Raw genomic sequence first — 57671 nt, 5'->3', positions numbered from 1 at the left:
GCGGAACGGAAGCGACCGTGCCTTCCATGATCTTCAAGAGCGCCTGCTGCACGCCCTCGCCCGAGACGTCACGGGTGATCGACGGATTGTCGGACTTGCGCGAAATCTTGTCGACTTCGTCGATGTAGACGATGCCGCGCTGGGCGCGTTCGACATTGTAGTCGGCCGCCTGCAGGAGCTTCAGGATGATGTTTTCGACGTCCTCGCCGACATAGCCGGCTTCCGTCAGCGTCGTCGCATCGGCCATGGTGAAAGGAACGTCGATGATGCGGGCGAGCGTCTGGGCAAGATAGGTCTTGCCGCAGCCGGTCGGGCCGACGAGCATGATGTTCGACTTCGCCAGTTCGACTTCGCCGTTCTTGGAGGCGTGCGCCAGGCGCTTGTAATGGTTGTGAACGGCGACCGACAGGATCTTCTTCGCCTGCCGCTGGCCGATGACATATTCGTCGAGGACCTTGATGATGTCCTGGGGCGTCGGAACGCCGTCGCGGGACTTGACCATCGAGGACTTGTTTTCCTCACGGATGATGTCCATGCACAATTCGACGCATTCATCGCAGATGAAGACGGTCGGTCCGGCAATCAGTTTCCGGACTTCGTGCTGGCTCTTTCCGCAGAACGAACAATAGAGGGTGTTCTTGGAGTCGCCGCCGTTGCTGCCGCTGACCTTGCTCATATCATTTTCCTTCCAGCACGCCGCATTTCAAGGCGAAATCGCGGTCCACTCTATCAGCTCCTGGCGGCACTCCGTTTCCGGAGCCTTTGCCGAGAAGGGCTTCAGGGGCTACGAACCGGTTCCAGTCAACCATGTCCAGGTTCCGGCGGCAACGAATCCCCTTCGAATGCCAAATGCTATGTCACAAAAATTCAACATAGCATTAATAGTTACTATTAGTGTCTTCGCCGCCGGATGAAAGCCCTTGTTCGATCACAAATGAGATAGAACTGTGGCGGCAAAAACACCATCCCAATTAATTACTAGGCCTGCTCGCCTTCCATCTCGAGGCGCGACGTCAGAACCTTGTCGATCACGCCCCAGCCCTGGGCCTCGTCCGCATCCATGAAATGGTCACGATCGAGGGTCTTTTCAACTTCCTCGTAGGTGCGGCCGGTGTGCTTGACGTAGACTTCGTTGAGGCGGCGCTTCATCTTGAGGATGTCGCGGGCGTGGCGCTCGATATCCGAGGCCTGGCCCTGGAAGCCGCCCGAGGGCTGGTGCACCATGATGCGGGAGTTCGGCGTGGCGAAGCGCATGTCCTTGTGGCCGGCGGCCAGCAGCAGCGAGCCCATGGACGCGGCCTGGCCGATGCAAAGCGTCGAAACCGCCGGTTTGATGAACTGCATCGTATCGTAGATCGCCATGCCGGCGGTGACGACGCCACCGGGCGAATTGATGTAGAGGGCGATTTCCTTCTTCGGGTTTTCGGCCTCGAGGAAGAGCAGCTGGGCGCAGACGAGCGTCGCCATGTGATCCTCGACGGCGCCGGTCAGGAAGATGATGCGTTCCTTCAACAGGCGGGAATAGATGTCGTAGGAGCGTTCACCGCGGTTGGTCTGTTCCACGACCATCGGCACGAGGGCCATTGCGGTATCAACTGGGTTTCTCATGTGCGTCCTTTGTCAACGTCATGCCGGCGGCCGCCGGGAATCAAAGAAAATGCCATATCCCTACATAGAGTGTCCCGGCCCTCCTCTTCAAGACACGCATGAGGATAACGTTAAGAAGGCGGGGCACGGCGGCTTCAGCTCCTCTTTGATGCATGTCGTCATCCCGGAACCGCTGCACACTTCCGGGCGACATGCATGGAGCTTCGGCGCCGGCAGCCTCTTTCTCGTAAATGGCTGATGACCGCGAGCCCCCGGCGGCGTCTCCCCCGGCTTTTCTCCGTGACAGGATGAAGGAAAGCTTACTCCATCCGGCAGCGCTCACATACGTTTACCCAACGGAAAGCCTACCGCCAGATACCGGCCGAAAATCATGCCGCACCGCAACAGCATTAAGGAAGTGGCGAGCTTCCTCAGCAAGGATGCGGCCAACAGACAAGGTCGACGGGCAAGGGGTTTGCTGCCGTGTTCAATATCGCTACAGGTCTCGCCATCTGGTGTTCGGAGGCCATGACGCTCGCTCTGGTGCTTTTCGTCGCCTGGCGCCACAACGTCAAGAACGAAGCCTACCTCTATTGGGGCCTCGGCTTTCTTCTGACCGGCATCGGCTTTGCGATGATCGCGCTGCGTGGCCAAGTCCCCAGCCTGGTGTCCGTCGAGATCGGCAATGCCATCGCGCTGCTCGGCCAAAGCGCCTGGGTGGCGGGTTTTCTCGCGCTCGACCGCAAGAAGATCGAATGGTGGGCGCTGCTGCCGCCGGCGATCTGGCTGGCCGGGGTGTTTCTGCCCTGGGTCAACACCGATTATTCGAACCGCGTCGTGCTCTACAATCTCGCTTCGGCGACCGGCGCCACGGCCCTCGCCATGGCGGTCGCCGCCGGCGACATGCGCCGCGAGCGCACCCGCACCAAGCTGATGGGCGTGTTCGTCATTCAGGGCTGCCTGTGCTTCGGCTCGGCGCTGACGATGGCGGTAACGCTGCCCAGCGATATCGACGCGACCAATCTCGGCGGCGTCTCGGCGATGGCAAGCGCCTTCCTGCTCACGATCGCCTTTGCGCTTACCTGCCGGCTGGTCATGGAACGCTCCGAACGGCATCTGCGGGCAATGACCCTGACCGATTCACTCACGGGCGTGCTCAACCGCCGCGGCCTGCTCGGCTATTTCGAGGCCATCCAGGAAAGAGCCCACAGCGAGCAGCGGCAGGTCGCGGTGATCCTGTTCGACCTGGATCATTTCAAGCGCGTCAACGACCGCTTCGGCCATCAGGCCGGCGACGCCGTGCTCACCGCCTTCGCGCGCATGGCGCGGCAGTATATTCCAAACCACATCTTCGGCCGCATGGGCGGCGAGGAGTTCGCCGCCTTTGCCGCCGTCTCGGACCAGATGGAAGCCGAGGCGATCGCCGAAGCGATCCGCACCGAATTCTGCCGCCTTCCCGTCAGCACCGGCGAAGCGATCGTTCCGGTCACCGTCAGCATCGGCATTGCGCTCGCCGCGTCGATCGAAGCCAATATCGACAAGCTGATTTCGGCCGCCGACCGGGCGCTCTATGCCGCCAAAGCCGCCGGCCGCAACTGCACGGTCACCTTCGGCGAAGCGGAAGCGGCGGCCCCGGCGCCGGTCACGCCGAGCCCGACAGCCGGCGAACTCGTGCCGACGGTCGATGATCAGGTCGAGGCGCTGCGACGCATGGGCACGCTGTCGCGGGCCGGCTAAAGCGCGTCGCATCAAATTTGATTCATGCGACACGCTTTAGCTCTTTGTTTTTATGCATGTCGTTCTCCCGGCACCGCTTCACACTTCCGGGCGACATGCATTAGCCGCAGCGTGAAAATAGAATCAATCCCCAGGTTTAGCCAAAGATCTTAAAGTCGTCGGCGCCTCCGATCGGGCATGTCTTGTTTGCGGCCGGCTCTCCTCATCCGCATCTTTTCGAGGCCCGGCAAATCCGCTAAGCCTCGGGGCATGACGATACCGCCCTTTCTCTCGATCGACCCTGCCCTGCGCCATGTCTCGCTGGATGCCCGCGACCCGGCCTTCTATGGCAATCCGAATGCCGTCTATGCCGCGCTTCACGCCCATTGTCCGACCTTCTACTGGACCGAGCAGAAACAGTGGTTCTTCACCGGTTACGACCATGTGAACGGGCTGTTGCGCGACCGCCGCTTCGGCCGGCAGATCCTGCATATCGCCAGCCGCGAGCAGCTCGGCCTTGCCGAGCCGATGCCGCATCTTGAAAGGTTCGATCTGTCCGAACGGTATTCCCTGCTCGAACTCGAACCGCCGGAGCACACGCGGCTGCGCACCCTCGTCAACCGCGCCTTCGTCTCCCGCCATGTCGAGAAGATGAAGCCGGAGCTTGCCGAACTCGCCAATCGGCTGATCGACGGCTTCGCCGACAAGCGCGAGGTCGAATTGCTCTCGGCCTTTGCCGATATCATCCCGGTGACGATGATCGCCCGCATGATCGGCATTCCCGAGGAGATGGGGCCGCAGCTGCTCGCCTGGTCGCACGCCTATGTCCGCATGTACATGTTCGGCCGCACGCGCGCCCAGGAAGACGAGGCCGAGCGGGCGGCGAAGGAATTTTCCGACTATGTCAGGACCGTCATCGCCGAGCGCCGCGCCGAGCCGCGCGACGACCTGCTCACCCACATGATCCATACCGAGCACAAGGGCCAGTATCTCACTGAGGAAGAGCTGATCTCGACGACGATCGTGCTGCTCAACGCCGGCCATGAGGCGACCGTGCACCAGATCGGCAATTCCGTGCGCACCATCCTCGACAGCGGCGCGGATCCGGCGACGCTCTTCCGCGACGAGGCGACGACGGAACGCACGGTCGAGGAGACGCTACGCATCTGCGCGCCCGTTCACATCTTCCAGCGCTGGGCGCTCGAACCCGCTGAAATCGACGGCGTCTCGTTCAAGCGCGGCGACAAGGTCAGCCTCATCCTCGCCGCCGCCAATCTCGACCCGGCGAAATTCACCGATCCCCTCGCCTTCCGGCCCGACCGCAGCGAGGCGCCCAACCTCTCCTTCGGCGCCGGCATCCATTTCTGCATCGGCGCGCCGCTGGCGCGGCTGGAGCTCAACGTCGTGCTGCCGATCCTGTTCGAGCGGCTTGCCGACCTCCGGCTGGCGAAGACGCCCGTGGTCAAGGACGTCTACCATTTCCACGGACTGGAGCGGCTGGATTTGCAGTGGTGATCCCGAGGCTTGACCCTCGGCGCCTGGAGGATCCGTGCGGCGTACCGGCTGAATCCAACGCGCTAAACGCTTTTGCAAGACATGTTTAGGCGGCGGCCTCTTCCTGCAGCTTGCCGGTGATGTCGCGGGCCGACATGGGTTTTCCCATCAGATAGCCTTGAAGCTGATCACAGCCGGCGTCCCGCAGGATCGCCGCCTGGCGCGAATTCTCGATGCCTTCGGCGGTAACGGGGATCTGCAGGGCAGTCGCCAGAGAGATGGTCGCCCGAAGAACGTCGGCGCCCTTTGCGCCGTCGTCGAGCGCCGAGACCAGCGAGCGGTCGATCTTCATGCGATCGAAGCCGAATTGCCGCAATGCGCCGATGCTGGCGTAGCCGCAGCCGAAGTCGTCGAGCGCGAACTTGATGCCGACGCGCTTGAGCTGGTCGATCGAGCGCCGGGCCTGATCCGGATTTGTCATCAGGACGCCCTCGGTGATCTCCAATGTCAGGCGCTTCGGGTCGAAATCGAGCTGCTGCAGGACCGAGATCACTTCGGTGGCAAATTCCGGATTGCACAGCTGGACCGGCGAGACATTCACCGACAATGCCAGATCGGGCCAGGTCTTGGCATGCGCGATCGATGTTCTGAGCATGTGAGCGCCGAGCGCATCGATGAGACCGCATCTTTCGGCAAGGGGGATGAAGACCTCCGGACTGACGTTACCCGCGGCCGTTCGCCAACGCGCCAGGGCTTCAAGACCGGTCACCGTGCCGGTCGAGGCAGAGACGAGAGGCTGGAAGACAGCTTCGATGGCGCCGGAGCCGATGGCGCTCTTCAGCAGAGCCTCCAGCTCGGCGACCCGCTGGCGCTCTTGGTCCAGTTCGGGGTCGTATTCGATCGCCTGGCCTCTGCCATTTGCCTTGGCGCGATAAAGCGCCATGTCCGCTCTGCGCAGCAGCTCCAAGGGCTCGATGTCGCCGTCGCGCGCGGCAGCTCCGATGCTGGCTCCGACTTCGATTGTCCGCCCGCCGATTTTGAAGGGCTCGGCAAACAGCGCCAGAATAGCCCTTTCCATATCCTCGCATGTGGCAGGGCCTACCTGCACAAGCGCAAATTCATCGCCCCCCAGCCGGGCGGCCGCGACGACTTCAGGATGGCAGGCCGTCAGCGCGTTCGAAACCAGCCGGATCAGATCGTCCCCGACAGCATGCCCCCAGGCATCGTTGACGGCCTTGAAGCCATCAAGGTCGACCAGATAGAGCCGGGGCGGCGAAGCGGCTGTATCATCCAGCTCTTCGAGCAGGCTGAGAAGCCCCTGTCTGTTCAACAGGCCGCTCAGACTATCGTGGCCGGCTTCGTAAAGCGCGGCCTGCGCCAGTTGACGCAGGCGCCGCGCCTCTGACGCGCCGACCATCAGAACAGCGACAAGGAACAGCGCAAGAATGACGATGGCGGCCGCGATATAGGGCGCCACCTGATGAAACACGGTGCTTCCCGGTGCTTTGCTCGGCCAGACGAGATAGCCGATGACCGCGCCCTTCATGTCGGTGATCGGTGTGTTCAGGAGCTCCGGCTTGGGTGTCGCCTCGAGCCGCAGGCCCTCGAGTTCATGTTCGTTCGACAGCGTGTCCAGCACTTCCGAGGTGAATTCCTTGTAAAAGCTCAGCGTGCTGAATTCCGTCGTGTCGGCGGCGTCGTCGAAAGGTTGGATTGCCTGCGATGAGAGCAGCGCGATGCCGTTTTCGGTCTTGACGAAATTTACCAAGGGCGCGCGCGCCGGATCGGCCGCCACTTTGGCCTGCCGATAAAAGGCTTCGCCGAAGAATACACCCGGCTGGAAGGGCTTGCCTTTGGCATAGGCGGAAACGATCGAAGTCCGGTCCGGGCCGATCACGACGGCGCCGTCATAGAGCGCATAATCCTCGCTGGTCTTTCCCCAGTTCTCATAGGCCCAATCGGCGCCACCCGGAGCCGCGACCGCACGATAGGCATCGTCCCAGATGGCATTATCCGTCGTTGTCGCGCCGAGACGGGCGACAAAGGCGGCGATTGCGGCGCGAGCGGCGCGAGTGGCGCGGGCATCGTCGATCCCGTTCGCCGACCGGGTCATCGTCGCGACGACATGGGCCATGAGGCCAGTGAGAACGAGGGCTACCAGAAGGAAGCACACCGTTGTCGCAATGATGGAAGAGGTTTGAGTGCGAACGTGCCTACTCGCAAGATTCGACGACATGCAAATTCCGGAAAGATCGATTGCAAGACCATGTCTGTGGGACCGCAGGAGACATCATGTCCGCAATGCGCTGCGGATAAGGTTTAGCATGTGACGATATAGATACCTTTAACGAGATAGATCAAAAGCCCTCTATCTGGGAAAGAGACGCGGCCATTTCAGCCGAAACGGACAGCAATCGCCACAAACCGAGACAGGCCTAAAGCGCGTCGCGATCCTTCAGATTCGCTCGCCGCGCTTTAAGTCTTTGGTTTTGCGATGTCGCAGTCGGTCTGCAGCCGCTGCTCAAACCCTGATCACATAGTCCTTGCGAGTCGTTTCAACGACTTCCCAGGTTCCCTTGAAGCCGGGTCTCAAGATCATCCGGTCGCCCGCCTTCAGATGAACCGGCTCACCGCCGTCTTCCGTGACGATCGAATGGCCGGACAGAAGGCTGAAATATTCCCATTCCTCGTAAACGATCCGCCACTTGCCGGGCGTCGCTTCCCAGACGCCGGAATAGAGGCCGCCTTCGGCCTCCTCGAGATTCCAGGTCCGGAACTGCGGATCGCCTGAGATGATCCGGCCGGGTTCGGGCGCGCCGAACTCGGGGGCGACGCCATCGATGCCGAAGGTGATGAAATTGCTCACAGTCATCCTGAATCTCTTCGATTTCAGCGTTCTTCGCAGCATACGTTTGTATGAGGCATGCTTTTAATCATTGGTTTTTCCATGCGCTTTCGCCGCATACGTTCAACATCTTCGATGCATACCCTTGCTCCGCTCCAGGGCTTTCGCAGCTCGAGGGCGAGTATTACGTCAACGTCGTGGACGCATCCACGGCGATCCGGAAGCCACGTCAGGGCGCATGCAACGTTTGGCATCATTGCAATCGTAAAATGAAATCAAAAGGGCTGCCAAGCGCTACCTTGGCTGAGGATCGGCTTGCCCTCTTGAGAGGCTGTCGGAGCAACAACGCTACGCTTCAGTCATAGATCGTCATATCGAATCAAAACCTCGACGGCCTGTTCGTACTGCTTGCGCTCGAACTCAAACGGGCCAAAGCTCGCATAATTCCGGCTTGGTCGATGCGGCTGGCTGAACCCATCCCATATCACCTTGTCCTGGTGCAGGCGAACGTGGGCGATCAGGGGCCAACATCCAACCTCACCACATTCACACGACAAGAGATAAATTTCCCCCCGCTCATCGCCCGTCACGGGTGCTTCCTGACCAAGGAAATAGCTCGGCAGGGGACCGAAGCGGTAGAATGAGGGTATGAGCCCACCATAGCCACCAGCGGGATCACGGTAGCCAGCGGCTTCTTCGAAAGCAGCCACAAGCCGATCTAATCCCACGCCATCCACGCACGGAAGAACGGCCACCGTGTCTTCGTCCGTATTTTCAAACTTGAAGCTGAGAACGTTCGTCATGCGCCACGCATAGAACCAGCAAGCGCTCGTGGTCAATTTCACATCATCAGCTTTTTCGCTTGAAATTGGCGTTCCCCATTCAGTGCCAAACGGGCCGCTGATGCTATAACAAACCTGTTCATCACTGCGACGGTCGACCTACAAGGTGCCTGGGGCGATCCCGCCCCCGGCACCTTGTATGGATCAACGGTCCGCCATAGTGACGCCATAGAGTTGGGACCAATACGGCTTGTATAACAGGCGGATGGCGAAAAATGAGATTGCTGGCTCTTCTTGCTGTGGCCGTTTTGCTAACGGTTGTTCAAGCCAAAGCCCAGGTTTATGAACCGTATGATGGATACGACGAATACGGAGGCTACGACTATGATGACCCCTACAGCCCGTACCCACCTCCGCCTTATTACGACCCCGCCCCCCGCTATCAGGAACCCCTGTATGATCGCAGGGAACCCTCGACGCGAAGCGCTCGGGGAAACATCGTGATCGCCACACGTGAGCACACTCTTATTTACACGACAGCAAGCGGAGAGCAGTTCGCTTACCCCATTGCCGTCGGTCGCGAAGGCAAACAATGGTACGGATCAACCCGGGTGGTATCCAAGCGAATGCATCCCGAATGGCGGCCAACGGCGAGCATGCGGCAGAAGAACCCGAGGCTTCCGGCGGTCGTAAAGGCTGGCCCTGCCAATCCGCTTGGAACCCGCGCAATTTACCTGGCCGACGGGCTGCTGCGCATACACGGAACCAATGACCCTTCCTCAATCGGAACCAATGCTTCGAGCGGTTGCTTTCGGATATACCGCGAAGATGTCGAGGAACTTTACGAAATGGTCCAGCCGGGGACCCGAGTGATCGTCCAGCGGTAATCGGGGTGCAGTCGCAGCCCGAGAGATAGCTCGCCGGCCGAGGTTGAGCGTTTTAGAGCGAGCCATCCAGAACCAATATCCGGGATGTCCGAGGCAACGACCCATATTGTGCAGCAAGCTGCTGCACAATATGGCCAAGCGTCGACGGGGCTACGGCGTTTTGATTACACGGTGTTTCAGATCCTTGAGAGCGCCTGCTCGAGATCGGCGATGATGTCCTTGACGTCCTCGATGCCGATCGAAAGGCGCACGACGTCTGGGCCGGCCCCGGCGGCGGTCTTCTGCTCGTCGCTCAGCTGCCGGTGCGTCGTCGAGGCGGGATGGATGACGAGCGAGCGGGTATCGCCGATATTGGCAAGATGGGAGAAGAGCTCAAGGCCCTCGACCAGCGTCTTGCCCGCCTCGTAACCGCCCTTGACGCCGAAGGTGAAGACGGAGCCGGCACCCTTCGGTGAGTAGCGCTGCTGCAGGGCGTGGTTCGGATCGTCTTCGAGGCCGGCATAATTCACCCAGGCGATCTTGCTGTGCGCCTTCAGCCACCTCGCCACCGCGATCGCATTGTCGCTGTGGCGCTGCATCCTCAGCGGCAGCGTTTCGATTCCGGTCAGGATTAGAAAGGCATTGAAGGGCGAGATCGCCGGCCCGAGGTCGCGCAGGCCGAGAACGCGGGCGGCGATCGCAAAGGCGAAATTGCCGAAGGTCGCGTGCAGGACAATGCCGTTATATTCCGGCCGCGGGCTCGACAGCATCGGGTAGTTTCCGGATTTCGACCAGTCGAAGGTGCCGCCGTCGACGATGAGGCCACCCATGGAATTGCCGTGGCCGCCGAGAAACTTGGTCAGCGAATGCACGACGATATCGGCGCCGTATTCGATCGGACGGATGAGATAGGGGGTTGCCATCGTATTGTCGACGATGAGCGGCAGGCCATGGCGATGCGCAACGTCGGCGATCGCGGCGATATCGACGAAGGTGCCGCCGGGATTGGCGAGGCTCTCGATGAAGATGCCGCGCGTCTTTTCGTCGATCTGGCTTTCGAAGCTTGCCGGATCGGCGCAATCGGCCCAGCGCACCTGCCAGCCGAAATTCTCGAAGGCATGGCCGAACTGGTTGATCGAGCCCCCGTAGAGCTTGCGAGCCGCGATGAAATTCTCGCCGGGGCGCATGATGGTGTGGAAGACGATCATCTGTGCGGCATGGCCGGAGGCGACGGCAAGGGCCGCCGTGCCGCCCTCGAGCGCTGCGACGCGCTCCTCCAGCACGGCCTGCGTCGGGTTCATGATGCGGGTGTAGATATTGCCGAAAGCCTGCAGGCCGAAGAGCGCGGCGGCATGATCGGAATCGTTGAAGACGTAGGCGGTCGTCTGGTAGATCGGCGTCACCCGCGCGCCGGTCGCTGGGTCGGGCTGCGCACCGGCATGGATCGCCAACGTGTTGAATCCCGGATCATTCTTGGCCATGTCGTCCTCCCGCTGTTGCTGACGGCCGGGATCATAGCCTCTCCCGGACGAAAGTTAATCGCGATCCGTTTCAACCCGCGGGCGTTCGGTGGAAAATCCGTCTCTGCAGAGCGCAGCTCAAGCAATGAGATCTGGTAATGAGATCGGGCAATGAGATCAGGCAATGAGCCGGGGGTACTCGATCGCCGGGCAGCGGTTCATCACCATCTTGACGCCGGCGGCCTCCGCCTTTGCCGCAGCCGCATCGTTGCGGACGCCGAGCTGCGCCCAGATGATCTTCGGCAAAGGTTTCAGCGCTAAGGCCTCCTCGACGACGCCGTCCAGATATTCGGCAGCGCGAAAGACGTCAACCATGTCGATCGGCACCGGAATGTCGGCGAGCCGGGCAAAGACGGTGCGGCCGTGGATCTGTTTACCCGCCTGCCCCGGGTTGACCGGAATGACATCATAGCCGCGCGACAGCAGATAGCCCATGACGCCGTTGCTCGGCCGCGCCGGATTGGGCGAAGCGCCGGTCAGGGCGATGGTCTTCACCGAATGCAGGATGCCGGCGAGGAAATCATCCGTGTAGCTGTCGTGATTCATGTCCGCTTCTCCACTTGCGAAAGTCTTTCGCCACGGCGCGCGTAATTTTGCGTTTGCGTGAAACCAGTTGCGCGCCTTTCCCGTATATATGAATCGGACACTCTCTGAGGATGATTCGATGAAAAAAATCGCTCTTGCCCTCATGCTCGTGCTCGCCGCATCGCCGGCGCTGGCAATCTCGCGCTACAATCCGCTCACCATGAGCTGCGACAGCGTGCGCACCGCCATCCACAATCAGGGCGCTGTCATTTTCCGCTATCAGTCACCCCGCGGTCTGCCCCTCTATGATCGCTACGTCCGCAACAGCAATTATTGCGACGCGACCGACTATGCGGAGTGGACGCACATTCCCTCGAAAGACAACCCCCGGTGTCCCGTTCTGAACTACCAGAACATAGACAACCTTGACGGGATGCTGTTCGTTCCGCATTATCAGCTCTGAGGTTTTTGCTGCCGTGACTGCCGCAACGCCCTACGCCCTTCGCGTTTGGGAATGTCCACCGCCTCAATCCCGCGATGCGATTTTCCTGAGAATATGCAATCACCAGCTTTATTTTTCGCGTATGTCAAAGTTATAGAATAATATCTGTATTTCAGCAACATAGAAAGATCCGCGCCGGAATTCCTCCCAGCGATTTCTTCTTTTGTTCCTTTTAAAATCACCCTATGTTCTGGTGTCCATTAGCAGCATCTCATAGTTGAGAAGATCGTCTGGATTGAACGCATATCGAGCGCACGTAAAAATTGCCGGCTGAGCCCGCCATTGTTGGGATATTGGAAGGGTGATATTGCAGACAGGAAGACATCCGCGAGCGCGGCAACGCATTTTCGTGCAAATCGCGGTTGTCTTACCAGAAGTTTGCCCCGTCGGGGCGAAGCGCTTGTCTTTCCCCGTAGTCCAGGATTTATCCTTGCCCCTCGACGTCATCCTGCTCGTTCTGTTCGGTGCACTGCTGCATGCGACATGGAACGCGATCGTCAAAGCGGGGAGCGATAAATCCCTTGATGCGGCGCTGATTTCGGCCGGCGGCGCGGTATCGGCCTTGCCGTTTCTGGCATTTCTGCCATTGCCGCAAAGTGCTGCCTGGCCGTTTATCGGCGCGTCGGCCATCCTGCAGTTCGCCTATTTCCAGCTGGTTGCCGCCGCCTACCGGGCCGGCGATATCGGCCTGGTCTATCCGCTGATGCGTGGTTGCGCGCCGTTGCTGATCGCCGCGACAAGCGGTGTCGTCCTTAGGGAAGACCTTTCCGGCGCCGCGCTCGCCGGCATCATGACGATCTCAGCCGGCGTCCTGACGCTCGCTCTGGAGGCACGTCGCGGCAGCGGCAGCGCCGTCGTCCTCTCCATTGCCAATGCCTTCGTTATCGCCAGCTACACTTATGTCGACGGCATCGGCGCCCGCCTTTCAGGCAACGCGGTTTCCTATACGTTGTGGATGTCGCTGCTGCCGCCCATATTGCTGTTTGCCTGGGCGGCCTCCCGGCGCGGCAGCCTGACAGTGGTGCGCCACGTTCGCCGCAACTGGTGGCGCGGCCTTATCGGCGGCGCGGGTTCGATTGCATCTTACGGACTGGCGCTCTGGGCGATGACGAAGGCCCCGGTCGCGACCGTCGCCGCGTTGCGGGAAACCGCGATCGTCTTCGCACTGGTGATCTCGGTCGCCGTGTTCAAGGAAAAAGCCGGAATCTGGCGCTACGTCGCCGGCGTCGTCATCGCGGCCGGCGTGCTGGTTCTGAAGCTGGGATGATCATTCGCCCTTCCATTCCGGCTTGCGCTTGCCGAGAAAGGCGCCGATGCCCTCCTGCGCATCCTGCGTCAGCATGGTCTCCACCATGACCTTAGCGGCATAGTCATAGGCTGCCTCCACCGGCAGTTCGAGCTGTCGATAAAATGCCTGCTTGCCGATTTTCAGGATCAATGGCGATTTGCCGGCGATCACGGCCGCATATTTGGAAACGACCTGCGCCAGATACTGCTTCGGCACGATGCGGTTGACGAGGCCGAAATCCTTGGCGGTCGAAGCGTCGATCGTCTCGCCGGTCAGCAGCATTTCCATCGCCTGTTTGCGATGGGCGGCACGGGTAACCGCCACCATCGGCGTCGAACAGAACAGGCCGATATTGACGCCCGGCGTGCAGAACGTCGACGTGTCCGTGCAGATCGCCAGATCACAGGAGGCAACGAGCTGACAGCCGGCAGCCGTTGCAAGCCCGTCGACTTCGGCGATAACAGGTTTTGGCAGATGCGCGATCTTCAGCATCAGATCGGCGCAGAGCCGGAAGCTTTTCTCGAAGAACGCAGCGCCCCGGTCTTCGTCGACGCGATGGGCCGTGAGTTCCTTGAGGTCATGGCCGGCGGAAAAGACGGAGCCGGTCGAGGCGATGACGACGACGCGCACATCCAAATCCGCCTCCGCCTTTTCGAGCTCGGCCATCAGCGCCTCGAGAAGCGCAATCGAAAGCGCATTGGCCGGCGGGTCATTGAGCACGAGCCGCAGCACGCCGTCGCGCAGCGAGCGGAGCAACAATCCGTCCACCCTGTCCGCGTCCTTTCGGAGGGATACGATTTCGGCCATGATGCTGCTCCCTGCGCTCAATTTCCACACACCTGTTCTGCCACAAGGCGCCGGCAATTTCGAGCAGGATCCGCCCTCCCCGCTGCGGCGTGGTCAAAACCAGAACCACGATTTCGATGTCTCGGCCGTCGCCTGCGCACGGGTCAGACCGATATCGCGAAGCTCATCATCGGTGAGGTCCGAAAGCTTACGGCGGCTGCGTCGCTTTTCGAGCCGACACTCGATGGCCGCCAGCAGCAGCCGGCCCCGGCGCGCCGTCTCGCGAAGTTTCAACCGAAGGGCGTTGCGCGGTGTCGCTAATAGCTCGCCGAATTCCAGGGTCATCTTTTGTCCTTTCTCAACGGAGAAAAGATGCGCTGGAAGACACTCCGAAAGAAGCTTATGAATATTATGATATGCATAAGGAATTCTTTGGATGCCACTCAATCTCGATCAGCTCGCGTCCTTCGTCAACGTCGCCGATCTTGGAAGCTTTACGGCCGCTGCCGACAAGGAAGGCGTGACGCAACCGGCCGTCAGCCTGCAGATCAAAGGCCTTGAACAGCGGCTCGGCGTCAGGCTGATCGAGCGCGTCGGGCGGCGGGCGCAACCGACGGCGGCGGGCCTCGACCTGCTTTCGCACGCGAGGCGTCTGCTGCAGGAAGCAGCCGCGGCGGAAGAAGCAATGATGCCCCATAGGGACGGCGCCAGCGGCCGGGTGCGCATCGGCAGCGGCGGCACGGCCTCGATCCATCTGCTGCCACGCGCCATCGCCGCCGCGAGGAAATCCATGCCCGGCCTCGAAATCACCGTCCATATCGGCAATGCCGACGATATTCTGCGCGATCTGGAGGCCAACAGCCTAGACATCGCCGTCGTGGCCTTGCCGGCATCGGGACGAAACTTCGAGATCGAACCGTTTTACGAGGAGGAATTGCTGGCTGTCGCGCCCGCAGGCAGCCTGCTGCCCGAAGGCGGACCGGACGCCGCCTTCATGCGCGACAGGACGCTGCTGCTTTACGAGGGCGGCAATACCAGACGGGCAATCGACGCGTGGCTCGCCGTCCCCGATGGCAGGACCCGTCCTGCGATGGAATTCGGCAGCGTCGAGGCGATCAAGGAGCTGGTGTCCGTCGGGCTCGGCTGGTCGATCCTGCCGGGGCTGGCGCTCAAGCGCGACCGTGGCGGCCTGGTGACGACGTCGTCGCTGAAGCCGAAGCTCATGCGCCGGCTCGGCATGGTTCTGCGCCGGGACAAACATCTGACACGCGGCCTTCGCGAAATGATGAAATGTCTGCGCGAGTGCAAGGATTGACATCGCTTGCGCCCCACAAGTCCGGACGCGACGGGGGAAAAACCTTCAATATGGCAGCTTCCCGCTCCACCTAATTTGAGGCAACATAATACCACATTGCTAAACGACTGTTTTTGCTTATGTTTCTTTTGAGATTGCTGGACGTGTCGATATTGACCCGATGACACATTCCCTTTATACACCGCGCCAGAACGCAGCCTTCCCGGCTGCTTTCTTTTTGGCATGTCTCGCGCCTGCCAATCCAAGCAACAAGAAACGCCCTTCCAGCCTTCGGGCAAGGGTCCCAAAAGAGAGTATTCACTATGGCTACCTTCTCCCAGAAGCCTGCAGAGGTGGAGAAGAAGTGGGTGATCATCGACGCCGAAGGGCTGGTCGTTGGCCGTCTCGCTTCCATCATCGCTATGCGCCTGCGCGGCAAGCACAAGGCAACCTTCACGCCCCACGTTGACGACGGCGACAACGTCATCGTCATCAATGCCGACAAGGTCGTTTTCACCGGCAAGAAGTATTCCGACAAGGTCTACTACTGGCACACCGGTTACGCCGGCGGCATCAAGGAACGCACCGCGCGCCAGATCATCGAAGGCCGCTTCCCGGAGCGCGTCCTCGAAAAGGCCGTCGAACGCATGGTTCCGCGCGGCCCGCTCGGCCGTCGCCAGATGAAGAACCTGCGCGTCTACGCCGGCGCCAACCATCCCCATGAAGCCCAGCAGCCGGTCGCCCTCGACGTTGCCGCGCTCAACAAAAAGAACGTAAGGAGCGCCTGATATGGCTGACCTCTCCTCCCTGAAGGAACTCGGCACGGCTTCCGAAGCTGCTGCTCCGGCGCACGTCCGCAAGGTCGATTCGCTCGGCCGCTCCTACGCGACCGGCAAGCGCAAGAACGCCGTCGCCCGCGTCTGGGTCAAGCCGGGCTCCGGCAAGATCATCGTCAACGGCAAGGAATTCGCGGAATATTTCGCCCGCCCGGTGCTGCAGATGATCCTGCGCCAGCCGATCGTCGCGGCTGCCCGTGACGGCCAGTTCGACATCGTCGCAACCGTTGCCGGCGGCGGCCTCTCCGGCCAGGCCGGTGCCGTTCGCCACGGCCTGTCCAAGGCGCTCACCTACTTCGAACCGGGCCTGCGCTCGGTGCTGAAGAAGGGCGGCTTCCTGACCCGCGACAGCCGCGTCGTCGAACGCAAGAAGTACGGCAAGGCAAAGGCCCGCCGCTCCTTCCAGTTCTCGAAGCGCTAATCGTTTCGAACAAATGGATTTTACGAAGGCCGGGGAAACCCGGCCTTTTTGCTGTGGTCGCTGCGGCGCTGCGGCGCTGCGCGCTCTTCAGGACCTGAAAGCATGCCGCGCAAAACCATGCAGCGCTTCCGAAATATCCGACGCGCTTCAGTCCTTGGTTTTATGAAGGTCGTTATCCCCGAACCGCTGCACGCTCCGGCGACATGCATCTTTGTTTGATGCATGTCGTTTATCCCGGAACCGCTGCACACCTCCCGGCGACATGCATTAATCGGAAGAGAGCGCTGCCATACCGTTCGGATCCGCCATATGGTCTTGCCCGAGAGTGACCATGATTTCGTCGGCGACGGCTTCCGCGCCTGCCGGGGTGAAATGCACCTTGTCGGAAATGAAGGTCTTGCCTTCCCGCGCCAGATCGCATCGGCCCGTCTCCATCCCGCAGAAAATCCTGGCCGGATCGACGCGCAGGACCTGCGTGTCCTTGGGATCGTCGAGATAGGCATAGGAAGGCGCCGATTGCTGGAGAAATTCATCCTGGGCGATCGTGATCGTCGGCGCCGGCGTGCCTTTGTGCATCAGCTTCGCAACCTTGGCGGCGATCTCCGTGTCGCCGCGCGGATGTGGATAGATGATGACGACGCGGATGCCGGCCGATGTCAGCTCGGCGACGGTTTTGTCGAAGGCATCCCTCAACCGCTGCCCTACGTCTGATGTCGCGACTTCCTCGCCCCTGAACCTGTAGCGTGACTGCTCGAAAAAGATCTTCCAGGAGGCAGCGAGAACGACCGTTTTCACCTTGCTCTTGACGAGATAGTCGATTGCCGCAGCGTTGAAGGCACCGCAATCGCGCGCCTGGTGGGGGACCATCGAGACGTCGGCGACCGGCGCGCAGAAGCTGTGCGTGATCTGCTGCAGGCCGATATTCATGCCGTCCAGACGCTTGGCCAGCGCCGGCGTCAGCGACGACGCCAGGGAATCTCCGAGGATGGCGTATGTCTGTTCGTGGCTGCCGTTGAATACGCAGCCCTTGATCGGCATCGTGTCCCAGCCCGACGAACCCTCGAGAAGGCAGGTCTTGCTCCAACCATTGTTCGCCATGAATTCCTTGATCGGCGCCGGCAGACGCCATGGAATGCCGCGCGTATCGTGGCCGTAAATGCCGAAGGCGATAAAGGCGGCCAGAACCACGGATACCGATGCGACCAGGCTGCGGGTCGACGGCAGCAATCGGCGCTCGCGCCTGCGGAACGGCTGCTCGACGAAACGCCACGAGACATAGGCAAGCACAAGCGAAAGGCAGGTAAGAACGCCCATCACGGTCAATGGGGGCGGATCGATGCTGCGGATCCGCGCAAAGGCAAAAAGCGGTTGGTGCCAGAGATAGGCGCTGTAGCTGATCTGCCCGACCATGATGAAGACGCGGGTTGAAAGCAGTGCCGCCACCCAGGTTCCCTGTCGCGCATAGAGCAGCACGAGCATCGCGCCGACCACGGGCACCAGGGCGAGCGTCGAGGGAATTGGCGAGGTTTCGTCGAAATAGAAAATGGAGAAGGCGATCATGCCGAAACCGAGGAACGACAGCGGATCGCTGCCGCGCTTTTGCCCCGTCAACGGTATGAAGCTGCAGATCGATCCGGCCAGAAATTCCCAGGCCCGCGACGGCAGGAAATAGAAATTGGCGGAAGGATAGACCCGTGACGCCCACTCGCTATAGGCAAGGCTGGCAAGGGCGAGCGCAACCAGGGTGGCAAAGAGCCAGTTCCGCTTGCGCTTCCACATGAACATGGCGAGCAGCGGAAAGAACATGTAATACTGTTCTTCGACGGCCAGGCTCCAGATGTGGAGCAGCGGCACCTCTGCGGCCTCCGGCGCAAAATAGCCGCTCTTGAACCAGAACAGGAAATTGGCGCCGGAGAGGCTGGTGGCAATCAGGCTGTCGGAGAAGGCGCGAAATTCCTCCGGCATGACCCAGAGCCAGGCAAAGGGCAGACAGCACAGGACGACGAGAAACAGGGCCGGCAGGATCCGGCGGGCGCGGCGCTCGTAGAATGCCGCCAGCGAGAAGGTGCCGTCGCGCATCTCTTCAAGGATGATCGAGGTGATCAGAAATCCGCTGATCACGAAGAAAACATCGACGCCGATGAAGCCGCCGCTAAAGAAACTAAAACCCGCATGAAACAGAATAACGGGCATCACCGCGGCCGCCCGCAGGCCGTCAATCTCTCGTCGATAAATCACTGAAAATATACCTGAAATATGATGTTCGTACCCAATTATGAGGGCCGAATCTGCAACCCGGCCTTGCATAGGCGATCATCAATTTTCCTGCAAGTATGACTTTTATAAAAAAATCGACTAAACCACTGCTTTTATGGATATCGTCGGCGCAGGAGGAAGAGCGTTCTGTTGCCGAGCCCCGGCTACGCTGCTAGACAAGGGGCAAAGGGCTTCGAAATGAGCGGAGCCGCAGTCAGGGGCGCATGATGGGAACAATCAAGTCCGCAGACAAATAGGCCGCAACAACTCTGCCCTGTTGTTGCGGCGTCTGTCCGGCCAAATTCGATACTGATGAAAAGACAGATCGCCGCCGAATGAAATCATTTGAGCGGGTTCTTTCCCATGTCTTATCCCAAAATCCAGCGCTGGACCTATTCCGTGCCGGCAGCCTTGCTGCTCATGGCGCCTTTCGACATCCTGGCCTCCCTCGCCATAGATATCTATCTGCCGATCGTGCCGGTCATGCCGGAAGCGCTCGGCACTTCGCCTGCGGTCATTCAATTGACCCTCAGCCTCTACATGCTTGTACTCGGCGCCGGGCAGATCGTCTTCGGCCCGATTTCCGATCTTGTCGGACGGCGGCCCGTCGTCATCGCAGGGACGGCACTCTTTGCCGCTTCGTCGTTGCTGCTTGCCGCCTCCTCCTCGGCACCGCTGTTCGTGGCCTTGAGGTTGCTGCAGGCCATTGGCGCGTCCGCGGCTATGGTCGCGACTTTCGCAACCGTGCGTGACGTTTACGCCGGGCGTCCCGAAAGCAGCACGATCTATAGCCTTCTCGGCTCCATCCTTTCCTTTGTGCCTGCATTGGGCCCGATCGCTGGCGCCGTGATCGCCGATCGCTTCGGTTGGCGCGCTATTTTCCTGACTATCGGCCTGCTATCGGTCGCAGCCCTTCTTAACGCCGGCATGCGGTGGCATGAGACCCGCCCAGCCGCTACCGCGAAGATCGCTCTGCGCCCCATCCTCACCAGCTTTCCTTTCTGGGTTTATACAGCCGGCTTCAGCGCGGCGATGGGCACCTTCTTCGTCTTTTTCTCGACGGCACCCCGTATCCTGATCGATAAAGCCGGCTTCTCCAGCACCGGCTTCAGTCTGGTCTTTGCCACGGTGGCGCTGGTGATGATCGTGACGGCGCGGTTCGCCAAACGCTTCGTCATGCGCTGCGGCATTGCAGGCAGCCTTTCCGGAGGCATGGCAATGCTGCTTCTCGGCGCCATGCTGCTTGCCTTTGGCGAGTTGTTTCTGCAGCCTTCGCTTCTGAGCTTCGTCGCGCCCATGTGGATCATCGCGATCGGCATCGTCCTTGCCACCGCGGTCACCGCCAACGGTGCGCTTGACGCCTTTGGCGACATGGCGGGAACGGCGGTCGCGTTCTACTCCTGCGTCCAGAGCGTCATCGTCAGCATTGCTGGAACCTTGTTCGTGTTTCTGCTCGGGGGCGACAGCGCCTGGCCGCTCGTGGGCTATATCTGTGTGACCGCGCTGACGACGCTTTCTGGATTGTGGTTCCTGCCAGAACCGTCCTGATAGGCAGATGGACAAAGGATCGCCGCTCGATAGCGACGAGCGGCGGTCATCCGAACGATTGCTTGAAATCTGTCGGCACCTCGCCTACCCCTTTCTCGCGAAGGGATCGGCCAATTCCTTCGCGCGGACCAACGCCGACGCTCTGACGTCGAACATCCTGCAAGGCAGCGTCCGCATTGAACGCGACTACGGTTCTGCGACCGAAAAAAGGAGCATGACTTGGCGAACAGATCGATTGACCACGCCTTCACGGCGACCAGCCTCACCTCCGCCGCCAGCGACCCGACCTTTGCCGGCGCGCTGTCCTTCATGCGCCGCCGCTTCACCAAGGAACTCACCGGCGTCGATGTCGCCGTCTGGGGCATTCCTTTCGACGCCGCCACATCGAACCGGCCGGGCACGCGCTTCGGCCCGCAAGCGATCCGGCGTGCCTCGGCGATCTTCGACAATGATGCGCAATATCCCTTCAACCGCGAATTGTTCGCCGACATGGCCGTGATCGACTACGGCGATTGCCTGCTCGATTACGGCAATCACCAGGATACGCCCGGCGCCATCGAACGTCAGGCGAATGTGATCCTCGACAGCGGCGCTTTCCTGCTGACGCTCGGCGGCGATCATTACGTCACCTGGCCGCTGCTGAAAGCCCACGCGGCAAAACATGGGCCGCTGGCGCTCGTGCAGTTCGACGCGCATCAGGACACCTGGTTCGACGAAGAGCGGCGCATCGACCATGGCTCCTTCGTCGCACGGGCCACCCGCGAGGGCATCATCGACCCCGATCGCTCGATTCAGATCGGCATCCGCACCCATGCGCCGGAGGATTGCGGCATCAATATTCTCTATGGTCATCAGGTCGAGGATATGACTGCCGGCGACATCGCTTCGGCGATCATCTCCCACACGCGCGGCGCGCCGGCCTATCTCACCTTCGATATCGATTGCCTCGATCCGGCCTTTGCGCCCGGCACCGGCACGCCGGTCGCCGGCGGACCGTCGAGCGCCAAGATCCTCTCGGTGCTGCAGCGCCTGCACCAGCTCGATATCCGCGGCGCCGATATCGTCGAGGTTTCGCCGCCCTACGACCATGCCGATATCACCGCCATTGCCGGGGCAACGGTGGCGATGTATATGCTGGGGCTTCATGCGGAGCGACGCGCCATCGCCGTGTCACAAGGCTGACTTATTATCCCAAAATGAATCCGGAAACCTTCTGAACCCATTGAAAGCGCAGGTTAACATGGCACCGAAAATCTTCATCGACGGCGAACACGGCACAACGGGTCTGCAGATCCGCACGCGCATGGCCGGCCGCCGCGATGTCGAGCTTCTGTCCATTCCCGAGGCCGAGCGGCGCAACGCCGCCCTGCGCGAGGACATGCTGAACAGCGCTGATATCGCCATTCTCTGCCTGCCCGACGAGGCATCGAAGGAAGCGGTTCAGATGGTCTCGGCCAACAACAATGTGCGCGTCATCGACACCTCGACCGCCTTCCGCGTCAACCCCGGCTGGGCCTATGGCTTTGCCGAAATGGATGGCGCGCAGGCCGACAAGATCAAAGCCGCGCGTTTCGTCGCCAACCCCGGCTGCTATCCGACCGGTGCAATCGGCCTGATCCGGCCGCTGCGTGCCGCCGGCATCCTGCCGGACGGCTACCCGGTGACGGTCAATGCGGTCTCCGGCTATACCGGTGGCGGCAAGCAGATGATTGCCCAGATGGAAAATCCGGATCACCCGGATGCGATCACCGCGCCGCATTTCCTCTACGGTCTTCCCCTCACCCACAAGCATGTGCCCGAAATGACCGTGCATGGCCTGCTCGACCGCGCACCGATCTTCTCGCCATCGGTCGGCAAGTTCGCGCAGGGCATGATCGTGCAGGTGCCGCTGCATCTCGACGACCTCGCCGAGGGCACGACGATGGAAACCATCCACGCGGCTCTCGTCGCTCACTATGCCGGCCAGGACATCGTCACCGTCGTGCCGCTCGCCGACAGCAAGGCGCTCCCCCGTGTCAACGCCGTCGAACTCGAAGGCAAGGACACGATGAAGCTCTTCGTCTTCGGCACGCCGGGCGGTTCCCAGGTCAATCTGGTGGCGCTGCTCGACAATCTCGGCAAGGGCGCCTCGGGTGCTGCCGTGCAGAACATGGACCTGATGCTCGCTTCCTGACGTCATGACGCTGGATGCGCTTATCACGGACGGGCAGGCCTGGTTTGCCGCCGCCCTGCCCGATCACGGCATCTATGCCCTGATGGCCTTTGCCTTCATCGCCGGGCTCGCCCGGGGCTTTTCCGGTTTCGGGGCAGCGCTGATCTTCATTCCGCTCGGTGGCGCCATCATCGGGCCGAAGCTGGCCTCGCCGATCCTGCTCGTCATCGACGGCATTGCCACGCTGGGGATGATTCCACCCGCTTGGCGCAACGCCAACCGGCCCGAGGTCTTCGTCATGGCCGCGGGTGCGGCACTCGGCGTCCCGGCCGGCACGGCGATGCTGGCACTGCTCGACCCGACGCTGTTGCGCTGGAGCATCACGATAATCGCCATCTCACTGCTCGCGCTTCTCGTCTCCGGATGGCGTTATCACGGCGCGCCTTCGGCGCCGCTCAGCAGCGGCGTCGGCCTGATTGCCGGCCTCTTCAGCGGCGCCGCACAGCTCGGCGGACCGCCTGTCGTCGCCTATTGGCTCGGCGGCAAGAGCGATTTCACGCGCGTCCGGGCCAATGTCGTGCTCTATTTCTCCATTTCCACCATCTTCAGCGCCATCAGCTATTATGTCGGCGGACTGTTCGTCCCCGCCGTCTTTGCCCTGACGGCCGTCATTTTGCCGAGTTATGCGCTGGGGCTTTACGGCGGCTCGAAACTGTTCGGGCTGGCCGAGGAACGGACCTTCCGCATCGCCTGCTACGTGCTGATCGCCGCCGCTGCGATCATCGGCATGCCGCTGCTCGACGGCGTGCTGCGTTAAACGGCTTGCGCTTCAATCGCGCTCCGCAATTGCCGTGGCGTGCGGATATTCGCCGTAAAAGCCGCGCCAGTTGGCGACGGCGAAACCGAAGACCACCAGAGCGCCGGCCTGATGCAGCAGGCCCCAGTGAAGCGGCACCTGCATCAGCAGCGTGGCGATGCCGATCGCCGCCTGCAGCGTCACCAGCAAGAAAAGCACCACGGCGCGGCGGGCATGGGTGGTCCAGGCTGCGGCGCGCAGGGCAATGACCATGTTGATCAAAGTCAACGCGAAGAGCGCATAGGCGCCGACGCGGTGGATGAACTGCACGGTCTTCGGGTTCTCGAAGGCGTTGATCCAGAAGGGCTGCTGGATCAAGAGATCCGAAGGGATGACGGCACCATCCATCAGCGGCCAGGTATTATAGGAGAAACCGGCGTCGAGCCCGGCCACCAGCGCGCCGAGATAGATCTGGAACAGCGCGAAGATGGCGATGACGGCGGCAAAACCGCGCGAGCTGCGCGCCGGCGCCGGATCGTTGGAATGCGGCGATAACCCGCGCATGATCCACATACAGCCGGCAAAGATCAGGCAGGCCATGACGAAATGAGTCGCGAGCCGGTATTGGCTGACATCGGTGCGGACAGAAAGACCCGAGGACACCATCCACCAGCCGATAAAACCCTGCAGGCCGCCGAGCGCCAGAATGCCGACGAGCGGCCAGCGCAGGCGCCTTTCGATGCGCCCCGTCAGCCAGAAAAAGATAAGCGGCAGCGCGAAGATCACGCCGATGCCGCGGGCGATCAGCCGGTGGGCCCATTCCCACCAGAAAATGCCCTTGAACTCGTCGACCGTCATGGAGCTGTTCAATTGCTGAAATTCGGGAATGCGCTGGTAGAGGCGGAACTCCTCCTCCCATTCGGCAGCCGATAGCGGCGGAATGACGCCATGGATCGGCTTCCATTCGGTGATCGACAGGCCGGAATTGGTCAGCCGCGTGGCGCCGCCGACGAGCACGAGACAGAAGAGCGCTAAAAGCACGAAGCCGAGCCACAGCCGCAAGGCGCGGCGATTGCGGTTCTGCTTGCGCACTTCGCTCAGGATCGCCTGTTCCGTGGTGAGGTTCGCGACGGCCATGATGTCTCCTTCTATCCGGCAGTTGATTTGCCCCACCGGCTCATGCAAAACAAGCCCCGAACCTTTGCGGCATGCCGTCGCGCCGGTTCGCGCCACCCAGACAAGAGATCAAAATGCCCGTCCGCCTCCGCAAATTCATCGGCACGATCCTCATCATCGTGCTCGTGCTCGTCTACGCGCTGGTGGCGAACACGATCGCAGTGGCGACGCTCGGCAACGCGCCCTGGTGGGGGCACCTGCTCTATTTCCTGCTCACCGGCCTGCTTTGGATCTTGCCGGCGATGGTGATCATCAAATGGATGGCCGGACCGCGGCAGCAGTAAGCCATTAACGGCCGGATAACCGTGATCGGCGGAAAACCTCGCTGATAGCCGACGATTAAACCAAATATACGCCCTGCATAGCTAGCTTCCCGCTCAGCATTTTGACCGGAGAGTTCCCGTGCAGACGCAAAAGTTCGACGTCGACGAACAGCCGTCAGACGATGGCGCACTGGCCGAGACGGCGATTTCACGCCTACGCCAGGTGAGCATGAAACTTGCCATGGCCAAAATCGACATCGCCGTTTTCGATGCGATGCAGCCGCTGGAAGATGATTGGCGGGCGCTGGAGGTCGACAATCTCCAGTCGCTCCATCAGAGCTACGATTGGTGCGCCGCCTGGGTAAGCGCCTTTCGACGGCCGCTGGCGATCCTCAAAGGCACCTATGCCGGGGAGACGGCCTTCATTCTGCCGGTCGAGATCGTCAAGTCGCGTGGTCTTGCCGTCGCGAAATTCATCGCTGCCGATCACAGCAATATCAATACCGGTTTATTCTCGAGGAATTTCGCCGAAAGCGGCGGCAGCATCGACGCCGCAAAATTCGCTCGTCAGCTTCAGCAAGCGTTGAAGGGGCGGGCCGATCTGCTGCTGCTGCAAAACATTCCGTTGGAATGGCGCGGGCGGCAGACGCCGTTCAGCGGGCTGCCTATGGTGCAAAACCAGAACCACGCCTATCAACTGCCGCTCCTTGCCGGTTTCGAGGAGACGCTGAAACAGATCAACGCCAAGAGCCGGCGTAAGAAGTTCCGCGTTCAATCGAGGCGTCTCGAGGCCGCCGGCGGCGCCGAATACGTCATCCCCGAAACATCGGAAGAACAGCATCGCCTGCTCGATATCTTCTTCCGTCTGAAAAGTACCCGCTTCGCCAGCCTTGGCCTGCCCGACGTCTTTGCCGACCGGGAAACACAGGCCTTCCTGCATGGCCTCATCGACAGCCAAGATGAAACAGGGCAGTTCTTCGGCCTGCAGATGCATGTGCTGCGGCTGAAGGGTGGGAATGAGGACCGGATCGCTGCGATCTCGGGCATCTCGCGCAAGGGCGATCACGTCATCTGCCAATTCGGGGCGATCGACGAAGACCTCGTGCCGGATACGAGCCCCGGCGAATTCCTCTATTGGCAGACCATCTCGGGATTGCACGGCAAAGGCGTCGCGCTATTCGATTTCGGCCTCGGCGATCAGACCTACAAACGATCCTGGGCACCGGTCGAGACCGCGCATTACGACGTAGTGCTGCCGGTTTCGCCTATCGGCATCGCCGCCGGCGCCGCGCACAGGATCGTCACGCGCGGCAAGGCGCATATCAAGGCGCGCCCGAAGCTCTATAAATTCGCCCAGGCGATCCGGGCAAGGATCGGCTGAGTAGTCTTTGTCCTACGCATGGCGTTGCCGCAAAACCGTCGCACACTTTTGCGCGCCATGCGTTAGGCCGCCTGGCCGAACCTCTGCTCGGCCGCTTCGCCGTCCGACATCAGCACGACGCGCTCGTAGCCCGCAGCCTGGAATTCCGTCATCAGTGTAACGAAAACGGTCTCCTCGAGCTGCGGCAGCGAGAGGATGATCTCGACATCCCGGCTGCGCGTCAGGCGCGAGACGCCGGCGACATCGGCAGCGCCGCATTCGACGACCACGAGGTCGTAGGCAGCGGCCAGCGCATCGAGCAGCAGCGACAGCCGATCGACACCGCGCATGGCGCGGCGTACGTCGCTCCGGCCCTGCGGGATCAGATGGGCATCGGAAAGCCGATCGCTGTGGATGGTATCACCGAAGGCGGCCTCGCCGCACAGCAGGTCGGTGACACCAGGAGCGGCCTGGTCTTCGGCCATCAGTTCCGTCGGCTGGCCGGAACCGGTCATATCGATCAGGATGACGCGGCGGCCGGCATCGGCAAGAATGCGGGTCAGCAAGACCGTCGCTGCGGAACCATCGTCACCGGTCGGAGATATCGCGATCGCCAGCGGCGCTCGGCTGCCGGTGAGGTAATCGGCAACCGAGGCGACGGAGAATTCATTGTCGTCCTCCGGTACCTCAGCGGCAGTCTCCACGTCCTCGTCGATCGCATCCTCCTCGTCGCCGACCACGGCGAGCATGCTCGCCCGGGCGGGACTCCGGACGGTGGCGACGGGAGCTGCCTGCGGCGCAATGTTCTCTTCGAGGCCCGTTTCCGTCTCGATTGTCTCAGCCGACGCATCGATCGGGCGAAGCGCCCTGCCGCTGAAGAGTTCGGCCAGCATGGTGACGATGGCACTGAGGATCAGTGTGGCGACGGCTGCGACGACGACGATCGGCACGACCTTGGGGAAATAGGGATCGACCGGCTCGACGGCTTTCGAAACGATACGAGCGTCGGCCGGGCTCGAATTGCTGTCGGCGCGGGAGGCGGCCTCGCGGTAGCGCACCAGATAGGTTTCGAGCAGCTGGCGCTGGGCGGTCGCCTCGCGCTCGAGCGCATTGAGGCCGACTTCGTCCTCGCCGGCGCGGGCGCTGTTGGCCTGCACCGTGTCCTTCTGCCGCTCGAGCTCGCGAGCCCGGAGATCGGCGACCTTGGCCTCGTTCTCGATGCTCGCCAGAATCTTCTGCGTTTCCTGGCGGATCTGTCCGCGGATGTCGGCAAGCTGGGCACGCAGGCTTTTCAGCCTGGGATGGCTGTTGAGAAGGCTGGTCTGCAAGTCTGAGACTTGCGACTGCAGGCCCGATTCCGTTCCCTTCAGCCGCTGAATCGCCTGCGAGGACATGATGTCAGGCAGCGTGTCGGAAGCTTCGCCCGACGACAGCGCATTGCGCACCGCCTGCGCCCTCGCCTGGGCATTGGCTTTGTCGCCGCGCACGCGGGTGAGCTCGGCGGAGATGTCGTTCAGCTGCTGGGCGGGAAACGTGGTCGTGCCGTTCGTCTGCAAGAGCCCGTGGCTGGTGCGATATTCGGCGACCTTCTTCTCGGCCTCGCTGACCTTGCGGCGCAGGCTTTCGATCTCCGGCTCCAGCCAGCGCGTCGCCTCGGAGTTGGAATCGAGCTTGGCGCCGCTTTGGGTGGACAGATAGACATTCGCCATGGCGTTCGGAATGGCGGCGGCGAGTTTCGGGTCCTTGGAGGTGAAACTGATGCCGATGACGCGCGAACCCGGCACCTGATAGACTTGCAGCCGCTCGACGAAAGCGTCGATCACCCGCTCTTCCGGCGGGTTCTCCATCGGGTTCTTCTTCAGATGCAGCTTTATCAGGATGCTGCTCATCGCCGAGCCGTTGGCGGCATCGTCGAATTCCGGCAGATTGTAGAGCTTCAGGTCGTTGATGACCTTCTTCAGGAGGTCGGCCGACTGCAACAGCTGCACCTGGCTGGCGATATTCAGCTCGTCCATCAGCGGGCCGGCGCCGGCGTCGTTTACCTGCTGAGTGCTGGCGAAGGCCGGCGCGCGGGGTTCGATGAGGATGCGGGTTTCGCTGCGATATTGCGGCGACATGATCTTGGCACCGGCGAAGGCGATGCCCGCCCCCACGAGCGTGATCGTCAAAATCCTGAGCCGGCGCGCCCAGACGGCGCGAACCAGCTGGCCGAGATCGATGTCCACATCCTGATCACGCGATACGCCGGACATGCTCTTACTCCACAACAAAGGTGCCGCAAGCGTAAACGACCGTGGTAACTCAACGGTTAATGGTATTTTGCCAAGAAATGTGCCCGATCGGCAAAGAACTCAGGAAATTGTCATGTCCTTTTTACCGGGCATTAACCCTAACAGATCGATAACGGCTTCACCGAGTTCATTTCTGTGAGCACAAGCGGATGTCTGTCGCCCCGCCCAAAATCCTTTTGGCCCTGAGCCTTGCAGCCATGACGGCAGCATTGGGCGGCTGCACGACGTACAAGCCGGCGCCGAAAGCCTTCAACGAGGCGACCATCCAGCCCTATACGCTTGATAGCGGCGACCGGCTTCGCATCACCGTCTTCGACCAGCAGAGCCTGACAAACACCTATACTGTCGATCAGGCCGGCTACATTGCCTTCCCCCTCATCGGTCAGGTCCCTGCCCGCGGCCGAACCTTGCAGCAACTCTCGGGGCAGATCGCCCAGAAGCTGCAGCAGGGCTATCTTCGCGATCCCGACGTCACCATCGACGTCGACCGCTACCGTTCGATCTTCATCATGGGCGAAGTCGGCCAGCCCGGCCAATATGCCTATGTTCCCGGCATGACCGTGCAGAACGCCATCGCCGTTGCCGGCGGCTTCACCAGCCGCGCCAACCAGAGCATGGTCGACGTCACCCGCAAGATCAACGGAGAGGTGCTGACCGGCCGCATCAACATATCGGGGCCGATCATCGCCGGCGACACGATCTACGTCCGCGAACGGCTCTTCTGAGTTATGGCAAAACAGAAGCCGCTCCGCATCCTCCACTGCTTCAGGTCGCCGGTCGGCGGAATTTTCCGCCATGTCCGCGATCTGGTCGAGGAGCACGCCAAGGCCGGTCATGACATCGGCATCCTCTGCGACAGCTCGACCGGCGGCGAGCATGAGGACAGCCTGTTCGACGATATTCGTCCCTATCTCTCGCTCGGCCTGACACGCGTGCCGATCCGGCGCTCGGTCAGTCCGTCCGACATCGCGACGATGTGGGATACGTACAAGAAAATCAAAAGTTTGCGGCCGGATGTGCTGCACGGGCACGGCGCCAAGGGCGGCGTGCTCGCGCGACTTGCCGGCTCAGCCCTGCGGGTGAACAGGTATCGCGTAGCCCGCCTCTATACCGCGCATGGCGGAAGCCTGCATTATTCGCGCTCCTCGCTCAGCGGACAGTTCGTCCTCAGGATGGAGCGCCTGCAGGAATATTTCACCGACGCGCTGGTCTTCATCTGCGAATATGAGCGCGACACCTATATGCACAAGGTGGGCAGGCCACGGACGAAGACGAGATTGATCTACAACGGCATCGGCGAGCGTGATTTCGAACCGATCCCCACCCGCTCGGATGCCGTCCATTTCATCTATGTCGGAATGCTCCGGGACCTCAAGGGTCCCGATCTGTTTGTCGATGCCTTTGCCAAGACCGAGCGGCTGCTCGGCCGGCCGCTGTCGGCGCTGATGATCGGTGACGGGCCCGACCGGGACCGTTACCGCGAGATGATGGTCGAACGCGGCCTCGGCAAGCGCATCGGCATGCTGCCGGCAATGCGCGTCCACGAGGCTTTTTCGATGGCCCAGAACCTTGTCGTTCCCTCGCGCGCCGAAGCCATGCCCTATATCGTCCTCGAAGGCCTCGGCGCCGGCAAGACGGTCATCGCCAGCCGTGTCGGCGGCATTCCCGAGGTGCTCGGCGCCGATAGCGCGGCACTGGTGGAGCCCGGCAATGCCGACGACCTCGCCCGCGTGATGGCGGAAACGCTGACCATGCCCGGCTGGCATGGCAGGACGATGCCGAAGCCGGAGGCGGTAAAGGCGGTATTTTCCTCCGCCGTCATGGCGCGTGATGTGCTGAAATTGTACCATGAGCTGGTCGATCCCGCCGCGGGCCAAGCAATGTCTGCCGCCTCGTAAATATTTCTTAGGGGCTTTCTGGTATTTCGCTTGCTGACAACGAGCGACAAAACCCCATGAACAAGCCGGAAAAAAGCGATCCGTTCGACGTAGAAGCGCTGCGCAAGCAGGTCTCCGACATCGAGGCGCGACGCAATGCAAGTCGGGAGCAGGCCTCCGAGCCGACCGAAATCAATGCCTATGCCCGGCAGATCGCCGAACAGTTCCGCGACGGAACCCGTTCGCCTGTCATCATCATCGGGCAATTACGGCTGCTCGAATTCCTGGCCCTCTTTTCGATTGCTCTGATCGTCTACTTCTTCGCACCCGGCGACGGCAGCGATCCCCTGCTGGTGCGGGCGGGCATGGCGGCGATCGCTTCGGCCCTGACCGTGGCCTGCCTGCAGCTTGCCGACACCTACACCATCCCGGCACTTCGGGCGAAGCTGCGGCTGATGCCGCGCATCCTCGCCGCATGGACGATCGCCCTCGTCCTCACCATCGGCCTGTTCGCGCTCGTCCGCGGCGCCGCATGGGCAATGACCGAGGCCTATCTCTCCTGGTTTGCCGCCGGCGCGCTCTTCCTTGCCGGCGAGCGTTTCCTCGTCGCCTACGGCATTCGCAACTGGGCGCGCAACGGTATCATGGAGCGGCGCGCCGTCATCGTCGGCGGCGGCGAGCCCGCCAAGGAGCTGATCCGCATCCTCGAACAGCAGGCCGACAACGACATTCGCATCTGCGGCATCTTCGACGACCGCGGCGAGAAGCGCTCGCCGATCATGGTCGCCGGTTATCCGAAGCTCGGGACCGTGGCCGAGCTCGTCGAATTCGTCCGGCTGACGCGCATCGACATGCTGATCATCGCCCTGCCGCTGTCGGCAGAGGCGCGCATCTTCGACCTTCTGAAGAAGCTCTGGATTCTGCCGGTCGATATCCGCCTTGCAGCGCATGCCAACCGGCTGCGCTTCCGGCCGCGCGCCTATTCGCATGTCGGCTCGGTGCCGATGCTCGACATTTTCAAGAAGCCGATCCGCGACTGGGATTCCGTCGCCAAGCGCGGCTTCGACATCTTCTTCACCCTGGTCGCCCTTGCCCTGCTGTGGCCGCTGATGCTGGTCACGGCTGCCGCCATCAAGGCGACCTCCGAAGGCCCGGTTTTCTTCATGCAGAAGCGTCATGGCTTCAACAATGAAATCATCAATGTCTTCAAGTTCCGCTCGATGTACACCAACATGGCCGACCCTACCGGCAAGGCCGCGGTGACCAAGGGCGATCCGCGCGTCACCCGCGTCGGCCGCTTCATCCGCAAGACCTCGATCGACGAGTTGCCGCAGCTTTTCAATGTGCTGAGAGGCGAGCTTTCGCTGGTCGGCCCGCGCCCGCACGCCGTTCTCGCCCAGGCTCGCGACCGCGCCTTCGGCGATGTCGTCGAGGGTTACTTCGCCCGCCACCGCGTCAAGCCGGGGGTCACCGGCTGGGCGCAGATCAACGGCTGGCGCGGCGAGGTCGACAATGACGAGAAGATCAAGTTCCGTACGGCCTACGACCTTTATTACATCGAAAACTGGTCGCTCTGGTTCGATCTGAAGATCCTGTTCCTGACGCCGATCCGGCTGCTGAACACGGAAAACGCCTATTGAGCACGGTCGAGGCGACATATCCGCGTGTCGCCCAGCCGCAGCGGATGACGCTGCGCCTGATCGGCTCGGCCTTCGTCGCCTTCGGCGTCTTCCTCTCGGGTTTCGTGATCGACGAGCCGGCCCCGTACGAACTCTGGATGGCCGGGCTGATCGGTCTCTGGTTCATCCTAGGCTTGAAGATTTCACGCGGCGTGGCGCCCCTGCTTGCCCTGCTGCTCACTTTCAATATCGGCGGCATGCTGTCACTGACGCAGATGAAGGATCTGGCAACGGCGCCGATGTATATCGCCGTGTCGACCTTCCTGGCGCTGACTGCGGTCTTCTACGCGGCAATCATCGAGGACAGCCACAAGCGGCTGCCACTGATCTTCAATGCCTGGGTCTTCGCCGCCGTCGCCACCTCGGCGCTCGGCATACTCGGCTATTTCCATGCCTTTCCAGGCGCTGAGATCTTCACCCTCTATGACCGCGCCAAGGGCGCCTTCCAGGATCCAAACGTCTTCGGCCCCTTCCTGGTGCCGCCATCGCTCTATCTCGTCCACGGTATTCTCGTGGGCGACCTGAAGAAATCGCCGCTGAAAGCTGCCGCCCTGCTCGTGCTGGCGCTCGGCATTTTCCTGTCTTTTTCGCGTGCCGCCTGGGGGCTGTTTGCGCTCGGCGTAGGGCTCCTGATCTTCATCATGCTGCTGAAGGAGCGCAGCGGCGCCTTTCGCCTGCGAGTGTTGGTGCTGTCGCTGGCGGCGATCATCATGATGATCGCGTCGCTGCTGGTGGCGCTTCAAGTCCCGAAGGTCGCCGAACTGTTTTCCGCCCGCGCCCAGCTGGTGCAGCAATATGACGGCGAACATCTCGGCCGTTTCGAACGTCACCGGATCGGCTTCACCATGATGATGGAGCGCCCGCTCGGCATCGGCCCGCTGGTGTTCGGCACGATGTTTCCCGAGGACGAGCACAATATCTGGCTGAAATCGCTCACCTCCTATGGCTGGCTCGGCTTCGTCAGCTATGTCGGCATGCTTATCTGGACGCTCACGCTCGGCTTCCGATACCTGCTGCTCGACCGGCCGTGGCAGCCCTTCCTGATGGTCGCCTGGATCTCCGTCCTCGGCCATGCGGCGATCGGCAACGTCATCGACATCGACCACTGGCGCCACGTCTACCTGCTGCTTGGCACGGTCTGGGGCTGCGCGGCGCTGGAAGCGCGCCACCGGCGCAGCCGGAGGCCGGAAGGGGCGGCGCAACCTATTTCGTCGCGCCGGCCGTCAGACCGGCAATAAACCGCCGCTGGAAAACCAGATAGGTCAGAATGAGCGGGAAAATGACGATCACTGCGCCCGCGGTCAGAACCGGCGTGTTGACGGTATAGCGCCCCTGGAAAAACAGCATGCCGAGGGGCAGCGTCCGATAGGCGTCGTCGTTGACGAGAATGAACGGGATGAGAAACTCGTTCCAGGTCCAGATGAACAAGAACAGCGCCAGCGTCGACATTGCCGGTATCATTAGCGGGATAACGATCTTGCGCAGGATGTAGAAGCGCCCGGCGCCGTCGAGGACCGCCGCTTCCAGAACCTCCTCCGGCAATTGCTGCATGGCACTGGCGAGGAAGATCGTCGAGAACGGTATCGACATGGCGATCTGCGGGATGATGAGAGCCGCATAGGTATTGATCAGCCCGAGATAGCGCATTTCATAATAAAGCGGGATGATGAAGGCCTCCGCCGGCACCATCATGCCGAGCGTCAGGATCGCAAACAGCGTGCGCCGCAGCGGGAATGACAGGTAGGCGAAGGCAAAACCAGTCAGCAGGCCCAAGAAGACGCTTGCGGCAACGACGGGTATGACGACGACGATCGAATTCCAGAAGTAGATGTTGAAATGCCCGGCATTCCAGGCATCGAGGTAATTTTCGAAATGCGGATAGGCCGGAAGGGCGAATGCGCCTTTCAGCACGTCGGCCTTGCTCTTTATCGAGGTCAGCAGCAGAAGCAGGAACGGGGTGATCGTTACGAAAGCCAGGAGCCAGAGGACAATGCGAAGGAACAGCGCGGCGGGAATGTTGGACGAACGGCTCATCAAGCCAATCCTTTGCTTCTGGAGCCCACCAGCCGGTGAATTGCGAAATTGATTGCGAATGTCAGCAAGGCACCGACAATGGCGATGGCGGCTGCGGCGCCGAAGCGATTGAGCTCGAAGCCGAGCTGATACATGTAGATATTCGGCACCAGCGTCGCGTTGGCGGGTCCACCGCGGGTCATCGTGAAAATCAGGTCGAAGCTTTTGATCGAGGCAATCACCGTCAGAAGCAAAACCACCCTGATCTCAGGCATGAGAAGCGGCAGCGTTATCCAGAAAAACGTCTTTCGCGGCGACGCACCGTCGACCTTGGCGGCGTCGAAAAGAGACGGGTCGATGCGCTGGATTCCGGTGAGGAAGATGACCATGCAAAAACCGAAGAAATACCAGGTCGCAACGATCCCGACCGCGGGAAGCACGAAATTGAAATCTCCGAGCCAAGGCAAAGCGAACCTGCCCAAGCCTACCGCTCGCAGAAACTGATTGAACGGGCCGAATGCAGGATTGTAGAGCCATGCCCAGATGATGCCCAACACGGCAGTCGGCATGATATAAGGCAGGAACAGGAAGGTTCTGAGGGCGAGTTGTTCGCGTTGCTTCAAGTTCCACACGCAGGCGGCAAGCGTTATGCCGAGCACGAGCGGCAGGACGCAGTAGAAGATCATGAGCTCGGCATTGTTGCGCAAGGCAATGTAAAAACGGCTGTCGGAAAAGAGATCGGCGTAATTGCCCAGCCCAACCCATCTGGGCATGGTCAGGCCGTCCCAACTGGTCAGGCTCAAACCCAAAGCCGCGACGATCGGCCCAAAGACAAACGCCCCATAGAGCAGCAATCCAGGCAATAAATAGATGAAATTGGTCTGTTGCGTTCCATCCAGTGCGGAGCGTTTCATCCAATACTCCCTGCCAAATCTCTGGTCATCGCGCAGCAAGCCGTAAGCTCGCAACGCTCATTTCAGCGTGAAGAACAGGACGCCGGTCGGACCACCCGGGGGAGCGCGACCGGCGTCCGCACTCCCTTATTTCTTATCCTTCAAATAGGCCTGATAGTCCTTGTCCATGGCATCGACAAAGGCTTCGGGCGTGATCTTGCCGGACAAGAGAAGCGGCGTGTTGTCGTCGATTGTCTTCAGCATTGTCGGGCTCGACCAATCGGGGTAGTGGCCGAGCGCATCGTTGGCATTGAGTGTCTTCCACATCTCGATGCCAGCGGTCAGGAGCGGCGTGAGCTTCGGCTTTGCATCCGCCGGGAGCGATGTTGCCGGAAGATAGCCTGCCGCGGCCCAGCTTTCAGCGGCCTTTTCAGACACCATATAGTCGATGTACTCGCCGGCAAGGTCCTGCTTCGCCTTGTCTTTGGCAAGGCTGGTTATCGCCCAGGCAAGATCGACGCCGCCGACGCTCATCGGCTTGGAAACGCCCTTCGGAGCAGGAATGGCCATGAAGCCGATATCCGGATTGTTTTGCATGTCGCCGAAGTACCAGGTCCCGGAGATCAGGAATGCGCCCTGCCCTGATATGAACAGCTGGACGGCGTCATCACCCGAGATGCCCTCGAAGCCGGGATAAAAGTAGCCGCCCTGCGCCCATTGCTGCACGAGTTTGGCCGATTCGATGTTCCCCTTGGTGTTCCAGGAGCCGCCCTTGCCGTAGATCAGATCGTCAAGCTCGGCGCGATTGGCCGCGTCGATATGGGCTTGATCGATGGCGCCGATCATGTGCAGGGCGAGATGCTGCTTGGCCGAGCCCATCATGAAGGGCGCAACGCCTTTTTCCTTGAGCTTGTCGAGAGCGGCCAGAAGCTCGTCGAAGGTCTGCGGCAGCGCCACGCCCGCGTCGTCGAGGATCTTCTTGTTGTAGTAAAGGCCGACGATCTCGGCGAGACCCGATATGCCGTAGGTCTTGCCGACCCCGAATTTCGTCCCCTCCCAGCGGTCTCTGGCCAGCACAGAATCCGACTGCCGCTTATCCCAGCCATATTTCTTGATGTACTCGTCGACTGGCAGGAGCAATCCTTCCTTGACCATCGCACCCATGTCGCCGGCGCCCTGGTTGACCTTGGTGACGACAGGGCCGTCGCCGGCCGAGACCGCAAGCTTCAGCGTCAGCTTCATGTCATCGAAAGTACGGGCGGTGCGCTTGATCGTGACACCGGGATGGGCGGCTTCGAACTCCTTGTTCAGTTGCTCTATGACCGCGCTCTGACCCTCAAAGGTCTGGTCGTCCCACACCGCCAGATCGTCGGCGCGGGCGGCGGAAAGGCCAAAACTCACAAGCGCCGCGCCGGCAAGCGCGACAGCTGCTTTCAATCGGTATGCCGGCAGTATGCTGATCGATTTCACGGTTCTGTTCATCTGCTCCACCTCACTTGGTTTATTTTCTCCACTCCCCGCTCAGGCCTTGCTCCAGGCACCGGCCGAACGTTTTCTTCCCCCAGAGCTTTGCCTGGCTGGCGAATCTGAGGTAATCGTCAGTGCATCAGCTCCTCTCGCGACCTCAAATGACAAAGCGCCACGCAGGAGGTGGCAAAGTGATGGACACCAGTTGCTTCATCCGTCCCGCGATTGAAGCGGATACTGAGGCCTTTTTTGACATCTGCCTGAGGACCGCGAATGGCGGTCACGATGCCAGCGCCCTTTACAGCGACCCGCATCTGCCCGGCTACATCTGGTCGGTACCCTATCTCAAGTTCGCCAAAGACTTTGCCTTTGTTCTCGTTCAGGGCGACCGGCCGGTCGGCTATGTCGTAGGCGTACCCGACACCGGCCTGTTCGACCAAAACCTGGCGGCAACCTGGTGGCCGGCCGTGCGTAGAGAGATCGCCGGCCTGGCGCCTACCCGTCCGCGCGACGCCGACGTGCTCGAGCGAATCCAAAATCCGCGCAGCGGAACGCCCTGGCTTCAGGACGAGTATCCGGCGCATCTTCACATCAACATTCTTCCCGGACTCCAGGCAAGCGGCTGGGGACGGAGGATGATCGACACCGAGCTTCAGGCGCTTCGCAATCATGGGGTCACGGCCGTGCATCTCGGGGTCGATCCAAACAACGAACGCGCCAGAGGCTTCTACCGTCACCTTGGCTTTTCCGAATTCGAGCGGGATGGCTCCGTCGCCTTTGCAATGCGGATCGATGAGGGATCCCGCTAGAACCGACGAAGCCAGATCACTCATGACATTGGCTCCGCATTTGCGGCGTCAAGCCCATATTTCAAAACAACCGCCGCCGGCATGGCGCTCCAGCCCTGAAGCAGGGAGCCGCGCCCGTAAGGCGGCGAGAAATATTCGACCGCGCCGATCCAGCCATTGTCGAGGCAGGTTTCCCACCAGCGTGTCAGCGCATAGCGCGCGCCTCCAAGTCCATGGCGCAGGCGTTCTTCGGCATAGGCGCCATCCCAATAGGGCCAGTCCGAGCCATTATGATAGCGGTAGGGAAAAGCGGTCTTGGATCGCAGATCGCTTGGCCGTTTGAAGGGCGGATAGGCGCACATGACACCCCAGCTGCCGTAGGGCTGTTCCTGATTGTTGCGCGTTTCCAGTCTGGTTTCGAACGCTCTCAGCAGGCCAACAGCCCTAGGCCGCGAAATCGCGCCGAACCGCGATAAAGTCAGGCTGTCGAGAGCCAGATGATCCTCGACGAATACATCAGGTGTTCCATAGTCGAGATAGCCTCCCGTTGCCGGGACGAAGAGTTTGGCCTCGATTTCCTGGCGGGCCAGATTCGCGGCCTTTCCCGCCTGTTCGGCAAGAGCCGGATCGTGCCCCTCGCCAAGCCTCGCCACCGCATCCATGGCGCCGACGAAAAGGCCGAGATCGTACGAGACGAGGCCCTCGCGATAGACGTTGTCGGCCCAATCGCGATCGTTACGCGGTTTTACCGGCAGAACGCCGTCGGGGCCGGCCAGGCTGAAATAGCGGTCGGTGATCGCCCGGACGACCGGCCAATGCAGTTGCACCTCGGCCAGGTCCTTCGTTGCCCTGACATAGTCGTCGATGAACAGAATGAAGAAAAGCGGGCTGTCGAAGTGGTCGCTCCACCAGTCCTGCGGACGGTTGTGATATTCCGGGACTGCCCTTTTGTGGTTTTTTGGATTGGCCTTGCTGTCGGCGACAAAACGCTGCCAGGCCTCCGATTGCGCAGGCCCGGTCAAGATCACGCCGCTTGGCGCTTCTCCATCCGGCTGCACCCCCTTGGCGAGCAGCCGGATCTCGTCGCGCACCGCCTCCGGTGCCAGCGTCAAAAGCGGCTGCATCGTCCAATAGCCGTCGCGGTAATAGGTTCGCGCCGGAGCACTGTAGGCCTGTCCGGCCGCAAGACCGGCGAAGGCGCCGTTTTCGTCGCGCCTGATGCTGGAAAGGGCGGCGTGGATCCCCTGGCTGACCATGCTGCGCATCAGCGGGTCGGCATCGGGCGCCAGATCGCAACGCGCGACATATTCCGCCGCTTGCGCCATGATGGCTTCGCTGCTGAGATCGAGCGCTTTTTCGGCTTCGTCTCTTGAGGCGCCGACGGCAATTCGCAAATCGGAACCGGCGGCTTCGGCGATGAGCACACCCCAGTCCATTTCGAAAGTCTGGCGATGATGGTTCCGAGAGCCCCTCGCCCGTGCGCTTTGCCCATCCGGCTCGTGCCACCAGGCACAACGACGCGCCGGATATATGCCCTGAAGGCGCACGCCGCTGATCAACATCACCGGCAGCGACTGTGCGATAAAGACGCCGCCATGTTTGGCGACAATCCGGTTCGGGCCGTAGGTATAAGGCCCCCTGATTGCAGAAAACCTCACCCGTCCCAGGTTGCCGGCGCCCCACAGGGCAAGGTCAGCATATCCATCCGGGTGAATATCGGCTTGAAGGCGTGGCGCCATGACAGGCAGTAGAACCGGTTTTTCGCAAGACAGTTGTCCATCAGCCAAGGGCTTTAACATGGAAAAATCCCCAACAGCCTGGTTGCGGCACCGGCAGAAAGCAAAATGGAAAAATAGCGGAGCCGGCCGGGACCAGTTCCTCTTCGGACGATCTTGGCGCGCATGCAGCTGCCCAGACAATATGTGTGATCCATACTTGTCCTCGACCCTGTTTATTTCATCGCGCATTTGATCGCGCGTTGATCCCAGCCTACAGGCGACCTCCCATTTGTCAAGGACATAGACAAATCACCGACTTCCATGTACTAAATTCCGGTCAGCTGACGAGGTTGAGCTTCAGACTTTCTTCTTCGTGATAGTTGAGAGCCGATATCTCTTCTAATTAGGTATGTGCTCCGAACTAATTGGAACGAGCAGTCGAATGACAATGACATCTCCTGTCGCACAAACTCCGATCGCACGGAAAATATCGACCAACGCCGTCATCCGGACCGTGCTGGCCAACCGTTCGATCTCCCGCGCCGACATCGCCAAACTGACCGGCTTGTCGAAACAGACGATTTCCGAGGTCGTGCGCGACCTTGAAGATGAGGGGTGGCTGAAACCCGTCGGCCGGACCGATGGCCGACCAGGCCGGAATGCGGTCATCTACGAAATCAATGCCAGAGCAGGACTGGCTGTCTCAATCGATCTCGGCGGCACCAAGATTGCTGCGGCCATCTGCGATCTGTTGGGGAACGTGGTTGCCGAAACCAAGGTGCCCACCGACCGGCGCGGCGGAATGCATCTCGTCAATCAATTCAGCGATCTCATCGTCGAGCTCGCATCGGCGGCGGGGACGACCGCCGACAAGCTTCGTCTCGTCGTTCTCGGCACTCCCGGCGTACTCGATCCAGTCACCGGACATATCAATGTCGCGCCGAACATCCCCGGCGTCGACGCCATGGACCTGCGGCAGGTCTTCAGCAGCAGGATGGGGCTGCCTGTTATCGTCGAAAATGACGTCAATCTCGCCGCGCAAGGGGAGCGATGGCGGGGACACGGCGTCGAGGTCGACAATTTTGCTTTCGTCGCGCTTGGAACAGGCGTCGGCATGGGCATCATCGCCAACGGGGCGCTGCTGCGCGGGGCGCGGGGCGCTGCCGGCGAGATCGCCTATCTCCCGATCGGCGGCGATGCTTTTGATCCCGGCGGGTTTACGCTTGGCACGCTTGAAAGCGCCGTCGGCAGCGTTGCGATGCTTCGCCGCTACATCGGCTTCGGCGGGCGCAATGCATCCACCGTGGCCGATCTCTTCGCCGCGTTCAACGCGGGAGAATCGAGCGCCGTCGCCGCAATCGAAGAGACCGCAAGGCTGGCGGCGGTCGCCATTGCGGCAATCGGCGCAACCCTCGATCCCGAACTGGTGATTACCGGCGGCAGCATCGGCGCAAGGCCGGAGCTCGTAAACGCCATCCGGCGTTTCCTGCCGCGCTGCACGCCTTACCCGCCGCGCATCGAGATCAGCCGCTTCGGCAACCGCGCCGCCCTCATGGGGGGCATGGGGATCGCGGTCGAGCGCATGCATGACGATCTCTTCGGGGTAAAATTGCGGGAAGCTTGAAGACTGCCGTGGCAGTAGGCAGTGGGTAGCGGATAGCCATCTCGAAAAATCCGAGACAACCGTCTGCACATGCCGGGAACATGGCTTCCCGCGGTCAACTCGCAATCACCGCCGGGACACTTGCGAAGCGCTGCGAATGCGCTAGATTTTCCGCCATGATAACAGCAACGCAGATACGCGGCGCGCGCGCCATGATCGGAATGAGCATCGAAGAGCTCGCCGCCGCAAGCGGCCTGCCGGTCGAGACAGTGACGGCGTTGGAAAAGGGCGAATTTGCGGGCGAGCCGCATGCGCTGTTCGACGTGCGCAGCACGCTCGAGGCGCACGGCATCATCTTCCTGTCGAGCGGCAATCAGGATGAAGGCGGCCCCGGCATCCGGCTGCGGGCACGCACGTCAAGCGATGACGGCATCCGGCCGGAAAATCTCAACGCCGCCAATGACGATTGACAGAACAAAACCATCGCCCTGCCCTAAGGCGCGTCGCGATCTTTCAGATTCGCTCCTTGCGCTTAGCTCTTTGGTTTTACGCCTGTCGTTGGCGCAAAACCGCGGCACGCTTTTGCGCGATATGCTTTAAATCAAGCACGAAACTCGAGTGTCAGAGATAGGTCTTGGCAAGGTCGGCGAGTTTGCCGGCGTCTCTCACACCCTGCCTGTAAAGCTGAATGATGACCGCACCGATCCGCTCGGCCTCCGGCGCCGTCCTGACAAGTCCGCGTTCGACACAGACCTTGTCCAGCACTTGCGAAAGCAGATCGAGATCTTCCGAAAAGAGCGGTAAATCATGCGGATGAATTGATGACCGTAACATCACGCCGCACTTCCCTCCGAGGGCAAACGCCGTCACGCTTGCATCGCCGGACGCCCTCCGCAACCGGCTATAAACTGATTATGCGCGTGGCTCAGAACTTTAGCAACTGCGCAAATTCCTGTGGAACGATATTTTGTCCCGCGCGTTAAAGCCGGGTTTTGCAGTAGGAATCAGCGAGTCCGAATCTTGAGTGAAAAACGCTTTCCCTCCCCCGTCCGAGTCCATTCTCCAACCAGCAGTCTGATCGTTTCCACCGTCTGGGACGCCGTCGAATACCTGAAACGATGGCCGGGTAAACGCGGGCGGGATTATCGCATCGCCCTACAGCACTGCCTTGACGCGCTGGACGGGCTGCGCAGCCCGCGCGCGGCGCAGGCTTCCTTCGTCACGGCGGCGAAAACGGCAGGCTTGCTGGTGAGAAAATAGCGAAACGGCACAGCCTTCCGGCGGCTTCGTGCTCATCTGCTGTGGCCACCAACGGCCATGATCTGCGGGTGCATGGAGCCTTCCAGGATCACCTTGGCGGTCATCTCGACCACCCGCTCCTCGGCGAGTTCGGCAAGCGCCAGAGCAACGTCGCCCTCCGGCCAGCCGGCCTTGACCGCCTCGTCCGACAGAGCCTGGAACGCGCTGGCAAGAGCCTGCCTGCAAGTTAGATTCTGGTTCATATCCGGCATGGGCTCGCACCAGGCTATCTGTGACAAGGATCATGCTAATCTACACGGGTTTAGGAAATTTGCGAAGCGGTTTGAGATTTTTCAAGCAAAAAACCGAAACACTTGTCGCAAAATCGTGTATAGCCTTAACAAGAAAACAACTATATACCCACCCGGCCAATTGATTCCCAAAACAGCCAGATGAATTATTTGCAATCACTCCATTTAAGGACGCATTTGCTCGCGGCATTTACTTTAAATAGCCAAAACCGAAGCCGACAGATTGGCCGTTTATTCCGCCGCAATCCCACGGATCCGGATTTCGGTCGTTTTCAGCACCTTCTCGGCACCCTGTCAATCGGCTTCGGGGAGTCTCTGGTCCGCGCGTCACCATCCCTCGCAATGTGATGAAGAGGGCGTTAAGAACGCCGGCCGATCTGTATCGGACCGTCAATCGACTGCCGGCGCGAACGCCTCAGGCGTTAATCACCGTAATACCACAACGGCACCACACTCCCGTCAAACTCAGCCGTACCATTGTCTCGGCGGGCCACTTTTTCAGGAGGTGAAATGTCTATCGAACTGGACGCTACTACCTATGTCCACGCCAAGCCGGCGACCGCTCATTCCTATATCTTGCCGACTGTCGTCGATGTTCTTGAAAACAGTTTCCACGAGGCAAACGAAACAGCGGTCTTCGACCTCGGTTGCGGCACCGGCGGGGCTGCCTCCTTGCTGGCGGAGAAAGGCTATGATGTCGTCGGCGTCGATCCGTCGGAGGACGGCATCGCCAAGGCGAAAGCGGTCCATCCCGATCTTCCGCTGGAAATCGGCTCGGGATACGAAGATCTTTCCAGCCGCTACGGGACCTTCGATGCGGTCATCAGCCTGGAGGTCGTGGAGCATGTATACGACCCCAAGGCTTTCACGGCGACCATGTACGATCTGGTAAAACCGGGCGGCATCGCCGTCGTCTCGACGCCTTTTCACGGTTACTGGAAAAATCTGGCGCTCGCCGTGAGCGGAAAGATGGATGACCATTTCATGCCGCTGAAGGATCACGGTCATATCAAATTCTGGTCGCCGGAAACGCTCAGCACGCTGTTGCACGAAACCGGTTTCGAAGACGTCGACTTCGAATATGTCGGGAGGATTCCGCTCCTGGCGAAATCGATGATCGCAATCGCGCAGAAACCGCACTGACGGCCGACGTTCTCTCTTGCGGCCGCGCCCGCGGCGCTCACCTCTAAAACTGATATTCTGACTGGGATTTCAAGGGGATAAATGGTCGGGGCGACTGGACTCGAACCAGCGACCCCTTGACCCCCAGTCAAGTGCGCTACCGGGCTGCGCTACGCCCCGACCTGCCGAAACGGCTTGCTTCGTTTAGTTTTTCGGCGCGTGCAATGCAAGCGGAAAAAACCTGCCGCCCACAAAAAGGAAGCAGTTCGGCTGACAACAATCAGATCGCGGCGATCTTCAGCCGGCCTTCGGCGGTCTGGCGGGGCTGCCACGCCTGATAGTTGGCAATCGAAAAATGCGGGGTTTCGAAGGGCGTGGCGTGAGTTTCGGTGATGACGGTGACGTGGGCGCCAGCCGCCTCGCCGGCGAGGATGCCGGCGACGGCATCTTCAAAGACCAGGCATCTGGCGGGATCGACACCGAGGCGGCTGGCGCCGAGCAGATAACCTTCGGGGCTGGGCTTGCCGGATTTGACCTCTCCACCGCTGACCATGACCTTCGGCATCGGGATGCCGGCGGCAGCCATGCGGCGCCTGGCGAGCTCGATCGGCGCCGAGGTGACGATCGCCCATCGGTCTTCGGGAATGGCATTCAGGAAGCGAACGGCGTCCGGGATCTCGACGATGCCGGACACATCCTCCATCTCCTCTTCCAGCAACAGATCCGCCTCGTGGGCCGGATCGACGCCCGGCAGGCCGAGCCCGCGGATCACGTCGGAGGCACGGATGCCGTGGATCGTCTTCAGGAAGACTTCCGGCTCGAGACCATGGCGCCTCGCCCATTCGCTCCAGACGCGTTCGACGACGGCTATGGAATTCAGCAGCGTCCCATCCATATCGAAGAGGAAGGCGTCATAGGCGCGGTCGAGGACGTCATGAAGTGCGGGCACGGGGTGTTCCTTGCGGGCGCGAGCGGGTAGGCAGGCGAGTAGCGGAGAGTGGCGGCGGCGTCAATGTCAGTCGTTGACGTCGGGATGGGTGATCTTCCGCAGATCGGCGAGGCCGCGGGTGGCATCCCGGTTGCCGGTCGCAGCGGCCGCTTCAAAGATGCGGCCCGCATCATCGTACATTTTCAGATTGAGATAGCTGTAGCCGCGCAGAACCATCAGATCGATGCGCTCCTGCTGCAGCTGGGCGCGCTGATCGAGATAGATGAGGGTCTCGCGATAACGGCCGGCGTCGAAGGCCTGCAGCGCACGATCAGCGAGGATCGCCACCTGCAGTTCGGCAGCGCGCTGGCGGCTTTGCGGCGCCTTGGTTGCCGCGACGGCGGCATTGCTGGAAAGACCGGCGCGCAGATAGGCAAGGCTCTGGCCATAGGCCGCGTCTTCGCGGATCTTGCGGACCGGGCTCTGCAAAGCCGTCTCGAAGGCCGGGATCGCTTCCATCGGCCGGTTGATCTCCATCAGGCACCAGCCGCGCGACAGCGCCTCGGACGGCCCGAGTTGTCCGGCGTCGATGGTCGTCGAGCAGCCCTGCGCCCGGCGCGGACCGCGCTCAACCGCCACCGTCTGCATCGCCGGCCTTGCGACGCGAACGGAGACTTCCGGCTCCGGCTGCGTTGAAGCAGCCGGTGGCTGCGGCGGCTCTGCAGCCTGAGCCGGCTGCTGCGGGGCAAGCGGCGGCTTTGCCGGCTGCGCGCCGGCATTCGACACCCGCGTGTCTTCAAGATTGGCGATGCGTGCCGACCGGCCGGCCCAGGCGCGCTGGAGGTCGAGCACGCCCTTGCGGTCGTTCAGCTGCTCCCGGGTGACGGCAAGGCCATAGGCGGACGGTTCGTCGTCCGGTTTCCAGGCAAGCGCGGTTTCGAACCAGCGCGCGGCGGTCTGGAACTGGTTGAGAGAGCGTGCATACCAGCCGAACTGCTGCGCCGTCGGCACATATTTGCGGGCGATGACTTCGGCGGCGACGCGGTGCAACACCTCTTCGGTGAGATCGGCGGGCGGCTGCAGCGCCATCAGATTGGCGGTTGCGGCAAGATAGGTCGATGTCGCATCGTCGGAATCGGCGCGCCAGCGGAACATCACGTCCTCGGCCTCCTGAGGCGCCCTGCGTGCGATCAGCGCCAGCGCCAAGCCTTGCGAAGCGACGGCCGTTTCCTCCTTGGCTCGGGCGGCGCGAAACCACGTCTCGGCATCGGCAGGGTTGTTGCGGCGAAGCTGGTACCAGCCGAGCAGCAGCGCATCGGAGGCGAGACCTTCGCTTTCGGCCAGCTTTTCGAGGCGGGCGATGTAACTGGGCGCAATGGCAAGCCTCGGATCCTCATTGCTCTCGGCCACGAAGCGTCGGGCGAGATTGTCGCGGATCGCGTCAAATTCCCTGCCGCCGTCGGCAGCGGGCTTCTCCAGCGCCAGCAGCGCCTGCATGGGCTGATAGTCAAGCAGCGCCGAGGCCTTTTCGACCGTCGCCCGCCGTTCGGCCGGATCGCCGCAATTCTTCAGTATATAGGCATAGGCATCCTGGCCACGCTGTGACCGCTCCGTGCGAACGAAGGCTTCGGCGACGCGCCAGAGAACATCGACCTCGCTGCAGGTCAGCAGGCTTGGCGTCGCGGCGCCAATATCGACCACAGTCGCATATTGCTTGAGATCCGACGCGTTGATGAGACGGGCGCGGGCTTCGGCGACATCAAGCCGATCGAGCAGATCGGTCGGCGGCTGCCAGCCGGCATCGGCGGCCTGCCGGTCGGCGATCGCCTTGCGTAGCTCCGCATAGCGTCCATCGGAATAGAGCTTCCACATGGCTTCGAGCTGCTTGTCGCCGTTTTGCGGCACGGCGAGCGGATCGGCCGGCGGAACCCAGTTCGGATAAAGCGCCTGCAAGCGGGAGATTTCAGCCTGCAGGCGTACTTTGTCGCCGCGGCTGGCAAAATAGCGAAGCGCGCTTTCATCGACGTCAGGCTGCGGCGGCGCTGCCGCCTGTTGCGGCGCCGGCGGCTCGGTGACGATCGCCAGAGGGACCGGCGCCGGTTCACCGGCTGTCCGAGGCGCCTCAGATTGCGGTGCTGCAGGCGGCTCTTTTGCGGCGTTCGGCTCAGGCGTGTCCGGTGCGGGTGGTTGCGGAGAGGTGATCGCCTCAATCTTGTCGGCGACGGCCTCGGCATTGAAGTCGGCATTGCCGGCAGGAGCGTCGGACGGCTTGATGCGGCCCATCATCATCAGCTCCGGCGCCGGCTTGACGGCGGGGATGCCGAACCTTTCCTGCAGGGTGGCGCGATCCTTCAGCCCGGTGACGAGGGTCGCCACCACGGCTGCCGCTGAAATCGCCACGAGAGAAGATTTCACAGACACTCCGGATGCTTCTCCCCAATATAAGCCAGCCCCAGCAGTTGAAGCGTGGACGGATAATAGAGTGCGGGCGCAAATTGCAGGGCGGAGACCGGCAGCTTGGTCCCGTCGACTACACAGGCCACAACATCGTTAACAATTCTATAACCGGGGTCGGACAAGACGGTCTTCGGCCGGCCGGTGGTCAGATCGATGGTGGCTGGAATGCCATCCTGCGACATGCCCTTTTGCAGGCGGGTCAGCAGCGCCTTGTCTGTGATGCCGCCGCGCGCGAGATAGAGCGGAATGCGAAGGGCGTTATAGGCGAATTCGGCGTCGAAACCCTCCGCCGGCCGCGGCGGGCCGCTAAGGCTGACCCATTCGGCAGGAAGCTTGCGCGGACCGAACTGCATCGTCTTCAACAATGCCACGCCATCATCCGACAATTCTTTCCAGGCATCCGACGGGGCAAGTGCGGCCATCACCGGAATTGCCTCATAGATCCAGTAGGAGGGGTTGATGACGGGGCCGTCCTTGCGGTCAACGGCGGTAAAACCTTCGCTGCCCGGCAGCAGCAGCATTTGGCCGGCCGAGCGCGCGACTGTTTTGGCGAGCAGCGCCTGGGCCATGCGGGAGGCGGCCAGGATGTAGTCGTTGCGGTTCCACGCAGTGCCGGCAAGCGCCAGCGCATAGGCGATCAGCATGTCGCCATCCGTGGCATTGTTGGTGTCCGTCACGTGCGGTTTGACGTTCGGATCCCATTTCCACACGGCCAGGCCATCGTCGCGCAACAGCAGTTCGGTGCGGGTGAAATACCAGATCTGCTCGAAATCGGCGGGGCTTGCCGAGAGATAGGCGAGCAGCATGCCATAGCCCTGCCCCTCGCTGTGGCTGATATTGCCGTTGCCGTTATCGATGATGCGGCCGCTCGGATCGAGAAACTTCGCCTTATAGGCGGACCACGCATCGGCATTGATCATCGCCTGCTGCGCGGCGGCCGGCGGGCTTGCGGGGGCGAACATGGCCGTCGCCGCAACGAGGAGCACGCGCCACAGCCTCATTTCGACCGGCCCAGATTTTTCAGCATGCGCGAGGTGCTGATGCCGATCAGCAGCACGAAGGCAACGAGCAGGAAGGCATAGGAGAGAATATTCGTCGACAGCCAGTTGGCGGCGATCAAACGATAGTTGGAGACCGACCAGGGTGTGGAGGGCACGAAATCGAAGCGGGTGACGGGCACCGTCTCGATCTTGGCCGTCTTGCTCGAATAGGTGGTGATGTGGCCCGATATCTGCGGCCAGTTCATCTGCACGGTCAGGACCTCCAGTCCCTCGCGCAGATCTTTCGCCGAGGGCGCCGTCACCACTGTCCACGCGCCGGCGCCCGCGGGGCTGGAGCCCTGGGCAACCAGCAGCGTGGCCATATTTGGCGGCGTGAATATCTCTTCGGCGCCGGGGATGAATTGCAGCGAACTGCGCGTAATGTCGAAATTGCGCCCGACCCATTCGCGGAAGGCGGTGATCTGTCCGCGCAACAGACCGCCGCTGACCTTGGAGTTCCATTCCTCGAAGGCCGTGCCGGTATCGACGACGCCGGGCTGCGCGTCGACCACGGGACGCCACGAGGCCTGGCTCGCCGTGGAGACATTGGTCTGCGACAGCGCGGTCGCCGGCATCTGCGAGATCGAGCCGATGAAGATGGCGTCGCGATCGCCGATCGTATTCGGCGAGGCCACGCTCTCGACGGCGATCGGATGGCCGGCCATGATCGCCATCTGCCCGAGCAGGGTGGCGGCGGCCGACAGCGTGTCGGCGTCGATACGATCGATGAAGAGCGGCGTCGGCTCGGCGGCCCGACCATAGGGATAGGCAGTGCCGGCCATGGCGGCCAGGTTCGGAAGCTGACCGACGCGGGCAAAATCCGGGATATGCAATTCGGAGGTATCGAACAGGGCAAAGCGCGCATTCGCATCGGCGCTGCTGCCCGGCGCGCAGGCGGCATCGCCCTTCGTCATCAGGATCGCCTCGATTGCCACCGTATTGAGACCCGGCTTGAAGTGACGCATCGTCACCCGGATCGGCAGATGGCGCAGAATGCCGCCTGTCGTCGAGGTGAGCGGCACTGTGGAGGCGATGTTGTCGTTGACGTAGATATCGATGTGGCTGCCCGGCTGAACCTTATCGGTATAGGCGGCGTCGAGCAGCACCTTCGCCTCGCCATAGGCATTGGCATAAAAATCCGCCGGCACGCCGACATTGAAGCTAGTCCGGAACCGGCGACCGGAGAATTCGGTGGTTTTTACGCCGAGCTGGGACAGGGGAATGCTGGTATCGGAAAAGATCAGCGGCGCGTTCGGTGCGCTCCAGCGTTCGGTGGTCAGCACATCGCGGCGGACATCGGCGGGCCTGTCCACCGGCGAGACGATGGTATCGATCGCCGAGGAGACCGCCTGCCAGGAAGGACCGCTGATCAGAAGCACGGGCGAGCCGCTGCGCGGATCGGTAACGAAAGCGGCGAGCGGCGCACTTTCGGCGCCGGGCGGCAGGCCGGGAAAGAGCGGCCGCAGCTCCGCGGCGGTGCCGACGAGCACGCCGAGCCTGCCGGGACCGGCGGCCGGAAGCGAGGCAGTGCTGAAGGCGAATATCTGGTTCGGCATGCTGCTCAGCACCGACAGGCCCTGCGCCAGCCGCAGCAGCGGCTCGGTGGTTCCCGGCTGCTCCAGCGCCGGGACGACGATATCGAACGCGGTCCTGCCGGCGCCGTCGACGCCGATGGCGCGAATTGCGTCGGCGCTCGAGAGTTCCGCGGCCTTCCTGCCGGCGAAGCTCAGATAGGTTCCGGCCGGATCGATGTTCGACCAGAGTTCATAAGTGGATTGAATGCTGCAATCGGTGCGATGGCGCTGATCGGCCTGGAAGGTGACGACGTTGGCGCCCGGCTGCAGCAGACCGGAGGGAACCTCGAATGTGACGGCTGATGGGGCGTCCGGCGAGCCGACGCGCTGCTGGCCGATCGGGCGATTGTTGAGATAGACGGTCAGCGCCGAGGCCTCGGGCGCGACGACGATCGAATTCTGATAGGCGAAGGTGAAACTTGCCTTGGCCGCCGCCTGCTCGGGCGTCAGATAGACGGACCATGAGCGGCGGTCGTATTCGCCGCCGAGGCCGAATTTCGAAAACGGCACAAGATAATGCCTGATCTCGCGGGGGCTCGGCTGCGAAGCGGCATTTGCTGCCGCGCCAGGCTGGGGCGCCGGCGCCGGCTGCCGCTGGACAATGATCGGCGCAGGAACGGGCGCCGGCGCTGCCGGCGTCGCCGGTGCGGGTGTTACCGAAACTGCAGGCGTGACGGGCACCGGTGCTGCCACCGGCGGAGCGGGCGGCGTCGGCCTCGGGGCGACGGACGCGCCGGGCGGCCGCTCGCCGGACATGTCGAAGGGCGCCGTCTGCGCCTGGGCGAAGGCGGAAGCGTTCAGCAGGAGAAGCGAAGCGGCGACGATGCTTTTCATCCGGCACTGACCTTTGCCGCCTGCTGCTGTGCCTCCCGCTCCGGCCGCATGCTGCGGAAGAGGTAAACGAGGCCGCGGCTGGTTTGATAAAGCGACAGGCCGAGGAACCAGATGGTGCCGCGGATCAGGCCCGGATTGCGGCGGCGCGAGGTCTGGAATTCGGTCCACTGGCCGGAATTGGCGAACATCAGGTCGGCGATCAGGCGGTGGTCGAGGGCACTTTTCGGCACATACTGGCAACCGACATTGCTGATATCGCCCGACGGCTCGATGTTGCGGACGATAAGCGGCAGGGTTTCCAGCTCGGCGCCGCTATAGGGCCGGAAGCGCATTTCCGCAGGTGCGCCGATGATCATCTCATCAAGCTGTTTGTTGAAGATGTGAAGCCTCGCCCCATGGACGGAAACGTCCTCGATCGAGGCCGCATACCATTTGCCGTTGGCGCCGAATTCGCAGCGCCGGTTGACGCGGACGCGGCGGGACAGGGCGCGCTCGCCGCGTTCCGACACGACGCCCAGCGCGCAGCCGGCCATGATCAGATTGATGACATTCCACCCGCCGACGACGAGCGTGACGTCGGCCTTATAGGGTTCGGCATAAATTCTGTAGAAGGTGATGACGAGCGCGATGATCTGCACCGCAAAGATAACGAAGAACGGGCGGCTGATCTCCGACAGGCGGCTGACGGCAATCGATTCGTCCTTGGCGGTGACCTTGAAGGTCGGCTTCCTCGGATTGAGCATGACGGAGACGACCGCCGGCAGCAGATGCACCGTCTGGACATATTCGTAGAGTTCGGAAATCCACGGCCAGCGGAACGACCCGTAGAGGTAGTTCTGCATCATCAGGTTCACCAGCATATAGGCAAACGTGTAGGCCAGGAACTCGCCGCCGGAGGCGGTGAAGATCTCCAGATCGAAGAACAGGTAGAAGAGTGGCGCAAACAGAAAGATCGTGCGCGGGAACGGGAAGAGCCAGAAAAGCGTCGAGGACATGTAGCAAAGGCGCTGCGGGATCGACAGTCCGCGTTTGAGCAGCGGGAAGCGGAAACGCAGGATCTGCATCATGCCCTGCGCCCAGCGGCTGCGCTGGCCGATGAAGCTTGCGAAGGTGGCCGGCTGCAGGCCGGCGATCAGCGGCTTGTCGACATAGATGCTGTTCCAGCCGCTGCCATGCAGCGCTAAGGCCGTCTCGCAATCCTCGGTGATGCTGATGCCGGAAAAGCCGTTCTGCGATTCGAGCGCCCTGCGGCTCAGCACCGCGGCCGAACCGCAGAAGAAGGCGGCGTTCCATTTGTCCAGGCCGCGCTGGATGATGCCGTAGAACATCTCGTTCTCGCTCGGCATCTTGTCGAACGTGCGCAGGTTGCGCTCCAACGGATCCGGATTGATGAAGAAGTGCGGGGTCTGGACGAGGAAGAGCTTCGGATCGTCTTCGAAATAACCGACAGTCTCGAGCAGGAAGTCGCGGGCCGGCGCGTGGTCCGCATCGAAGACGGCGATGAGTTCGCCGGTCGAATGTTTCATGCCGTTGTTGAGATTGCCCGCCTTGGCATGCTCGTTGCGGTCACGCGTGAGATAGGTGACGTCAAGATCCTGGCAAAGCTGCTTTAGTTCGACGTGCCGGGCCGCCGCCGCCTGGGCCTCGAGCAACTTGCCGGAATTGCGTTTCTGCAGGGTGCCGCCATCGTCGAGCAGCCAGACATGCAGCTTATCGGCCGGATAGTCCATGGCCTTGGCGGCAGCCAGCGTGTTTCCGAGAAGGCCGGAATCCTCGTTGTAGGAGGGCACGAAGACATCGACATGGGGCAGACGCCCGGGATTGGCGGCGCGCGAAGGGCGCGGCGGCAGCGGTGTGGCGACGATGAAAAGGCTGAGCGCCAGCATCGCCACGCTATACATTTCGGCAAGGTAGAGCAGCAGGCCGGGAATGAAATTCTCGGGCTGGTTCACCGGCGGCAAGGTGTTGGTGGTGCGCCAATAGACGTAGCGCAGCACGATCGACGTGCCGAAAGCGAGCGCCACCAGGCGCCACGTCCCCTCGCCCTTCAGGATCTTGATCAGCGCCATCACCGTGACAACCGTGATGCTGGTGATGAGCTGGGTCTGCAGGTTAACCGGCAGGGTTATCAGCACGATCATGCAGAGCGAAACCAGGGCCCATATGAAGACGCTGCGGGCTTTGCGCATCGACGTTCCTTCGAAATTCTCCGCCGAGGCATCGTCCGACACCCGGGCACCCTCGCTGGAACAGAATGATTTAGGCCAGCTCGGCCTAAATCCGAATCCTGTTCTAAATTAAAGAGTTAAAGCATGATGCCGCCCGAAAACCGCTCCCGCTTTTCGGCATCATGCTCTATCTCCGGCAGACGGCCGTCATGGCCGCGTCGCCTATGCAGTCCGGTGAGGGCACGGTGACGCCGATCGCCCTTGCCGATTGTACCAACGGTGCGCCGGCCGCCTCCGGCGCCGCGCTCGTCTGTGGCGCCTCGCCCGGCAGCGGCACCCGCGGGCCGATGGGCGCCGGCAGCGGTGCGGCGCCTTGCGCCGGCTGCCCGCTCGGGGCGCTGCGAAGCGGAGCTGTCCGCGGCAGGCGGACGACGGCAGGCGCCGGCTCATAACCGATCGGCATCGGGCTGGCGCGATATCCGCCCTCGTCGGGATAGATCGGATCGCCGGTACGCCCGAGCGCCGCATCGGCCGGCGGCGGGGCGCCATAGGGGTTCCAGATCACGCCGTCGAAGGTGCCCGATATGGTGTAGCCGTAGACGATGCCGAGCAGCTGGCGCTCGGATGCGCGCGCATCGCATAGCCGCAGACGCAGCTGGATCATGCCGAAATTGCGGGCCTGGGTATTCGCGGCCGTGCTCGAGCGGATCTGTTGCCAGGCAAAGATGCAGGCGTCGCCGGCGCGGCTTCGGCCTGAGGCATAGCCGAATGGGCCATAAGCGTTCTGCAGGAAGGTCGCCGAGGTCGCCATCGGCACGCCGGGGACCGCGTGGGCCATTTCGCGGGCAATAGCGCTCTCGTTGATCATGCTGAAGCCGGCATTGCCCGTTCCGGGATTGGCCCCGGACGCGCCGAAAAACTGGATCTTCAGAAAATTCTGGCCGGGCACCGCGGAGGACGTGAACAGCGAGACCGACTGTTCGACACCATTGCCACGCTTGCGCTCGACGACGCTGACGATCGACGGGCCACCCGGCGGCGGCAGAACCAGCGCCTTTTCAGGCGCCACCGTCTCCGGCCCGGAAGGCTGCCGCACACCGCCGGTCGACGTGCAGCCGGCCATCATGCCCGCCACTGCCACCAGCGATATCGTCTTCCGCAAGCGCATGTCTCGAGCCGCCGCAATCGTCTTTCCAGATATCCATTCGCAAACCGAAACGCGACGGACCTTCGAATCAACGACCACCCGGCCGTTCACCCGACATAAGCCGCCGACATGGTTAATGAAGTGTAAAGAGCCCGCCCCTGATGCCACCGGAAGACTCGCACTGAACATGATTCGGACAGCTCAACCGTATGGTGCACAAAGTCGTTTAGCAACAAACAATCGGCATGCCCGCCCCCCCGCCAAGGCGGCAGGCCAGGGCGGAACTATGCTGCATGGCCGACGTTGCCTTGATGTCCAGGGTTTAAAAAGGAGAACATCCCATGCGCAAGATCATGTTGGCTACGGCCGCCATGCTGACCATCTGCTCGGCCGCCTTCGCGCAGAGCACCGTCGTCATCACCGATCCCGCACCAACCGGCTCTGTCGTCCTGCCCGGCGAGGTGCGCACTTATGTCATGGAGCAAAACACGCCATCGGTCGTCTATGATGGTGAGATCACGGTTGGCGCGACGCTGCCGGACACCGTCGAAATCCATACCGTGCCCAATGTCGACGGCTATGGCTACACGGTCATCAACGAACGTCGCGTCATCGTCGAGCCGAAGACGCACCGCGTGATTCAGGTTCTTGAATAAGGTGATCGGGAGGCTGGAGACGCGCGTCGCGCGCGACTTCACGCCTCCTCGCCTCCCATCCTCACCGGCATATTCAAAAGCTCGCGGATCTTATGGGCGAGCTGCTCCAGGCTGAAAGGCTTGGCGAGCAGCGAAACGCCGTGATCCAGCACGCCATTGTGGACGATGGCATTGCGCGTGTAACCCGTGGTGTAAAGGATCCGGATTCTTGGCCATTTTTCCTGAACGGCGTCGGCAAGCTGACGCCCGCTCATCTGCGGCATCACAATATCGGTGAAGATCAGGTCGATATCGGAATTCTGCTCGAGAAGGAGAAGCGCCTCCACGCCGCTTCCCGCCTGCAATACGGTGTAACCGAGTTCATGCAGGCTTTCGGCGGTCATGGTGCGGACGTGTTCATCGTCCTCCACCACCAGGATCGTATCGTTGACGCTGCCCTGGGGAAGCGGCTGGGCGCCGGCGGCAGCGAGGCGCGCATCCGCCTTGCCGACATGGCGTGGCAGATAGATCTTTACCGTCGTTCCGCGGTCGATCTCCGAATAGATCTTGATATGGCCGCCGCTCTGCTTGATGTAGCCGTAGACTTGGCTGAGGCCGAGGCCCGTGCCCTTGCCGGGTCCTTTGGTGGTGTAAAACGGATCGAAGGCGCGGTCGATCACGTCTGGCGACATGCCGGTGCCGGTGTCGGTGATGCTGATCATCACATACTGGCCCGCTTCGACCTCCGAATGCATCCGTGAATATCGCTCATCCAGTTCGGTATTGGCAGTCTCAATCGTCAGATGACCGCCGCCGGGCATAGCGTCGCGCGCATTGACGGCCAGGTTCAACATGGCGTTTTCGAGTTGGCTCAAATCGGCAAAGCTCGGCCAGAGGCCGCCGGCGAGCACGGTCTCGATCCGGATATGTTCGCCGAGCGTGCGTCGCAGCAACTCCGACATGCCGCCGACCAGTTTGTTGACGTCGATCACCTCCGGGGCGAGCGGCTGCTGGCGCGAGAAGGCGAGAAGACGCGCGGTCAGCACCGCCGCCCGCTGGGCCCCGTCTCTGGCATTCTGAAGGGAGTTCAGGAGGCGCGGATCCTCATGTCCGGTCATGCGCCGCTGGGCAAGATCGAGATTGCCGATGATGATTGCCAGCATGTTGTTGAAATCATGGGCGACGCCGCCTGTGAGCTGGCCGATCGTCTCCATCTTCTGCAGCTGGCGGACCTGCGCCTGGGCGGCGGCATTCTCTTCCATTTCGTGTCTGAGTGCTGCAGTGCGCTCGCCCACCGTCTCCTCCAGGCGCGCGTTGAAGCCGTTGAGCTCGGAGCGGAGGCGGCTCTGCCTGCCATGGGCGATGATGATCATCTCCATCAGTCCGATGATGATCGCGGCATTGACCAGATAGGTCGAAAGGCCAACCCATTGGCCGGCGCTGACCGGCCAGAATGCGTCATGCGGCTCGACGAAAAACTGCTGAACGACGAAGGCCGCAACCATGGCCGCGAGAAGGCCCGGTCCTGCGCCGCCGATGAAACTGGCGAGCAAGATCGCCGGGAGGAAACTCAGGAAGGGAAAACCGGAGAGATAATCGCTGGCAGCGAGTCGCAGAAGAAACGTCAGACCAACGAAGGCAACCGCCAGCGGATAGGTATAGCCCGGCCTGTGACGCAGCCAATCCGTGGCACTCAGCAAATCCATTCCATACCCCTTCTCACAGCGCCGCGCGTCCTTTCAGACGCGCGCAAAGGACGCTGCAACGCTTTGAATTACTGCATAATTTTTTCCGTAAAGCGATTCCCATTTCGCGAATTTTGCAGTAGCCGTCGCTGAAACGGCATCTCAGCTTTTGCACAACGAATTTCGCCGGGCAATATGCTGTTTCGAAAGCGCGGCGCGATCTTTCAGATTCGCTTGCCGCGCCTGAGGCTTTTATGGTTACACATATCGTTCCGTAAAACCGCGGCGCGGCTTTTGCGCAACAGGTTTTACCACCGCTGCGTGCAGCATCTTGACGAGCTGCACAAGCGGTCACATAAACTTCGTGCCCAGCAAGGGGAATGGGTGGACGGGATCATGAAAGACATATTCATCGTCGAGGACGATGCGCTGATCGCCATGCTGCTCGAGGACATGCTGAGCGATCTCGGCTATCGGGTTTGCGCGACTGCGCCCGACCTGGAACGGGCGCTCGCGGCTGCCAAGGACACGGAGTTCGACGCCGCCATCCTCGACGTCTCACTTGCCGGCCGGAGTTCGCTGCCGGTCGCAAAGCTGCTCGACGAGCGCGGCAAACCCTATCTCTATGCGACGGGCTATGGCAGTGCACCGGAAGGCAGCACCCCAAGCACGCTGCCGGTGCTGCGCAAACCTTTCCAGCTCAGCGAGCTCGAACAGGCGATGAAGCTGCTTGCTGAAGCCTGAGGCGTGTTTGCTCAACGCACCTGATCAAGCAGACGCTTGCATTCGAGGAGGTCGTAGAGCGCCTCCTGCAGCAGCGCCCTGTCTTCCTTGCCGATGCTCGACTTGCCGATCGAGACTTCCGGCTGATCGTCATCTCCGGCGACGAAGTTGAAGAACCGGCGGGTGATGGGCGGCTTGGCGCGGCCGACAATCTGGTCCTCCTCGGCCATGCCGACGCGCGGCTCGCCCGATCCCGTCTCCTGCACGCCCGAGGCAAGCGCCTCGACGCTAGCGAGGTCGCCATGGCCGACCGATATGACGAACTTGTTGCCGTTGGTCTTCAGAAGCTTCTGCACGCCCTTGATCGTATAGCCGTGATCATAGAGCAAATGCCGGATGCCCTTGAGAAGGTCGACATCCTCCGGCCGGTAGTAGCGACGGCCACCGCCGCGTTTCATCGGCTTTATCTGAGGAAACCGCGTTTCCCAGAAGCGCAGCACATGCTGCGGCAGATCAAGATCGTCTGCGACTTCGCTGATGGTGCGAAAGGCATCGGGGCTCTTGTCCAACGTCATACTGCTACGCAACCTCGCAGGCTCGATCCAACGGCGACTCACCATATTTCAAAGGTTTGGCGCCGACAATTCAAGTCATGTGTCGACGTTGCGCACAGGCGATGGATGATGCGGGAGAAAAAAGCCGTTCCGAGCAGGCGGAAGACCGATATCAGAGAGCCGGATTCTGCGGCTTCAGCTTGACCTTGCGAGCGACATGCGCCTTGAGGATGCGCGTCTTCAGCACGTTCGATGCCTTGAAGGTCATGACCCGGCGGGGAGAGATCGGAACCTCCTCGCCGGTCTTCGGGTTGCGGCCGATCCGCTCGTTCTTGTCGCGAACCTGAAAGGTGGCGAAGGAAGAAAGCTTGACGGTTTCACCACGCACGATGGCGTTGCAGATTTCGTCGATGACGGTTTCGACAAGTTCGGCGGATTCTGTCCGGGAAAGCCCAACCTTTCGGAAAACGGATTCCGCCAGGTCTGCTCGCGTCACTGTTTTTCCGGTCATGGTTTCCCCGCCCATTACAAATTATTTTGTGAAAGCGATCGAAGAGTATTTGTCTTGCGCCTCACGGTCAAGCTCTTGTTCGCCGCCAGTTTTTTAGGATTTGCGCTTACCAGCGCAACAGAACGGCGCCCCAGGTGAAGCCGCCGCCCATCGCTTCGAGCATCACCAGGTCACCCTTCTTGATGCGGCCGTCGCCGGCAGCGGTCGCAAGCGCGAGCGGGATCGAGGCGGCCGAGGTATTGCCGTGCAGATCGACCGTGACGACGACCTTTTCCGCATCGATGTTCAGCTTCTTCGCCGAACCGTCGATGATGCGTCGATTGGCCTGGTGCGGCACCAGCCAGTCAAGATCTTCGGCGGTGGTGCCGGTCGAATCGAACGCAGCCTGGATGACATCGGTG

Annotated in this window: 53 protein-coding genes and 1 tRNA gene (2 of these 54 running past the window's edge); 25 read left to right on the top strand and 29 right to left on the bottom strand. The window is 61.5% G+C overall.

Annotated elements, in window-relative coordinates:
- Both clpX and clpP read right to left on the bottom strand, forming a co-directional pair.
- Nucleotides 1-676: the 5' portion of an ATP-dependent Clp protease ATP-binding subunit ClpX gene (gene clpX, locus CO671_RS14340; protein ID WP_004680013.1), read on the bottom strand. It extends 602 nt beyond the left edge of the window; only the first 676 of its 1278 coding nucleotides appear in the window; the start codon lies at nt 674-676; its stop codon lies beyond the left edge, outside the window.
- A gap of 302 nt (nt 677-978) precedes the next feature.
- Nucleotides 979-1608 carry an ATP-dependent Clp endopeptidase proteolytic subunit ClpP gene (gene clpP, locus CO671_RS14335; protein ID WP_003573944.1) on the bottom strand — a complete coding sequence of 210 codons (630 nt, stop codon included), beginning with the start codon at nt 1606-1608 and terminating at the stop codon, nt 979-981.
- Nucleotides 1609-2070: 462 nt separating this feature from the next.
- Between clpP and CO671_RS14330 the strand changes: the two genes are divergently transcribed.
- Both CO671_RS14330 and CO671_RS14325 read left to right on the top strand, forming a co-directional pair.
- The gene (locus CO671_RS14330) at nt 2071-3324 is read left to right on the top strand and encodes a GGDEF domain-containing protein (protein WP_097606469.1); all 1254 of its coding nucleotides are present in this window, start codon (nt 2071-2073) and stop codon (nt 3322-3324) included.
- Between the two features lie 249 nt (nt 3325-3573).
- Entirely contained in the window at nt 3574-4818 is a 1245-nt protein-coding gene (locus tag CO671_RS14325; protein WP_097606468.1) for a cytochrome P450, read from the top strand.
- A gap of 85 nt (nt 4819-4903) precedes the next feature.
- On the opposite strand, the gene CO671_RS14320 is transcribed toward CO671_RS14325, so the two are convergent.
- The 3 genes from CO671_RS14320 to CO671_RS14310 form a co-directional block, all read right to left on the bottom strand.
- Entirely contained in the window at nt 4904-7033 is a 2130-nt protein-coding gene (locus CO671_RS14320; RefSeq protein WP_097606467.1) for a bifunctional diguanylate cyclase/phosphodiesterase, read from the bottom strand.
- Nucleotides 7034-7318: 285 nt separating this feature from the next.
- Entirely contained in the window at nt 7319-7669 is a 351-nt protein-coding gene (locus tag CO671_RS14315) for a cupin domain-containing protein (protein ID WP_097606527.1), read from the bottom strand.
- Between the two features lie 332 nt (nt 7670-8001).
- Nucleotides 8002-8445 (bottom strand): hypothetical protein, encoded by a 444-nt coding sequence (locus CO671_RS14310; RefSeq protein WP_097606526.1) that lies wholly within the window; start codon nt 8443-8445, stop codon nt 8002-8004.
- Nucleotides 8446-8699: 254 nt separating this feature from the next.
- Here CO671_RS14310 and CO671_RS14305 point away from each other — a divergent pair, with 254 nt between their 5' ends.
- Complete coding sequence (locus CO671_RS14305) at nt 8700-9311, top strand: L,D-transpeptidase (RefSeq protein ID WP_097606466.1); 612 nt, start codon at nt 8700-8702, stop codon at nt 9309-9311.
- A gap of 176 nt (nt 9312-9487) precedes the next feature.
- Here the strand turns inward: CO671_RS14305 and CO671_RS14300 are convergent, their stop codons facing one another.
- Together CO671_RS14300 and CO671_RS14295 are read right to left on the bottom strand one after the other, a co-directional pair.
- The gene (locus CO671_RS14300; protein ID WP_097606465.1) at nt 9488-10771 is read right to left on the bottom strand and encodes an O-acetylhomoserine aminocarboxypropyltransferase; all 1284 of its coding nucleotides are present in this window, start codon (nt 10769-10771) and stop codon (nt 9488-9490) included.
- Between the two features lie 156 nt (nt 10772-10927).
- On the bottom strand, nt 10928-11356 hold the full coding sequence (locus CO671_RS14295) for a CoA-binding protein (RefSeq protein ID WP_097606464.1): 429 nt from the start codon (nt 11354-11356) through the stop codon (nt 10928-10930).
- A gap of 118 nt (nt 11357-11474) precedes the next feature.
- On the opposite strand from CO671_RS14295, the gene CO671_RS14290 reads away from it, so the two are divergent.
- The gene (locus tag CO671_RS14290; RefSeq protein WP_097606463.1) at nt 11475-11798 is read left to right on the top strand and encodes a hypothetical protein; all 324 of its coding nucleotides are present in this window, start codon (nt 11475-11477) and stop codon (nt 11796-11798) included.
- 469 nt (nt 11799-12267) lie between these two features.
- A complete protein-coding gene (locus CO671_RS14285) occupies nt 12268-13104 on the top strand; it encodes an EamA family transporter (protein WP_097606462.1) in 837 nt (278 codons plus the stop codon).
- On the opposite strand, the gene CO671_RS14280 is transcribed toward CO671_RS14285, so the two are convergent.
- Together CO671_RS14280 and CO671_RS14275 are read right to left on the bottom strand one after the other, a co-directional pair.
- Nucleotides 13105-13932, bottom strand: coding sequence for an enoyl-CoA hydratase (locus tag CO671_RS14280; protein WP_097606461.1), 828 nt, complete (start codon nt 13930-13932; stop codon nt 13105-13107). It abuts the gene before it with no gap.
- Between the two features lie 93 nt (nt 13933-14025).
- Nucleotides 14026-14256: a DUF1127 domain-containing protein gene (locus tag CO671_RS14275; RefSeq protein ID WP_097606460.1), complete on the bottom strand. Its 231-nt coding sequence runs from the start codon at nt 14254-14256 to the stop codon at nt 14026-14028.
- A 91-nt stretch (nt 14257-14347) separates the two neighbouring features.
- Between CO671_RS14275 and CO671_RS14270 the strand changes: the two genes are divergently transcribed.
- The 3 genes from CO671_RS14270 (at nt 14348) to rpsI (ending at nt 16462) form a co-directional block, all read left to right on the top strand.
- On the top strand, nt 14348-15226 hold the full coding sequence (locus CO671_RS14270) for a LysR family transcriptional regulator (protein WP_010035499.1): 879 nt from the start codon (nt 14348-14350) through the stop codon (nt 15224-15226).
- Nucleotides 15227-15528: 302 nt separating this feature from the next.
- A complete protein-coding gene (rplM, locus tag CO671_RS14265) occupies nt 15529-15993 on the top strand; it encodes a 50S ribosomal protein L13 (protein ID WP_008521951.1) in 465 nt (154 codons plus the stop codon).
- A 1-nt stretch (nt 15994) separates the two neighbouring features.
- Complete coding sequence (rpsI, locus tag CO671_RS14260; protein WP_010035502.1) at nt 15995-16462, top strand: 30S ribosomal protein S9; 468 nt, start codon at nt 15995-15997, stop codon at nt 16460-16462.
- A gap of 267 nt (nt 16463-16729) precedes the next feature.
- Here the strand turns inward: rpsI and CO671_RS14255 are convergent, their stop codons facing one another.
- On the bottom strand, nt 16730-18700 hold the full coding sequence (locus CO671_RS14255) for an acyltransferase family protein (RefSeq protein ID WP_097606525.1): 1971 nt from the start codon (nt 18698-18700) through the stop codon (nt 16730-16732).
- A 381-nt stretch (nt 18701-19081) separates the two neighbouring features.
- Here CO671_RS14255 and cml point away from each other — a divergent pair, with 381 nt between their 5' ends.
- The 4 genes from cml (at nt 19082) to CO671_RS14235 (ending at nt 23235) form a co-directional block, all read left to right on the top strand.
- Nucleotides 19082-20266, top strand: a complete 1185-nt coding sequence (cml, locus tag CO671_RS14250; protein WP_097606459.1) for a CmlA/FloR family chloramphenicol efflux MFS transporter — start codon at nt 19082-19084, stop codon at nt 20264-20266.
- Nucleotides 20267-20485: 219 nt separating this feature from the next.
- Nucleotides 20486-21448 (top strand): agmatinase, encoded by a 963-nt coding sequence (speB, locus tag CO671_RS14245; RefSeq protein WP_097606458.1) that lies wholly within the window; start codon nt 20486-20488, stop codon nt 21446-21448.
- Nucleotides 21449-21506: 58 nt separating this feature from the next.
- Entirely contained in the window at nt 21507-22439 is a 933-nt protein-coding gene (argC, locus tag CO671_RS14240; protein ID WP_097606457.1) for an N-acetyl-gamma-glutamyl-phosphate reductase, read from the top strand.
- A gap of 4 nt (nt 22440-22443) precedes the next feature.
- Complete coding sequence (locus CO671_RS14235) at nt 22444-23235, top strand: sulfite exporter TauE/SafE family protein (protein ID WP_097606456.1); 792 nt, start codon at nt 22444-22446, stop codon at nt 23233-23235.
- A 12-nt stretch (nt 23236-23247) separates the two neighbouring features.
- Here the strand turns inward: CO671_RS14235 and CO671_RS14230 are convergent, their stop codons facing one another.
- A complete protein-coding gene (locus tag CO671_RS14230; RefSeq protein WP_097606455.1) occupies nt 23248-24351 on the bottom strand; it encodes a COX15/CtaA family protein in 1104 nt (367 codons plus the stop codon).
- A gap of 113 nt (nt 24352-24464) precedes the next feature.
- Between CO671_RS14230 and CO671_RS14225 the strand changes: the two genes are divergently transcribed.
- Both CO671_RS14225 and CO671_RS14220 read left to right on the top strand, forming a co-directional pair.
- Nucleotides 24465-24674: a DUF2842 domain-containing protein gene (locus tag CO671_RS14225; RefSeq protein ID WP_010016031.1), complete on the top strand. Its 210-nt coding sequence runs from the start codon at nt 24465-24467 to the stop codon at nt 24672-24674.
- Between the two features lie 118 nt (nt 24675-24792).
- A complete protein-coding gene (locus CO671_RS14220; RefSeq protein ID WP_097606454.1) occupies nt 24793-26034 on the top strand; it encodes a GNAT family N-acetyltransferase in 1242 nt (413 codons plus the stop codon).
- 62 nt (nt 26035-26096) lie between these two features.
- Here the strand turns inward: CO671_RS14220 and CO671_RS14215 are convergent, their stop codons facing one another.
- Nucleotides 26097-28265 carry a Wzz/FepE/Etk N-terminal domain-containing protein gene (locus CO671_RS14215; RefSeq protein WP_097606453.1) on the bottom strand — a complete coding sequence of 723 codons (2169 nt, stop codon included), beginning with the start codon at nt 28263-28265 and terminating at the stop codon, nt 26097-26099.
- 188 nt (nt 28266-28453) lie between these two features.
- Between CO671_RS14215 and CO671_RS14210 the strand changes: the two genes are divergently transcribed.
- The 4 genes from CO671_RS14210 to CO671_RS14195 are packed head-to-tail and all read left to right on the top strand — an operon-like array spanning nt 28454 to nt 33098.
- Nucleotides 28454-29029, top strand: a complete 576-nt coding sequence (locus CO671_RS14210) for a polysaccharide biosynthesis/export family protein (RefSeq protein WP_010028428.1) — start codon at nt 28454-28456, stop codon at nt 29027-29029.
- 3 nt (nt 29030-29032) lie between these two features.
- Nucleotides 29033-30202, top strand: coding sequence for a glycosyltransferase family 4 protein (locus CO671_RS14205; RefSeq protein ID WP_097606452.1), 1170 nt, complete (start codon nt 29033-29035; stop codon nt 30200-30202).
- Between the two features lie 56 nt (nt 30203-30258).
- Nucleotides 30259-31821 carry an undecaprenyl-phosphate glucose phosphotransferase gene (locus tag CO671_RS14200; protein WP_097606451.1) on the top strand — a complete coding sequence of 521 codons (1563 nt, stop codon included), beginning with the start codon at nt 30259-30261 and terminating at the stop codon, nt 31819-31821.
- On the top strand, nt 31818-33098 hold the full coding sequence (locus tag CO671_RS14195; RefSeq protein WP_097606450.1) for an O-antigen ligase family protein: 1281 nt from the start codon (nt 31818-31820) through the stop codon (nt 33096-33098). Before CO671_RS14200 ends, CO671_RS14195 begins: the two co-directional genes overlap by 4 nt.
- On the opposite strand, the gene CO671_RS14190 is transcribed toward CO671_RS14195, so the two are convergent.
- From CO671_RS14190 to CO671_RS14180, 3 genes are all read right to left on the bottom strand, one after another.
- A complete protein-coding gene (locus CO671_RS14190) occupies nt 33064-33894 on the bottom strand; it encodes a carbohydrate ABC transporter permease (RefSeq protein ID WP_097606449.1) in 831 nt (276 codons plus the stop codon). The genes CO671_RS14195 and CO671_RS14190 overlap by 35 nt on opposite strands.
- A complete protein-coding gene (locus CO671_RS14185) occupies nt 33894-34787 on the bottom strand; it encodes a sugar ABC transporter permease (protein ID WP_064838032.1) in 894 nt (297 codons plus the stop codon). Before CO671_RS14185 ends, CO671_RS14190 begins: the two co-directional genes overlap by 1 nt.
- Before the next feature lie 126 nt (nt 34788-34913).
- On the bottom strand, nt 34914-36248 hold the full coding sequence (locus CO671_RS14180; protein WP_097606448.1) for an extracellular solute-binding protein: 1335 nt from the start codon (nt 36246-36248) through the stop codon (nt 34914-34916).
- A 179-nt stretch (nt 36249-36427) separates the two neighbouring features.
- Here CO671_RS14180 and CO671_RS14175 point away from each other — a divergent pair, with 179 nt between their 5' ends.
- Nucleotides 36428-37042: a GNAT family N-acetyltransferase gene (locus CO671_RS14175; protein WP_097606447.1), complete on the top strand. Its 615-nt coding sequence runs from the start codon at nt 36428-36430 to the stop codon at nt 37040-37042.
- Between the two features lie 20 nt (nt 37043-37062).
- Here the strand turns inward: CO671_RS14175 and CO671_RS14170 are convergent, their stop codons facing one another.
- The gene (locus CO671_RS14170; protein ID WP_097606446.1) at nt 37063-38820 is read right to left on the bottom strand and encodes a glycogen debranching protein; all 1758 of its coding nucleotides are present in this window, start codon (nt 38818-38820) and stop codon (nt 37063-37065) included.
- 361 nt (nt 38821-39181) lie between these two features.
- On the opposite strand from CO671_RS14170, the gene CO671_RS14165 reads away from it, so the two are divergent.
- Nucleotides 39182-40363 (top strand): ROK family transcriptional regulator, encoded by a 1182-nt coding sequence (locus CO671_RS14165; protein WP_097606445.1) that lies wholly within the window; start codon nt 39182-39184, stop codon nt 40361-40363.
- A gap of 155 nt (nt 40364-40518) precedes the next feature.
- Complete coding sequence (locus CO671_RS14160; RefSeq protein WP_097606444.1) at nt 40519-40812, top strand: helix-turn-helix domain-containing protein; 294 nt, start codon at nt 40519-40521, stop codon at nt 40810-40812.
- A 151-nt stretch (nt 40813-40963) separates the two neighbouring features.
- Here CO671_RS14160 and CO671_RS14155 read toward each other — a convergent pair whose 3' ends face one another.
- Nucleotides 40964-41176: a hypothetical protein gene (locus CO671_RS14155; RefSeq protein ID WP_097606443.1), complete on the bottom strand. Its 213-nt coding sequence runs from the start codon at nt 41174-41176 to the stop codon at nt 40964-40966.
- A gap of 186 nt (nt 41177-41362) precedes the next feature.
- Between CO671_RS14155 and CO671_RS14150 the strand changes: the two genes are divergently transcribed.
- Complete coding sequence (locus CO671_RS14150) at nt 41363-41602, top strand: DUF982 domain-containing protein (RefSeq protein WP_010028831.1); 240 nt, start codon at nt 41363-41365, stop codon at nt 41600-41602.
- Between the two features lie 32 nt (nt 41603-41634).
- Here CO671_RS14150 and CO671_RS14145 read toward each other — a convergent pair whose 3' ends face one another.
- Nucleotides 41635-41853, bottom strand: coding sequence for a hypothetical protein (locus CO671_RS14145; protein WP_097606442.1), 219 nt, complete (start codon nt 41851-41853; stop codon nt 41635-41637).
- Nucleotides 41854-42402: 549 nt separating this feature from the next.
- On the opposite strand from CO671_RS14145, the gene CO671_RS14140 reads away from it, so the two are divergent.
- Nucleotides 42403-43035 (top strand): class I SAM-dependent methyltransferase, encoded by a 633-nt coding sequence (locus CO671_RS14140; protein ID WP_097606441.1) that lies wholly within the window; start codon nt 42403-42405, stop codon nt 43033-43035.
- An 82-nt stretch (nt 43036-43117) separates the two neighbouring features.
- On the opposite strand, the gene CO671_RS14135 is transcribed toward CO671_RS14140, so the two are convergent.
- From CO671_RS14135 to bcsN, 7 genes are all read right to left on the bottom strand, one after another.
- Nucleotides 43118-43194: transfer RNA gene (locus CO671_RS14135), tRNA-Pro, on the bottom strand.
- Between the two features lie 100 nt (nt 43195-43294).
- Complete coding sequence (locus tag CO671_RS14130) at nt 43295-43963, bottom strand: HAD family hydrolase (protein WP_097606440.1); 669 nt, start codon at nt 43961-43963, stop codon at nt 43295-43297.
- A gap of 66 nt (nt 43964-44029) precedes the next feature.
- Nucleotides 44030-46357, bottom strand: a complete 2328-nt coding sequence (locus CO671_RS14125) for a cellulose synthase (RefSeq protein WP_097606439.1) — start codon at nt 46355-46357, stop codon at nt 44030-44032.
- Nucleotides 46354-47400, bottom strand: a complete 1047-nt coding sequence (locus tag CO671_RS14120; protein ID WP_097606438.1) for a glycosyl hydrolase family 8 — start codon at nt 47398-47400, stop codon at nt 46354-46356. The genes CO671_RS14125 and CO671_RS14120 overlap by 4 nt, the downstream gene beginning before the upstream one ends.
- Nucleotides 47397-49847: a cellulose biosynthesis cyclic di-GMP-binding regulatory protein BcsB gene (locus CO671_RS14115; RefSeq protein ID WP_097606437.1), complete on the bottom strand. Its 2451-nt coding sequence runs from the start codon at nt 49845-49847 to the stop codon at nt 47397-47399. The genes CO671_RS14120 and CO671_RS14115 overlap by 4 nt, the downstream gene beginning before the upstream one ends.
- On the bottom strand, nt 49844-52036 hold the full coding sequence (bcsA, locus tag CO671_RS14110) for a UDP-forming cellulose synthase catalytic subunit (RefSeq protein WP_097606524.1): 2193 nt from the start codon (nt 52034-52036) through the stop codon (nt 49844-49846). The genes CO671_RS14115 and bcsA overlap by 4 nt, the downstream gene beginning before the upstream one ends.
- A gap of 166 nt (nt 52037-52202) precedes the next feature.
- A complete protein-coding gene (gene bcsN, locus CO671_RS14105) occupies nt 52203-53183 on the bottom strand; it encodes a cellulose biosynthesis protein BcsN (protein WP_097606436.1) in 981 nt (326 codons plus the stop codon).
- A gap of 320 nt (nt 53184-53503) precedes the next feature.
- Here bcsN and CO671_RS14100 point away from each other — a divergent pair, with 320 nt between their 5' ends.
- Nucleotides 53504-53818: a DUF1236 domain-containing protein gene (locus CO671_RS14100; protein ID WP_010031115.1), complete on the top strand. Its 315-nt coding sequence runs from the start codon at nt 53504-53506 to the stop codon at nt 53816-53818.
- Nucleotides 53819-53856: 38 nt separating this feature from the next.
- Here CO671_RS14100 and CO671_RS14095 read toward each other — a convergent pair whose 3' ends face one another.
- The gene (locus CO671_RS14095; protein WP_010031114.1) at nt 53857-55503 is read right to left on the bottom strand and encodes an ATP-binding protein; all 1647 of its coding nucleotides are present in this window, start codon (nt 55501-55503) and stop codon (nt 53857-53859) included.
- Nucleotides 55504-55878: 375 nt separating this feature from the next.
- On the opposite strand from CO671_RS14095, the gene CO671_RS14090 reads away from it, so the two are divergent.
- Nucleotides 55879-56226, top strand: a complete 348-nt coding sequence (locus CO671_RS14090; RefSeq protein WP_097581670.1) for a response regulator — start codon at nt 55879-55881, stop codon at nt 56224-56226.
- Nucleotides 56227-56237: 11 nt separating this feature from the next.
- On the opposite strand, the gene CO671_RS14085 is transcribed toward CO671_RS14090, so the two are convergent.
- From CO671_RS14085 to CO671_RS14075, 3 genes are all read right to left on the bottom strand, one after another.
- Nucleotides 56238-56780: a MerR family transcriptional regulator gene (locus tag CO671_RS14085; RefSeq protein WP_064682169.1), complete on the bottom strand. Its 543-nt coding sequence runs from the start codon at nt 56778-56780 to the stop codon at nt 56238-56240.
- 151 nt (nt 56781-56931) lie between these two features.
- Complete coding sequence (locus CO671_RS14080) at nt 56932-57270, bottom strand: integration host factor subunit alpha (RefSeq protein WP_064682168.1); 339 nt, start codon at nt 57268-57270, stop codon at nt 56932-56934.
- Nucleotides 57271-57376: 106 nt separating this feature from the next.
- Nucleotides 57377-57671 carry the end of a beta-ketoacyl-ACP synthase III gene (locus tag CO671_RS14075; protein WP_097606523.1) on the bottom strand. 677 nt of this gene lie beyond the right edge of the window, so the window shows 295 of its 972 coding nt (coding positions 678-972); its start codon lies off the right edge, out of view; it ends in the stop codon at nt 57377-57379.

Origin of the sequence: Rhizobium sp. M10, assembly GCF_002531955.1 — a bacterium.
In the GTDB taxonomy this organism is placed as follows: domain Bacteria; phylum Pseudomonadota; class Alphaproteobacteria; order Rhizobiales; family Rhizobiaceae; genus Rhizobium; species Rhizobium etli_C.
This window is presented reverse-complemented; position numbering and strand designations above follow the sequence as displayed.

Coding starts and splice junctions, on each gene's coding strand:
- clpP (WP_003573944.1), bottom strand. CDS start 1,608: ATGAGAAACCCAGTTGATACCGCAATGGCCCTCGTGCCGATGGTCGTG.
- CO671_RS14325 (WP_097606468.1), top strand. CDS start 3,574: ATGACGATACCGCCCTTTCTCTCGATCGACCCTGCCCTGCGCCATGTC.
- CO671_RS14320 (WP_097606467.1), bottom strand. CDS start 7,033: ATGTCGTCGAATCTTGCGAGTAGGCACGTTCGCACTCAAACCTCTTCC.
- CO671_RS14315 (WP_097606527.1), bottom strand. CDS start 7,669: ATGACTGTGAGCAATTTCATCACCTTCGGCATCGATGGCGTCGCCCCC.
- CO671_RS14310 (WP_097606526.1), bottom strand. CDS start 8,445: ATGACGAACGTTCTCAGCTTCAAGTTTGAAAATACGGACGAAGACACG.
- CO671_RS14305 (WP_097606466.1), top strand. CDS start 8,700: ATGAGATTGCTGGCTCTTCTTGCTGTGGCCGTTTTGCTAACGGTTGTT.
- CO671_RS14300 (WP_097606465.1), bottom strand. CDS start 10,771: ATGGCCAAGAATGATCCGGGATTCAACACGTTGGCGATCCATGCCGGT.
- CO671_RS14295 (WP_097606464.1), bottom strand. CDS start 11,356: ATGAATCACGACAGCTACACGGATGATTTCCTCGCCGGCATCCTGCAT.
- CO671_RS14290 (WP_097606463.1), top strand. CDS start 11,475: ATGAAAAAAATCGCTCTTGCCCTCATGCTCGTGCTCGCCGCATCGCCG.
- CO671_RS14280 (WP_097606461.1), bottom strand. CDS start 13,932: ATGGCCGAAATCGTATCCCTCCGAAAGGACGCGGACAGGGTGGACGGA.
- CO671_RS14275 (WP_097606460.1), bottom strand. CDS start 14,256: ATGACCCTGGAATTCGGCGAGCTATTAGCGACACCGCGCAACGCCCTT.
- CO671_RS14270 (WP_010035499.1), top strand. CDS start 14,348: ATGCCACTCAATCTCGATCAGCTCGCGTCCTTCGTCAACGTCGCCGAT.
- rplM (WP_008521951.1), top strand. CDS start 15,529: ATGGCTACCTTCTCCCAGAAGCCTGCAGAGGTGGAGAAGAAGTGGGTG.
- rpsI (WP_010035502.1), top strand. CDS start 15,995: ATGGCTGACCTCTCCTCCCTGAAGGAACTCGGCACGGCTTCCGAAGCT.
- cml (WP_097606459.1), top strand. CDS start 19,082: ATGTCTTATCCCAAAATCCAGCGCTGGACCTATTCCGTGCCGGCAGCC.
- argC (WP_097606457.1), top strand. CDS start 21,507: ATGGCACCGAAAATCTTCATCGACGGCGAACACGGCACAACGGGTCTG.
- CO671_RS14235 (WP_097606456.1), top strand. CDS start 22,444: ATGACGCTGGATGCGCTTATCACGGACGGGCAGGCCTGGTTTGCCGCC.
- CO671_RS14230 (WP_097606455.1), bottom strand. CDS start 24,351: ATGGCCGTCGCGAACCTCACCACGGAACAGGCGATCCTGAGCGAAGTG.
- CO671_RS14225 (WP_010016031.1), top strand. CDS start 24,465: ATGCCCGTCCGCCTCCGCAAATTCATCGGCACGATCCTCATCATCGTG.
- CO671_RS14215 (WP_097606453.1), bottom strand. CDS start 28,265: ATGTCCGGCGTATCGCGTGATCAGGATGTGGACATCGATCTCGGCCAG.
- CO671_RS14210 (WP_010028428.1), top strand. CDS start 28,454: ATGTCTGTCGCCCCGCCCAAAATCCTTTTGGCCCTGAGCCTTGCAGCC.
- CO671_RS14205 (WP_097606452.1), top strand. CDS start 29,033: ATGGCAAAACAGAAGCCGCTCCGCATCCTCCACTGCTTCAGGTCGCCG.
- CO671_RS14200 (WP_097606451.1), top strand. CDS start 30,259: ATGAACAAGCCGGAAAAAAGCGATCCGTTCGACGTAGAAGCGCTGCGC.
- CO671_RS14190 (WP_097606449.1), bottom strand. CDS start 33,894: ATGAGCCGTTCGTCCAACATTCCCGCCGCGCTGTTCCTTCGCATTGTC.
- CO671_RS14185 (WP_064838032.1), bottom strand. CDS start 34,787: ATGAAACGCTCCGCACTGGATGGAACGCAACAGACCAATTTCATCTAT.
- CO671_RS14180 (WP_097606448.1), bottom strand. CDS start 36,248: ATGAACAGAACCGTGAAATCGATCAGCATACTGCCGGCATACCGATTG.
- CO671_RS14175 (WP_097606447.1), top strand. CDS start 36,428: ATGGACACCAGTTGCTTCATCCGTCCCGCGATTGAAGCGGATACTGAG.
- CO671_RS14170 (WP_097606446.1), bottom strand. CDS start 38,820: ATGTTAAAGCCCTTGGCTGATGGACAACTGTCTTGCGAAAAACCGGTT.
- CO671_RS14165 (WP_097606445.1), top strand. CDS start 39,182: ATGACAATGACATCTCCTGTCGCACAAACTCCGATCGCACGGAAAATA.
- CO671_RS14160 (WP_097606444.1), top strand. CDS start 40,519: ATGATAACAGCAACGCAGATACGCGGCGCGCGCGCCATGATCGGAATG.
- CO671_RS14155 (WP_097606443.1), bottom strand. CDS start 41,176: ATGTTACGGTCATCAATTCATCCGCATGATTTACCGCTCTTTTCGGAA.
- CO671_RS14145 (WP_097606442.1), bottom strand. CDS start 41,853: ATGCCGGATATGAACCAGAATCTAACTTGCAGGCAGGCTCTTGCCAGC.
- CO671_RS14140 (WP_097606441.1), top strand. CDS start 42,403: ATGTCTATCGAACTGGACGCTACTACCTATGTCCACGCCAAGCCGGCG.
- CO671_RS14120 (WP_097606438.1), bottom strand. CDS start 47,400: ATGAGGCTGTGGCGCGTGCTCCTCGTTGCGGCGACGGCCATGTTCGCC.
- CO671_RS14115 (WP_097606437.1), bottom strand. CDS start 49,847: ATGAAAAGCATCGTCGCCGCTTCGCTTCTCCTGCTGAACGCTTCCGCC.
- bcsA (WP_097606524.1), bottom strand. CDS start 52,036: ATGCGCAAAGCCCGCAGCGTCTTCATATGGGCCCTGGTTTCGCTCTGC.
- bcsN (WP_097606436.1), bottom strand. CDS start 53,183: ATGCGCTTGCGGAAGACGATATCGCTGGTGGCAGTGGCGGGCATGATG.
- CO671_RS14100 (WP_010031115.1), top strand. CDS start 53,504: ATGCGCAAGATCATGTTGGCTACGGCCGCCATGCTGACCATCTGCTCG.
- CO671_RS14095 (WP_010031114.1), bottom strand. CDS start 55,503: ATGGATTTGCTGAGTGCCACGGATTGGCTGCGTCACAGGCCGGGCTAT.
- CO671_RS14090 (WP_097581670.1), top strand. CDS start 55,879: ATGAAAGACATATTCATCGTCGAGGACGATGCGCTGATCGCCATGCTG.
- CO671_RS14085 (WP_064682169.1), bottom strand. CDS start 56,780: ATGACGTTGGACAAGAGCCCCGATGCCTTTCGCACCATCAGCGAAGTC.
- CO671_RS14080 (WP_064682168.1), bottom strand. CDS start 57,270: ATGACCGGAAAAACAGTGACGCGAGCAGACCTGGCGGAATCCGTTTTC.